Source organism: Brachyspira sp. G79, assembly GCF_002379365.1.
GTDB lineage: Bacteria > Spirochaetota > Brachyspiria > Brachyspirales > Brachyspiraceae > Brachyspira.
Genome location: NZ_JQIU01000008.1, coordinates 690,540 through 744,046, shown reverse-complemented (window position 1 = coordinate 744,046; position 53,507 = coordinate 690,540). Strand labels below are relative to the sequence as shown.

Here is a 53,507-nt window from a genome sequence, read left to right as displayed (position 1 = left end):
GTCATTGAACATTTCAAAAAATGAGAGTATTTTGTTTTTTCTATATCCTCTATAGTGCAGGCTATATTGATATTGTAATTTCCTATAGATACTCTTGTTAATTCTTTTGTATAGGCTAAGTTACCTGTTATATTTCCTATATCCCTTATTATAGACCTTATATAAGTACCTTTGCTTACTGAAGTTTTTATTTTGAAATATGGATAATCATATTCTAATAATTCAATGCTGTTAATACATACTTCAGAAGCTTTCAATTCAAAACTTTGATTATCCCTTGCCAAATCATAAGCTCTTTTTCCATTAATTTTTTTAGCACTATATGTAGGAGGTTTCTGCAAAATATTTCCTTTAAAATTTTCTTTTATAATTTTTTCTAATTCTTCAAAACTTAATTTATTATTTATATCAGATTTTTTTATTATATTACCTTCTACATCATCGGTATCTCTCATTTCACCAAATACTCCCAATGCAGTATATTCCTTAGGCATGTCATCAAATAAGAAAAATAATTTAGTATATCTTCCAAATGCCAGTATTAAAACTCCATTTGCAAAAGGGTCTAATGTACCTGCATGACCTATTTTTTTTTCTATTATGTTTTCTTTTTCCCTTAATATCTTTTTTACCTGTCTTATAGCGTCAAATGAAGTTATGCCTATAGGTTTATTTACAATGCAAAAACCTTTCATAAATATTATTCCTTATAGATTATATATTTATTTAACCTCTTATTATTTGAAGAGAGTTAAAATATATATTTAAAATACTTTCAGATATATTGGATATATTATTATATTTTTTTGAGAACAAATCATTTCCTATTGATTTAACTAAATCATCTATAGTTTCTATATTATGTTTAAGCGTTCCAAGCTGCTGCTGAGAAAGATGAAGCAGATGTATATTGCTTTTATCAAATTCAGCTATTGTGGTTTTAGTAGCTTCATCAAGCAGATAATAAACTACAATTAATTTTTCTTCTTCTTCCTGAGTAAGTACTGTATTAGATGTATTATATATTTTTGATAGTTCTCCCATTCTGTATGCTATTTTGTATATGGAGTTTAAATTATCAAAAAACCAATTAACATTATTTCTTTTTCTTAAATCGGATAATACATATTTAATATCATGTAGTATGGAATACCCTGCACTTTCATCTTCTTTGCTTGATATATAGTAGTGAGAGCGTATTAATATATCCTGCAAACTGTCAAAATCAGTTTTCCATTGTGGGTCTTCTGTATTGATATTGTAGTATTTTTTCTTAAAGTCATTCCACACTATAATAAATTTTTCTATAGCCACCTTTCTGTCATTATTATTAACATCTCTTATAATCAATAATGTATCCATATATGCCTTATCCAGAGAAGCCATATCTTCTAAAAAATTATCCTGTTTTTTTTGACAAGATGCAAACATAATTAATAGTAATAACAATATAAATGCTTTAATATTCAATATAAAGTCTCCAATATTTAATTTTATCTATTAATTTAAAAGTATTTCAAATTATGATTTTACAAATATTAACTATGATAAGTTAAAATAGTTAATACATTAAAGGATAATTTATTATAAATCATGAAAAAAAACAAGCTATATATTTTTATTATATTGTTATTAATAATTATAATATCATGTTCAGGTAATAATATAAGAAGAGGCTCATTATATTCAAAAGCATACACAGATATAAGTTTTGAAGTAAGCAGAATGAAGGCAGAAGATGCTATGTATTATTATATAGCTGAACAAACTGCACCTTTAATTAATAGAAATGATTTTAATATAGTTGCAGTTTCATTAAAAGACAGTAATCTTATAGATTTCTCTAATAATGATATTGTAACTTTTAAAGAATATAAAAAAGATGATAATTTTTATACAGAGATAAAATTAAAAGATGATACTATATATGACAGAACTGTAGAAGTATTAAAGAGATTAAAAAAAGAGGGCAGTATAGATGATAAAATTTTTAGAGCTAATGCCTCAATAGAAATATCAGAAAATGCCAAATTAAATGCATATACTAGACAAATTCTTACACAAAATGCTTTAAAAAGGGCGTATGAATCTTTGTTTAAAGTATTGCTTAGTAATAATATAGAAGTTAATAAAGCAGTGAGTTTAACCAATGAGGCTTATATATTAGAAGAAAGCTACAGTTCTAATGAATATAATGTAGTCGTAGAAACTATTGATAATTAATTATATAAGCAGACTTATATATTATTATATAATCTGCTTATAATTTATTAACTTTATTTTAAGCCAATGATTCTTTAATATATTTTTTATCAATTAAAAGTCTTATTATTATAAATATAAATGTCAATATCAAAAATATTATTCCGCATATAGGCAGATTATTAATTGTTGTATTTGTTATAAAGAGTCCTCCTAAAGAAGTTCCTATTGTTATTCCAAGATTTCCAAAAGATATGAAAAGTCCATTTGAAAATTCAGGAGCTTGAGGAAGTGCCGATGTAATCCAATACTGCTGAATATTATTACCCATTCCGTATACTATTCCCCAAATAAATGATATTGCAAACATTAAAGCGGATATACCTCCTAAAAGAAATACTAAAATATATATTAGAATAAATATAAATGGATATGCCGTAACAAATTTTATAGCATTTTTGGATAAAAACTTTCCTGCTAAAAAATTTCCTATTATACTTGATATACCAAATATAAAAAGTATAATGCTTGAATATTTTCCAGTAATATTTGATACATCTTTTATATATTGAGCAAAATAACTGTATACTGATGACATAGAAGCGGCAATCAAAGCAACAGCTGCAAGTGATATCCAAGTGATAGGAAGTTTTAATACAGAAAGCTGAGAGCCATAAGAAAGCCTTTTGCTTATAGGCATTGAAGGAACTAAAAATATTATCGCTATAAATGATACTATATTTAAAACTGCCGCAAACAACATTGATACTTTATAAGAATAAGTTTCAGCAAAAAAATTTGATGCAGGAGTACCTATTACTATTCCAGCAGAAACACCCATCATTATTATAGATACAACTTTAGGAATATCTTTTTCTTCAGCAGTTTCTGAAGCTACAGTAAATGACATAGAGCAGTATATAGGGTGAAAAATAGCTGGTATTATTCTAAATATTAAAAGAATATTAAAACTATTTGTAAATGCTGATACTATATTGCTTATTATAAATACTCCAATTACTATAAGCATGGATATTTTTTTATTGATACCAGAAAATAATAAAGGCATTATTATACCAGATATAGCTATTGTAAAGGCAAAAGCACTAACTAAAATTCCTGATTTTTCTATAGTTACATTAAAAGTTTCTGCAATTATAGGAAGCACTCCTACTATTCCTATTTCTGTATTTAATATTGCAAATATAGCAAATGCCAATATTAATACTAAAATATTATTTTGTTTTTTCATTATAATAATTCTCCTAGTATTATTAATTTTTGAGAATTATATCATTGAAGTTAACTCAAGGTGCAATATGTAAATTAGAATTTTTTTGATATTATAGAAATAAATTATATATAAATAAAAAAGTTCTCATACTAAAAAATAATCATAGTATAAGAACTTTTTATAATATTTATTAATTTAGTTTTAAACAATTATATTATTTAAATCTTTCTCCTGTTGTGTAATAATAAACCCATTTGGCTATATTTTCAGCATGGTCTCCCATTTTCTCAAAATATTTTGCTATCATCATTAAATATATAGCTTGGTCGGCATTCTCAGCACCGCTTTTTATGAGCTCAACCATGGCATCACGCATTTTATAAAACAGTTTATCTACTTTATCATCTCTTTCTATAACATCTCTTGATAATTGAGAGTCCTTTTCTCTGAAAGCCTTAATACAGTTTGTAACCATATAGTCTATAATTTTTGACATCTCTATTATTGTATCAAGATTATTTTTATATAGATTACCTTCTAGTAAAAATCTAATCAAATCGCATATATCTTTAGCCTGATCTCCTATTCTCTCTAGGTCAGTAGCTATTTTTAATGCAGCAGAAACTATCCTCAAATCTGTTGCTACAGGGTGTTCTAATAAAAGCATTTTTAAAGATGCACTTTCTATTTTGTATGATATTCTGTTTATATTTCTGTCATTTTCTATTACATTATTAGCTAGTTCAATGTCTCCGTTTATCAAGGCATTAGATGAGTTTCTTAAAGCCTCGAGTATCATATCTCCAGCTTCAGCAACATAATCAGTTAATTTATTTAATTCTTCTTCAAATTTTTTCATTTATTATTTCTCCATTTGTTTTTATAAAATAAATAATATAAAAAATATAAATTATCCGAATCTTCCAGTAATATATTTTTCTGTTCTTTCATCTTTTGGTTTAGAAAATATTTCTTCTGTATCATCATATTCCACTATTTCACCAAATAGAAAGAATGCAGTTTTATCGGATACTCTCATAGCCTGCTGCATATTATGTGTAACTATTACTATAGTATATTCATTTTTAAGTTCATTAATAAGGTCTTCTATCTTACCTGTACTTATAGGGTCTAATGCACTTGTAGGTTCGTCCATAAGAAGTATTTTAGGATTTACGGATAACGCTCTTGCTATGCATAATCTCTGCTGCTGTCCACCAGAAAGTCCTAAAGCATTTTTATTAAGCCTGTCTTTTATATCGTCCCAAATGGCTGCTTTTGTTAAACTGTATTCTACTATATCATCAAGTTCTGATTTCTTTTTTATTCCAAATGTTCTAGGTCCGTAAGCTATATTATCATAAACACTCATAGCAAAAAGATTTGACTTTTGAAATACCATTCCTACATTCTTTCTTAAATATGAGACATTAATATTTTTATTGTAAATATTAACTCCTGCTATTTCTATATCGCCTTCTATTTTGCAGTTGGCAACTAAATCATTCATTCTGTTAAAAGTTTTTAATAGGGTAGACTTACCGCAGCCTGAAGGCCCTATAAATGCAGTTGTGCTGTTTTTGTTTATATCTATATTAATATTTTTTAAAGCCTGAAAACTTTCGTAATACAGATTTAAATTTTTAGTTCTTATAACTTTATCAATATTAAAATCAAAGTTTATATTAGAGTTTAATTCTTTAGTCATATGATATATATTAACCTCCATTTATTAATATTCTTAATAATCTTTTTTCAGCTTTTTATTTACAAAGAATAATAAAGCATTAAGAAATATAACCATAATAAGAAGAATACTTGCCGTAGCAAAGGTTTGATTTATATAAAGCCCCTCACTTGAAAACATCCACATCATAACAGAAAATGTACTTCCAGAACTTAAATATCCTCTAGGCATATACCTTACTGCACCAGCAGTGTATATCAATGCCGCACTTTCTCCTACTATTCTTCCAATGCTTAGTATAACAGAAGTCATTATTCCAGAAAAACCGCAAGGAAGTACTATCTTAAATATAGTTCTCACTTTAGAAGCTCCAAGTGCCAAACTTCCCTCACGAAGACTTGAAGGAATTGATAATAGTGTCTCTTCAGTCTGCCTTATTATAGAAGGAAGTATTATCAAAACCAATGTTAAAGAACCTGCTAATATACTTCTTCCTATACCAAAAAGATTTGCAAATACCAGCATACCAAAAAGCCCGAATACTATTGAAGGTATACCAGACAAACTATCTGTAAATATTCTTATAACTGATATTAATTTACTTTTAGCTTTTGAATATTCTGTCAAATAAATAGCGGCAAAAACTCCAAGCGGTATTGCTATTATTAATGACATAAAAAGTATCATAGCAGTAGAAACTATAGCGGGTAGAAGCGTCATTTGAGAATTGTTACTTTTTCCAAATAAGAGATTAAAGTTAATATGAGGCAATCCTCTTACAAGTATAAATACTACTATAAATACAAGAAAAAGCGTTGCTATTGTAGAAGCTATTATAGAAATATATTTAAGTATATCAGCTTTTATAGTTGACACTCTCATATCTATATTTTTAAAAGAGAAATTACTTATATCATTTTTTAATTCTTTATTTTTATTAAATAAACTGCTTAAAGAAAATGAAAAATATAAATTATTTCTTTTTAATAGAGAAAGTATAATATTTATTATAAGTATAAAAATAAGAAGCACAAATGCCGTTGCAATCAATGCCGACCTATGAATACCAGTAGCATACCCCATTTCTAAAGCTATATTAATAGTCATAGTTCTAAAATATGAGAATAAATCTTTAGGTATAAAAGGGGCATTTCCAGCAACCATCATAACAGCCATAGTTTCTCCTATAGCTCTTCCCATACCAAGCACTATAGCAGAAAATATACCAGATTTTGCAGCTTTTACTATAACACCAAAAACAGCCTGAGAATGAGTGTTACCCAGTGCTATAGCTCCGTCATAGTAATATTTGTATACTGCCTCTAAATTATATTTTGTAATAGATGTTATTGTAGGAAGTATCATAACTGCAAGTATTATAGAACCTGCTAAAACTCCTTCGCCGATGTTATTTGGAGATATGTTTTTTAGAAATGGCACTAATACTGCCATTCCAAAAAATCCGTAAACTATTGAAGGTATACCTGCAAGCAAATCTATAACCTGCGATAGTATTGTTTTTAATTTTGATGGTGCAAACATAGATATATAAACTGCTGTAAAAAATCCGAATCCCCCTCCAAGAGTTGTAGAGAGAATTGTTATGTATACAGAGCCTACTATCATCGGAAATATTCCAAACTCTTTTGATGAAGGCGACCAATTCATACCAAAAACAAAATTTAAAAATCCTACTTCTTTAAATATTGGAATGCTGTAGATAAATATAAAAATACATATTGAAAATACAACTATAACTGAAAATATAGAACATATAAAAAATATATATCTCATAATATTATCTGCAATTTCATTAAATATATGTTTATTAATATTGCTGTTCAAAATATATATCCTATTTTGTTTTTAATTTTTATTAAAAAATTTGTAGTAATAAAAAAGCCGATATACAAATATTAATTGCTTGTATACCGACTTTGCTTTTTATTAACTAGCTACATACCCGTTTTCATTTATAACCGTTTTTCCTGTTTCACTGTTTATAAAATCTAAGAAAGCCTTAGTCCCAGCATCAAGCTCAATTCCCTTTTTGGTGAATATGTAGAAAGGACGGTAGAGTTTATATGAATTATTCTGTATATTCTCTACAGAAGCTGTAACATATTCATCTTGTCCTTTTGCTTTGTATGCCAGAGGCTTTATTGTATCATCAATAGAACCTAAAGATATATAGCCTATTTTTGATGCATCGCTCATAATGGAAGTTTTTACCTTTCCCGTAGCGTCAAGTATTTCTACTGTTGACGGAAGAGGGTTATCTTTACCTATTAAAGTTAAATCTGTAAAAGCACTTCTAGTACCAGAACCATCTTCTCTTGATATTGATTTTGTTATACCATTTACTGCGGTATTCATCATATAAAGATTATACAGTTCTTCCTCGCTTATCTGACTTATATTAGCATCGTTATTTGCTATAATTACTATGCCGTCCTGACATAATAAGTAAGTATCAAGACCAGAAAGCTCATCTTCTTTTAAATTTCTTGAAGCCATTCCTATATTGTTATTTCCGTTTACAGTGTCCTGAATTCCTATGGTGGAATCAGAAGTCTCTACTATGACTGTATAATCAGGATTAAGCTCTTCAAACTTTGCAGCCAATTTAAACATTAGCGGAGAAACTGAAGAAGAACCTGTGATTACTATGTCATTTGGATTTGAAGCACCGCCTGAGCAGGAAATAAGCATGAACATGCTTGAAAGGATTAGGAAAATCAAAATCTTTTTCATAATATTGATTCACTCCGAAATAGTTTTTTGTTAATTCTCAAAATTAACGCAATTCTTATATACTAGAAAAAAGATTATGTCAATAACAAAAATGAAATTTAATTTTAATTTTTTAATTTTTTACATAAACTATACCTAGCTATGTTATAAATTAACATAATATTAAAATATGTTAACTATATTATGTATACTTATATATAGATTTTTCAAGTATTAATATATTTTTTATATTCCTTTGCCTTCTACAGTGCGAAGTTTGTTTATAGGTATATCATTATATTTTGAGGATTCCTTTTTTGATAATCTTCTCCATTTTACAGTTGCTCCTACAACTCCTGATTTGTCAAGCGATGCCTTTAATAGCAATGTATTTTTATCTTCAGTAAGGTTTATATTAGCATAGTATGTGCTTCCTTGGTCTGTATGGTATATTCTTCCAGTAGTCCATTTTCCATTTTCAAATACTATATCATATATAAATATTAGTCCTATAAGTTCTTTATCTCTTAGGCTTTTATTTGGATTATGTATATCTAATGTAGTTTTTACATCATTACGTAATTCTACAGCATAGGCATAAACTTTATTATCTATAACTATTATTTTTACTGTTTTCATTCTTCCTTTTGGTTTTTCTGGCATAGCCCAAAATCCTTCAGCATCTTTTGCATTATTCACTGCATATACTGAAGATGCAAATAAAACAGAAAATAAAATTAATAATATATTTTTTTTCATTTTTATAACCTAAAGTAATTTTTTTATATATTTTATTATACAATTTAAATAATTTTTTACTATATATACTATTGATTTTATTGATTATTATTAAGTAATTGTGTAAAATTGATTAATAAAATTGCTATAAGGAGTTGTGTATTTATGAAAGACCCAAGAATAGAGAAGCTTGCAAAAACAATAGTTAATTATTCATGCAAATTAAAAAAAGGTGAAAAAGTTCTTATAAAATCATATGGAGTAGGAGATGAGCGTAATTTAGTTACAGCCATTATAAATGAAGTCTATAAAGCAGGTGCTAGTCCATTTGTTTGGAATCATGATCCCTATATAATGAGAGAATTATTAAAACAGTGTAATGAAGAGCAGATGAAAATTTGGGCTAAATCAGATTTAATGCTTATGAAGGAAATGGACGCTTATATAGGTATATGGGGAGGATTAAACAGTGCTGAAAACTCTTCAGTAAAGATAGAAAATAATAAAATATATGAAAAGTTTTATCTAAATCCAGTGCATATGAAAGAGAGAGTAAAAAATACAAAGTGGGTTGTGATGAATTATCCTACACCAGCAATGGCTCAGCAGGCTTCTATGAGTACTGATGAGTTTGAAGATTTTTATTTCAAAGTATGCAATTTAGATTATTCAAAAATGTCTAAAGCTATGGATAGTTTGGTTTCTCTTATGAATAAAACTGATAAAGTTAGAATAGTAGGAAATGGTACGGATTTGACTTTTTCTATTAAAAATATACCAGCTATAAAATGTGCAGGAGAGCTTAATATTCCAGACGGCGAAGTATTTACGGCACCTGTAAAAAATTCTGTTAATGGAGTTTTAACTTATAATACTCCTTCTTTATATAGCGATGGTTTTACTTATGAAAATGTAAGGTTTGAGTTTAAAAATGGTAAAATAGTTAATGCTTCTTGTAATGATACTAAAAGAATAAATAAGATATTAGATACTGACAGCGGTTCAAGATATATAGGGGAGTTTGCTATAGGAGTTAATCCTTATATAACAGAGCCTATGAAAGATATATTATTTGATGAAAAAATTATGGGAAGTTTTCATTTTACACCGGGGGCTTGTTATGATGAAGCTCCTAATGGAAATAACTCTTCTGTGCATTGGGATTTGGTATGTATTCAGACTAAAAAATACGGAGGCGGTGAGATTTATTTTGATGATAAACTTATAAGAAAAGATGGAATATTTGTTATTGATAGTCTTAAATGCTTAAATCCTAATAATTTAAAATAATAAGGCATATATATGAGTGATAAAATAAATAATAAATTTGCTGTAAGGTTTGCATCTCCTGATGATATACCTACTATATTAAAGTTTATAAGAGAGCTTGCGGCATACGAAAAATTAGAAAATGAAGTTACTGCAACTGAGGATATATTAAGAGAATGGGTATTTGAAAAAAATAAATGTGAAGTATTGATAGCATTAGAAAATAATACTGAAATAGGGTATGCATTATTTTTTCATAATTTTTCTACTTTTTTGGGAAAAGCTGGAATATATTTAGAAGATTTATACATAACTCCTAATTACAGGAGGCTTGGATATGGTAAAAAGCTTTTAAAAGAAATTGCTAAAATTGCTGTTGAAAGAGGATGCGAAAGGCTTGATTGGCAGTGTTTAGATTGGAATAAGTCTAGTATTGATTTTTATTTATCACTCAATGCTATAGAAATGAAAGGTTGGATTTCCTATAGGCTTAGTCATGAAAAATTAAAAGAATTTGCTGGTATGTAATTTTATGGTATTTTTTATTTTATAATTTGATTTTGCCATTTGAATAATATAAATAGTATTCTCCTGTGTACTTTGTTGGATACCGTTTTTTACCTCGGGTGTATGATAGGTGTTGATCCATATGAATACATATTCATAAAAAAGCTTCATTTTTTATATCTTAAGTATTTACACAGTATGTAAATATTTATTTATATAATAGATTTGTTTCAAAAGTGCTTGATAAGATTATATATTAAAATTTAGTAATTTATCAATTATGAAAATAATGTTTTACATATTATATAACTTGTTATTTTAGTATATAAATATGTTGTACTTTGTATCATCAAACAGTGCCTGCTTCTCATCTGCTGAAGTCGCACAGGGTGAGACGTACTTTTATGTGGCATCACCAGTATGTTCTTTTCCATGCAGCAGAGCGGACAGCAAAAGAAGTTTGGGCGTACAACCGCATGCTTTGCAGGTATAGTCCACACAAATAAATAAGATTTTAAAATACATTTTTGATAAACTTAAAAATTTTCAGTATATATTCTAAAATTATACAGTTCACTTATTTTTATATATCTTTAAAAAATTCTTTTAACGCTTCTCTTACTATTTCTCTGTCATCAAAATGTATTGTTTTATCTGGAAATATTTGGTAAGTTTCATGACCTTTGCCTGCTATTATAACTATATCATTTTCTTTTGCTTCTTTTATAGCTTCAAATATTGCATCTTTTCTGTCTATAATTTTTTTATAATCTTTATTTTTAAATCCTTTTTCAATATCATTCATTATCTGATTAATGTCTTCTGTTCTTTGATTGTCTGTAGTAAGTATAGAAATATCAGCATATTTTTCTGCAATGCCAGCCATTATAGGACGTTTTTTTCTGTCTCTGTCTCCTCCGCATCCGAATACAACTATTACTCTGTTTGGATTTAATTTTCTAGCCTCTCTTAATATATTTTCTAAACTGTCTGGTGTATGAGAGTAATCAACTGCTGCAATGAAAGTGTGTTTTTCTTTTGTTACTATTTCAAATCTTCCTGCCACCTGAACCTTTCTCATAGCTTTAATTGATTTTTCTATGTCTAATTTATATTCACATACATAAGCTAATACAGATAAAGAGTTTAAAATATTAAATCTTCCAAGCATTGATAATTTTACTTTTGATATAAATTTGCCCTTAGCATAAAACTCATATTCTGTATTTTTTGAATTAAGAGAAATTATTTTTCCGTAATAATCAGCTTTTTCATTAAGTCCGTAAGTGACCATTTTTATACCGAGTTTTTTTATATAATTTGATATTTGCTTAAAATTATCAGTGTCTATATTTACTATTGCTAATTTTTTCTTTTTGCTGCTTTCTTTTAGAAGTGAGAATAATTTTAATTTTGCTTTAAGATAATTTTTCATATCTCCATGATAATCAAGATGGTCTTCTGTGATATTAGTAAAAATAGCTGTATCATAATTTAAATAATCGCATCTATCCATAGCTAGTGCCTGAGATGATGCTTCCATCACTATATGAGACACTTCTTTTTTTAATGCCTTATCAAATATGTTTTCCAAGTCAGCAGATTCTGGGGTTGTGAGATTAGTTTTTATTTCTGTTTTTCCTATCATATTTTTAATTGTACCTATTAAAGCTGTTTTATTTTTATTGGCTTCAAGTACAGATTTTAATAAATATGTTGTAGTTGTTTTGCCGTTAGTTCCAGTAATTGCTATAGTATTAATCTTTTTAGTAGGCTCATTAAAAAATTTTGCTGAAATATAAGCTAGACATTCTCTAGGATTTTTTACTGCTATAAAATATACATGTGAGTATTTATTTTCTAATTCTTTTATAAAGTTTTTATCAGCTGTATTATCATATATTATTATACTTGATTTATTATTAATAGCACTTTCTATATACTTATGTCCGTCATCTTTTAATCCCTTTATTGCTGCAAAAATATAGTTTTTCTTTATTAATTTGGAATTATAGGCTATGCCTTTTACTTCAGTATTTAAACATTCTTTTGTTAATTGCTTTTCTTTTGATACTTTATATCCTTTGATAAGTTCTTTAAAAAGTTTCATAATTTAGTCCCATTTTTTATTTATTATATTTCATATATAGAAAATAAAACAATTTTTTAAATTTTATAGTAAAAAATATATTCTTTTTTTGTACTATATTATATAAATAAATAGCTTGATTTTTAGGCGTAAAAGATATATAACTATATTATAGTGAAAACTTTTTTATTATATGGAATTATATTATGAATATATTTATGGTATCTAGCGAAGCCTATCCATTTTCTAAAACGGGAGGGCTAGGTGATATTGCAGGAAGTCTGCCTTTGGAGCTTTCTTCTATAAATACTATGAATACTGGAAAGACTTTAAATATTAATGTTTCCTTGATTATACCATTATATAAACAAAATTATAAACTCATAAACAAAAAAGATATATTAACTACATTAGAAATAGAACATGGTAAAAATATAATCAAAGTTGATATTGTTAGAATTAAGCATCCTAATAATGATGATATAAATGTTTATTTCATAAAAGAAGATAATTCATTTAAAAGAAATGGTATTTATTCAGAAAATGGTATTGATTATAATGATAATGCAAGCAGATTTATATTGTTTTCAAAAGCGGCTGTTAAACTTATAATATATTTATATGAAAAAGAAAATTTTAAACTAGATATAGTACATATACATGATTGGCAGACTGCTTTGATAGCTTTATATATAAAAGAAGTATTTAATGGAGAGGAAGCATTAAAAAAATTAAAAGTAATTTTTACTATACATAATTTGGCATATCAAGGTAATTTTTCTGTTGATATTTACGGTCTATTAAATGTTTCTTGGAAGTTTTTTGTACATAGCAGATTGGAGTTTTACGGCAATGTTAGTTTTATAAAGTCTGGAATTATACTATCTGATATCGTTACAACTGTAAGCCCATCATATGCTAAAGAGATACAGGGAGAAGAGTTTGGATGCGGTCTTAATAATTTACTTTCTGATTTATCTTCAAAATTATACGGTATACTTAACGGTGGTCATGATAAAGATTGGGACCCTAAAACAGACAAATATATAAAAAATAATTATGATATAAATACTTTTTCAAAGAAAAAAATTATAAGAAATTCATTATATAAAGAGTTTGGTTTTGTTAATAAATCTTGTCCTCTTGTAACTATGATTTCTAGGTTTGACCCGCAGAAAGGGCTTGATTTGATATACCAGTCTTTTTTTGAGATTTCTACTTATAATGCTAATTTTATTTTTCTTTTTAGTAAGAATAATTATTTTAAAGATTTTGAAGAAGATTTTATTGATAGAGCTGTCAGAGCAAAAAATATAAAGGTATTATTTACTTTTGATGAATCATTAGCACATAGACTTACAGCAGGAAGCGATATGTATTTGATGCCAAGCAGATTTGAGCCTTGCGGACTTAATCAGATATACAGTATGAAATATGGAAGTATTCCTATAGTGCATTCGGTAGGCGGGCTTAAAGATACTGTTATAAATTATAATGGGATAAAAACTGCTAATAAAGCAACTGGGTTTGTATTTAATGAATATTGTATTAAAAGTTTTGTTCACACTATGGATTTAGCTTTTGATTTATATTATAATAAAAAAGATATATGGGATAAATTAGTGGCTAATGCTATGAGTAAAGATTATTCGCTTCATAAATGTGCTTTGGAATATACTAAACTTTACAAAAAATTGTTAAGTAATAAATAATAGAAAAATTAAATTTACAAATTTACAAAGGAGTTAATTATGGCAAAAGATCCAAGTTTTGATATAGTTTCTGAGGTTGATATGCAGGTTATTGATGACTGCGTTAATGTTGCTACTAAGGAAATAGATAATAGATTTGATTTTAAGGGACAAAATATACAGATTGAACTCAATAAAGGAGAAAAAACTATTACTATAGTTGCCCCTGCAGATTTTGTACTTAATCAGGTAAAAGATATTCTATTTCAGAAATTTATTAAAAGGGGCTTAAATCAAAAATGCCTTAGAGAAAAGAAAAAAGAAAAAGCAGCAGGTGATGCAGTTAGAGAGATTAATGAAATAGTGCATGGTATAGACAAAGATTTGGCTAAACAGATAGTAAAAGATATTAAAGATATGAAATTAAAAGTGCAAGCGAGTATACAAGATGAGCAGGTAAGGGTGTCTGGGGCTAAAAAAGATGATTTGCAGTCTGTAATAACAATGCTTAAAGGTAAAGATTATCCTATACCTTTGCAGTTTACAAATTATAGATAATTAATTTTTTTATATAATTATTATGCAATAAAAAGAGGGATTTATAAATCCCTCTTTTTTCACAATATATGTAATCATACTTTTAACCTTATAAGTCCTACAACTTTTCCTACTAAAGAAATACTTTCTTTTATTATAGGCTGATAATTCTTATTTTCTGGCATAAGTTTTATATGGTCTTTTTCTCTGAAAAATCTTTTGATTGTTATCTCTTCATTTCCATTATCATCAATTTTTGCTACTACTATATCTCCGTTATCAGCCTGATTAGTTGGGTGTACTAATACCATATCTCCTTCTTTTATGTGAGCATTTATCATAGAATCACCCATAACTTTCATAAGGAAATTACCTTCATCTTGAGCTATTGATTTTGGCAGAGAGTATGTTTCTTCTACAGTTTCATCAGCTACGTCCATTAAAAGACCTGCTTTAACTTCATTTGATAAAAGCGGTATTCTTACCATATTATGATTGCCTTTTTCTGATGTATCTATAGGTACACTTCCTCTTGCTCTTTTACCAGTTTTTTTTACGTATCCCTTTTTTTCTAAGGCTGTAAGATGTGTCGTTACTGCTGTTGGTGAAGCGAAGTTAAAATGAACCATAATTTCTTTTACTGTTGGCGGATATCCATTTTCATTGGTAAATCTTTGCAAAAAATTAAAAATATCTCTTTGTTTGTCAGTTAATTCAGTCATATTTATACCTCTTTATATTTACATGTAGTATTTGTTATTATACTATATAAAAATATGATGTCAAGTTATAATGTGAAAAAAATAATATTTTTATAGAATATTATAAAATTTAATATTATAATAATATATTAAATACAAATATTTTTATAAAAATAATTTTTGAATATAATTATTTAAATTATTTATTTCCCCTAAGTTTATTAATAGTATCTTTTTTATTATCGCTGTCAATTATTGCACTTCCTGCCACAAGAAAATTTGCTCCTGCTTCTATTACTATATTACATGTATTAAGATTAACTCCTCCGTCTACTGCAAGAATTATATCTCTATTACTAATCAATTTTTTAGCTTCTCTTATTTTTTTTACAGATGATTCTATAAACTTCTGTCCCCCAAATCCCGGATTTACGCTCATAATAAGAACATAATCAATATCCTCTATAATAGGCTCTATAACATCAACTCTAGTATGCGGATTAAGTACAATACCTGCTTTTATATTATACGATTTTATTTGATGAATAATTTTATGTATATGAATATTTCCTTCATAATGCACACTTATAATATCAGCACCAGCTTTGGCAAAATCATCAATATGTTTTTCTGGATTTACTATCATAAGATGAACGTCAAGCGGAATACTGCTTGATTTTTTTATATCAGAAACTATTTTAGCACCAAAAGTAATTTGAGGAACAAATACTCCGTCCATTATATCCAAATGAAGATAATCGCTTTCAACTTCTTCTAGTTCTTTTATCACACTTTCCAAATTTAAAAATGAAGAAGTTAATATTGAAGGTGCTATCATAATTTTATTCATATATTTTCCTTATATTGTATTTTTATTAAGAATTTATTAAAATTATATTATTATTTATTTTGTTTATTTTTCTTTATTGTTCTGCTTACTCTTTCTATATTTTCTAATGCTTTTTTAGCAGCTTCAGTTTCCGCTTCTTTTTTGCTTTTTCCTATTCCAGAAGAAAAGTTTTTATCATTGACATAAACTTCTGCTTTAAACATCTCATGATTATTTTCATCATGATATTCATACGATTTATATACTGGGCTTGTTTTATGTTTTTTTTGTATAAGTTCTTGAAATATAGTCTTATAGTCTTTATCAAAATTTTCTATATCAAGGTTAGTAAGTCTATTTTTATATGCCGCCATAACAAATTTAGCAGCATTATTAATACCAGAATCCAAATATATAGCACCTACTATTGCCTCAAATAAATCTTCAAGCATATTATCTCTATAGCGTCCTCCTGAAACCTCTTCTCCATGTCCTAAAAGAAGAAAATCTCCAAGTTTTAATTCTTTTGAAATATCAGCTAAACTTTTTTGAGAAACCAAAGATGATTTTACTTTGGAAAGCAAGCCCTCTTTACTTGTATTGTATTTTTTAAACAAATAATCTGATATAATAAGAGAAAGAACAGAGTCTCCCAAAAACTCAAGCCTTTGATTATATTTCATTTTATTTTTTGATTCATTGGCATAAGTTCTATGAGTAATAGCCTCTAAAAGATAAGACTTATTTCTAAACTCATATTTTATAGCCGTTTGACAATTATTTAAAATTTCTTCTATATTTATAATGTTCATAATACATTCTGCCTAACAATATAGCCATTATGATACAATGAAAAAAAATACAGTCAAGAAAATATTATTATTTTTTTATAAATTTGAAAATAAATATTTAATTATAGAACTTATATTATATATTTTTCAAAAGTACTTTACAGATTATATATAAAATTATTTGATTTTAACTTATAAAGATTATGTTTTATATGTTGTATAAAATACGTATTCAATATGGCAAAATGCAGTTTTTTCTACTTTTTTCAATACTTTAGAATAATAGGATTACTACAGTTGCAAATTTAGCATACACAATTATAAATAAAATTGGTTTTGAAATATGGCTATTATCAGATATATTTTAAATATTTTATATTATATAAATTATTTAATCTTGATTATATGTAAAAAAAATAGTATAATATAGAAAATATCTAATATCAAAAATGAAGAGGTCAATTGATGGAAAAAAGAGTGTTGCTTAAGATATCGGGTGAAGCACTGCTTGGAGAGAAAGAATACGGTATTGATAATAATGTTGTTGACAGAATAGCATTAGAGATGAAAGCTGCTGGAAATGATACACAAATAGCAGTTGTTGTGGGCGGAGGTAATATATTTAGAGGAATGCAGTTATCAAATAAAACTGGAATGGTGAGGGCTACAGCTGATTCTATGGGTATGCTTGCCACTATTATGAACGCCATAGCTTTAAAAGACAGGTTTATGGCAGCAGGAACGCCTACTCAAATATTATCCGCTTTTAATATAGAAGGTATGATAGAGGGGTTTGAGAGAGATAAAGCTATTCGTATACTAGAACGCGGGAATGTTTTGATAATAGCAGGAGGCACTTCAAATCCTTATTTCACAACTGACAGTACTGCTATATTAAGGTCTTTGGAGATAGGTGCTTCTATAGTATTAAAAGGTACTAATGTTGATGGAGTTTATGATAAAGACCCTAGAGTAAATAAAGATGCCAAAATGTATAAAGATATTACTTTTAGAGAAGCTATTAGTCAAAATCTTCGTGTTATGGATATGACAGCTTTTGCTATGGCTAATGATAATGACATGCCTATAAGAGTATTTAACATGAATGAAAAAGGAAATATTACTAAGGCTATTTCTGGAGAAGATATAGGAACTTATGTACATAATTAATAATATTTTTAGGAGGTTTGTATATGTTTGATTTTGGGTATATTCCAGTTATTCCTATGTTTGTTGGTATTGTTGTAATACTGATACTTTTATTTATTTTCTTACATTTTTTCCCTATGGGACTTTGGATTACAGCTTTGTTTTCTGGTGTAAGAATAAATATGATAACATTAATTACTATGCGTCTTAGAAGAGTTAATCCTTCGCTTATAGTATTAAATCAAATAAAACTATGGAAAGCAGGTTTAAAAATAGGTACAAATGAGCTTGAGGCACATTATTTAGCGGGGGGAAATCCTACTGCTGTTGCTGACGCTTTGATTGCTGCGGATAAGGCTTCTTTGGATTTAAGTTTTGAGCGTGCTGCTGCTATAGATTTGGCTGGAAGAGATTTAGTTGATGCTATAAGAACTTCTGTTTCGCCTAGAGTTATAGCTACTCCTTTAATTGCTGCTGTTGCTAAAGATGGTATACAAGTAAAGGCTACTGCTAGGGTTACTGTTAGAACAAATATTAACCGTCTTGTTGGCGGAGCTGGAGAGGAAACTATTATTGCTAGAGTAGGTGAGGGTATTGTTACCACTATAGGTAGTTCTTCTTCTCACAAGGAAGTTTTAGAAAATCCAGATAGAATTTCTCAGGTTGTACTTGCTAAAGGTCTTGATTCTGGCACTGCTTTTGAGATACTTTCTATTGATATTGCTGATGTTGATGTTGGAAGCAATATTGGTGCTTTCTTACAGATTGACCAAGCTGAGGCTGACAAAAAGATTGCTCAGGCTAAAGCTGAAGAGAGAAGAGTTATGGCTATAGCACGTGAACAGGAAATGCGTGCCCAAGTTGAAGAGATGAAAGCTAAAGTTGTAGAGGCAGAATCTCAGCTTCCTCTTGCTATTGCTGAGGCACTTAAAAAAGGAAATATTGGGGTGCTTGATTATTATAATATGAAAAATATTATGGCTGATACTGAAATGCGTTACAGTATATCTGGTATGGATTCAATGAGCAAAAATAATAATTCACAGCCTACAAAACAATAAGTAAATAATTTAATGGGTTAGTTTTAATAAAATTTTATAAATGAAAGGGGCTTTTAATATAAAGCTCCTTTTTACATATATAAAGATTAGACTTGTTTCAAAACTACTTGACAAGATTGAGTATAAAGTTATTTATTTTAAAATTACAGACAAAATGTTTTACATGTTGTATACACTATCATTTTAATATATAAACATGCAGTCTTTCGCTTGACTACGGCACGCATAGCGGATTTCAAAAGAAGATGGTGCGGCACGACTGTATGTTTTGCGGAGGTTGTTCCCTTTATAATAAATAAAATTAGTTTTGCAACAAGTCTGCTATTTTTATTAAAATAATAATGCCTTATAATAGTATTGTTTTTTATTCTCTGATAATATAATATTAATCCATAATAAATATTTAAAAAATAGGTTACATATGTTTACAAATAATAATATGACAACTTCCGAATTATTAAAATCGGTAAGACAAATAGAGATAAAAACTTCAAAAATAGTTAACTCATATTTTGCAGGACAGTATCACTCCGCTTTTAAGGGACAGGGTATAGAGTTTGATGAAGTGAGAAAATATACTGTTGGTGATGATGTTAGGGCTATGGATTGGAAGGTAAGTGCAAGATATAATGAACCTTTTATTAAACGTTTCAGAGAAGAGAGGGAATTAAGCGTTATAATACTTGCTGATTTTTCTGCTTCCACTGATTTTGGGTTTACAAAAACAAAGCATAATTTGATTGTAGAGCTTAGTGCTTTGCTTAGTTTTTCAGCTTTAAAAAATAATGATAAAGTTGGGCTTTTAATATTTACCGATACAGTAGAAAAATTTATTCCTTTAAACAAAGGCAGAAATCATGTACTTAGAATAATAAGAGAGCTTATAGAGTTTGAACCTAAAAGTGCAAATACAAATATAGCAAATGCTTTAGAATATTTTAACCGAATACAAAAAAGAGACAGCATAACATTTTTAATAACCGATGCTTGTGCTGATTTGCCTAAAAAAGAAATAGATATTACAAGAAAACGCCATGATTTTATTGTATGCTTGGTTAATGATGATTTGGAATATAATCTTCCTAATTTGGGAGGCACTTTGGTATTATCCGATTTAGAAAATGAAGATTATGTTTACTTTGACATGTCTAATAAACGTATAAGAGAAGAGTATTTTAATGAACAAAATAATATTATGGAAGATAGGCTTAATTTCCTTAAAAAAAATTCTATAGAAAAAATAGTTTTAGATACTTCTAGTGATTATGTTACTGAAGTTATGAAGTTTTTTGTTAAGAGAAGAAGATAATTTTTATTTTTTTATATTATTTATAATATTAATCTATTTTTATTTTTTATTAATAATATATAATATTCTCTATATTTTTTTAGAGTTTTATTATGACAAAAGATATGACGGTTGGAAGTCCGTTCAAAACTATAATATATTTCTCCATACCTATGCTTGTAGGAGGAATATTTCAGCAGTTTTATGGAGTTGCAGATACAATTATAATAGGTAAGTTTGTAGGTTCTAGGGCTTTGGCTGCAATAGGTGCTACTACTTCAACTATGTTTTTCTTTTTATCATTTGCTATAGGATTTACCAATGCATTTTCTATAGTAATGGGTCAGTTCTTTGGGGCTAAAAATGATACTATGCTTAAAAGAACTTTTTTAAACTCTATATATGTTACATTATTTAGTTCTGTTATATTATTAATATTAGGCTTATTTTTTTCAAGACCTCTTATGGTATTATTAAAAACTCCTGATGATATTATAAATAATTCGGTGCTCTATTTGCAAATATGTGTTGGCTTATCATTTGGCCAGCTTATTTATAACGGAGCTGCAAGTATATTAAGAGCTTTAGGCGACAGCAAGACACCTTTATATTTTCTTATACTTACAACTATTGTTAATATTATATTAGATTTGGTATTTGTTGCTTTATTGAATATGAATGTGGCAGGAGTTGCTATAGCTACAGTAATATCCCAGATGATTTCTGCTTTTTTAAGCGTATTATATATCATAAAAAAATTTCCTATGTTAAAATTAAATAAAGATGACAGAGTTTTTGATTTTGATAATTTATTTATGATAATAAAAATAGGTTTTTCTATGAGTATTCAGGCTGTATTTTTATCTATTGGTGAGATGATTATAAGCGGAGTAGTTAATACTTTTGGTACTAATGTTGTGGCATCATATACTACTGGAAACAGAATAAGTCAGTTTGCGTCTATGGCTTATTTTGTTATATCAGAGGCTTTTGCTGTTTATGTGGCACAAAATTTCGGAGCTCGTAAATTTGAAAGGATTAAAGAAGGTTTTAAAAGTATAATAATACTTTCTCTCTCTTTAAGTATATTAGCAGCTGTTATTATATTTTTGTTTGGAGATCATTTAATAGAACTTTTTATATCAAAGAATGATATGTATATAGATACGATAAAAGATATATGCCGAGGCTATTTAAGAATATCATCATTATTTTATCCGTTTTTGGCTATAATACTTTTATATAATAATTCTATAAGAGCTATAGGAAATGCTTTTATTCCTCTAATGTCTGGAATAGCGGAGCTTATTATTAAGGTAGGAGGCTCTGTATTTTTATCTATACCTTTTGGATATGTTGGTATATGGTTTGCTAATCCAGTTGGCTGGGCTATAGGTATAATTCCTAGTTGTATTTATTTTCATAAGTACGCTTTTAAAATGAAAAAATGATAGACTTCTATTTATAAAAATTATACTGCTTTACATTTATAATTAATTTTAGTATAATAATATCATGAGAGATATTAATGTATTAAATGATTATTTTGTGAGATATTTATTCTCATCTAAAGATAGTAATTTTATATTACTTGATTTTATTAATTCTACAATGCTTGATGCTAATATGAAAACTTTTAGAAGTGTAGAGATTTTGACACCTTTTAACTATAAAGAAAATTATGATGATAAAGAAAGTATCGTTGACGTTAAATGTATTACACAAAATGGAACAGTTGTTATAATAGAGATTCAGCTTCAAGGCAATTCAAGATTTCCAGAACGCATATTATATTATTGGGCTTCTAATTACAGCAGACTTTTAAAGCAGGGTGAAAAGTATGATGCTTTAACTCCCGTAATTAGTATAAATTTGCTTAATTTCAATTTAGATGATAATGACTGTATACATTCCTGCTATATGATTTATGACACTAAAAATAAAAGATTATTAACGGATCATTTGCAAATACATATAATAGAATTAAAGAAGTTTAAATATAATTTGCTTGAGCCTAATTTAAATTGTTGGCTTAAATTTTTTACTATAAAAGAAAAAGATAATAGGGAGGTAATTATGTCAGAATTAGTTAAAGAAAAACCTATAATGGAAGAAGTACAAAGAAGATACAATAACTTTATTAAAGATAGACTAATGATGAATGAATACGATAAAAGAGAGGCTTATCTATATGGTAATCAAATAATGTTAGAAGAAGAAAGAAGATTAGGCATTGAAGAAGGTTTCAAAAAGGTATAGAGAAAGGTATAGAGAAAGGTATAGAGAAAGGTATAGAGAAAGGTATAGAGAAAGGTATAAAAGAAAATCAAATATTAACTGCAAAAAATATGAAAAATAAAAATATAGATTTATCACTGATAAGCGATATTACTGGACTTAGTATAAAGGAGATAGAAGAGTTATAATTCATAAAACTATTTAATATACAAAACTATTAATTAAATATATTTATTTATAAAATTATTAATAGTATTCCAGTATAAACTTTCATTTTTCATTACTGCTGATATATGCCCGCCGTTTTTAATTATTAGCTTTTCTTTTTCTGAAGAGCATGAATTATAAAGTTTATGTACCATATCACAATTTACTAACTCATCTTTATCGCCATGTATAAAGAGTATAGGTACTTTTGATTTTGATACGCTTTTTTGAACATTAATATCATCAAATGAAAACCTAAGTCTGATTTTTGCCATTATGGAAGTTAATTCTACTATTGGAAGAAAAGAAAATTTATATGCTATATCAAGTCTTTCTTTTAACTGTTCATATGCATTCGTGAATCCTGCATCTTCTATAATTGCTTTTACATTATTTAAATCTTTATTTGAATCTTCATTTAAATTTTCACAACTGCACATCATAACAGCATTTGCTCCCATTGAAATTCCGTATAGAATAATTTTAGCATTATTATAATTATTATTGATATACTTAATCCAAGCTAATACATCAAGCCTCTCTAAATATCCTAATGAATATATTTTTCCTTCACTTTCTCCATGACTTCTTAAATCTATAGCAAGTACATTAAATCCCATATTATAAAATTTTTCCATAAAATATTTCATATAAGAACCTCTGCCTTCATATGGATGAACTATTATTATATATACATTGCTGTTATTATTTATTAAATGAGCATGAAGTTTTAAATTATCACTTGAAACTGTGTATACATCTTTTTGATTTTCTTCAAACCATATTTTTCTTTTTTCTTTTATTAATTTTTTTTCTTCATCTTCTTCTTTTGTTTTTTCTTTTCTTTCAAAAAGTTTTTTATTAGTTTTTATAAGGAGTTTATTTACAAAATGATTTGCTATGATTATTAGAATTAAGGCAGTTATAATTATTACAGATAGTATCACATATAATACTATTATCATAAAATAATCCTTTTTATAAATTTTACCCTAAAGCTACATCAAGAACCATCATCACAGTAAAACCAATTATAAAACCAAATACCCCAAAGTGATTATGTTCCTCAGCTACAGCCTCAGGTACAAGCTCTTCTACAACAACGTATATCATAGCACCAGCAGAAAAAGATAATGCTATAGGAAGTATAAGTGTAAGTTTAGTAACAGCCAAAGCACCTATAACAGCAGCAATGGGTTCTACTATTCCAGATATAGCACCGAATAGGAAAGATTTTATATTTGATACACCATTTGTTTTAAGAGGAAGAGATACTGCAGCTCCCTCTGGAAAGTTCTGCAAACCTATAGCCAATGCTAATACCAAAGCAGCATTAAAAGTTACATCAGAATTTCCTATAGAGAAAGCTCCAAATGTTATTCCTACAGCCAAACCTTCTGGTATATTATGCAAAGTTACTGCTAAGAATAGAAGTATATTTTTTGAAAGTTTTGTGTTTGTTCCTTCTTTTTGTTCGCTTCCATTTATTATATGCATATGAGGAAGTATTTTATCTAGCATCCATATAAAAAATGATCCGAATAAAAATCCAAAAGCAGGTATAACCCAATTTGGCAGATTAGTATTTTTTGATAGCTCTATAGAAGGAGCAAGCAATGACCAAAAACTAGCAGCCATCATAACTCCTGCCGCAAATCCGTACATAGAAGCAAATACTTTATGTTTGATTTCCTTTGAAAAGAAAAATACAAGTGCTGAGCCTAATGCTGTAAAAGTAAATGTTATAGTTCCGCCAAATAATGCAAGTAATGCTGGGTGTATATTTTCCATCATTTTATAACCTTAAATAAATATAATTTTTTGATTTATATATTATATACACAATAAGATTAATTTCAATTTTTAATTAGCTTATTTTTATTAAATAGGGTATAATAATATATAGATTAATTTTCTATTTTAGTTTATATTATTAAATGATTTTATAATATTTCTATGGGAGTTTTTTATGAGTAATTATAATGATGATAAATATTTTGATAAAGACTGTATATTCTGTAAAATAATTAAAGGAGAGATTCCTTCAAATTTTATAAAAGAAAATGAATACTGTGTTGTATTTGCGGATTTAAACCCGAAAGCTAAAATACATTTGCTTGTTGTACCAAAACCGCATGTAAAAAATATATTGGAAACAGATGATTTTTTGATGAATAAAGTTTTAGAAACTATAAAGGAAGTTGCGAAAGAACAGAACTTAGAATCTTTCAGAGTTATAAATAATTGCGGAAAAGGTGCAGGACAAAGCGTATTTCATGTGCATTTTCATATACTTTCAGGCGATAATTTGGAAGAATAAATAATAATTGGAGTTAACATAATGATAGACAGTCATTGCCATCTTACATACATATCAAAGAAGAGTAAAGAATTAGAAGAAGTTTTAGATAGAGCTAATAAGGCAGGTATATTTTATTTTGTTGATATAGGAGTGCACCCTAATGACATAGACGAGCGTATGTTTATACTTTCTGATGCTGAGGGTGTATTTTTTAGTATGGGATATTATCCAGACTATGCAAATGAAAATGATGAGGATACATTAAAGGCTTTTGAATTAAAAATAAAAAATTTAAATAAAAAAACATTAAAAAATCAAAATAAGTCAATATATGCTGTGGGTGAAATAGGGCTTGACTATTATCATGATGATTCAAATAAAAATGAGCAGCGTGAGTTTTTCTTGGCTTTATGCGAGGCTGCTAAAAATACAGACCTTCCTATATTGATACATAGCAGAAATGCATTTAAAGATACTTTTAAAATTCTTAGAGAAGCAGATATACCAAAAAGAGGGATATTTCATTGTTTCAGTGGAAATGTTGAAGATGCAAAAAATGCTTTGGATTTGGGATATATACTTTCTTTTTCAGGGTCATCTACATATATAAAAAATGATTTTATAAGAGAGGCTTTTAAGTATGTTCCAAAGGATATGTTTACAATAGAAACTGATGCTCCGTATTTAACTCCTCAGAAAGTAAGGGGTAGGGCAAATGAGCCATCATTTATACCATATACGGTTGAAGTATTGGCTGAGGCAAGCGGTGAAAAAAGTGAAGATATTATGAGAAGAGCTTTAGAAAATACTGTTAGAGTTTTGGAGCTTCCTATAGATTTGAATAGAATTTAATTTGTATAAAAATATAAAAACCCTCTGTAATAGAATTAATATGTCTATTTCTATTATAGAGGGTTAATTTTTATGGGTAAATATTATAGAGTTTTAATAGCTTCTTTCAATTTGTTTAAATCATCAGCATTAGGGTGTCCCATGGCATTGTCATAATTAGCTAATTTATCCTGAACAACTTTTTTCTCATCATCAGTTGCAGCTTTTTCAAGCATGTTTTCTAAATTTTTCTTTTGTCCGTCTATCCATTGACCTTGACAAGCATAAGTACCAACTAATGTATTAGAAGAATCTAGGAAAGTTTTTGCAGGATTAAGCATTTTATCATAATATTCTTGATTATTACCATAGCCTACAGTCATAAATAAAAATACCTTTTTGTTTTTTAATGTCTGCATAAACTTACCAGCAGCCTCATCGCAAGTACCTTTATAACTTCCAGCACCTACAAATACTAAGTCAGATTCACCAATTTTATTAGCATCTACTGCATCAGCTTTTACGCATTGTAGACATTCTCCGTTAGCAGATTCTTTTATAGCTAATGCTAATTTTTCTGTATTACCGCTTTTGCTAGTATAAACTATAGAATATTTCATATTAAATTAACTCCTTATGTTAGAATACTCTAATTATTATAACATAAGAATAAAAAAAATCAATATACTATATAGATGTATTTGGCTGTAAAGTACTTGCTATAATATGTGTAATATGATATAATATGTAAATTGTAAACTAGAAATTTATTATATTATTTAATAGCGATATGAAGGAGAAGGCAAATGGAAGTTATCTTAAAAAAAGATTTTATATCATTAGGTTATGAAGGTGATATATGTAAAGTAAAAGACGGCTATGCAAGAAATTACCTTATTCCAAGAAATATAGCTGTAATAAAAAATGCAGCTAATTTAAAAACTTTAGCTCAAATGCAGAAAAGTTTGGAGAAAAAAAGAGCTAAAAGAAAAATGGAAGCTGAAATATTAAAAGGTAAAATTGTTGATATTAGTGTAGTTATACCTATGAAAGTTGCTGAAAATGGTAAATTATACGGTTCTGTTAGCCAGCAGACTATAGTTGATGCTTTAAAAGAAAAAGAAATTGATATAAATAAACGCGATGTTCATATGGAAAAACATATTAAAGAACTTGGCGAGTTTGATGTTGAAATAAAATTATATCACAGTGTTAATGCTGTTATCAAAATTAAAGTTGTCAATATAGATGATAAAGAAGTTGTAGAAGTAACAGAGGAAATAAAAGAAGAAAACAATAATACTTCTGAAACAGTACAAGCTTGAAATTAAGGCTTAGTATCAATTAATAGGCATAATATTTATGAATAATACACCCTGCTCAATAGAGGCTGAAGAGTCTCTATTGGGGGCGATGCTTCAAAACTCTCAGGCTATATCTGCAGCTTTATCCAAAATAAAATCCACAGATTTTTATAGTGAAAGAAATAGACTGCTTTATGAAAGTATCATAGAGATGAATAATAGGGGCATAGCGGTTAATGCTGAGACCACTTTAAGATATCTTAAAGAAAATGGTTTATTTGAAAAAATTATTCAAAATGATGAAGCATATTTAATGCGTATAATAGATGGTACGCCTTTTCATCAGAATGCCAAATATTATGCTGAAATTATCGCTGAAAAATCATTACTTAGAGATTTAATAACAGCAACTCAGGATATACAAAAATCAGCTTATGAGGCAAAGGATGCAGAAACTAAAGAAATAGCTGATTTTGCTGAGAAAAAAATATTTGAGGTTACTCAAAGAAGATTAAGCAATGATTTTATTCATATACGGGAGCTGCTTTATGAAGCTTTAACTACTATAGAGAGCCGAAAAAAGCATAAAGGTACTGTAACTGGAGTTCCTTCTGGTTTTATATCTCTTGATAAAATTACTCATGGTTTTCAGCCTTCGGATTTGATTATATTAGCGGCAAGACCTTCTGTAGGTAAAACAAGTTTTGCACTTAATATAGTGGAGCATGTTATTACTAATATAGAAACTACAGGTTTTGGTATAGGTTTTTTCTCTCTTGAGATGAGCAGAATGCAGCTTGTAGAAAGGTTAATAGCTAGTAAGGCTAGAATTAGTTTATCAAGAATAAGGTCTGGGGATTTGGAAAAGCAGGAATGGACTAAACTAGGACAGACTTTTAATAGTTTATCTCAGGCTAATCTTTTGATAGATGATTCAAGCCAATTAACTATAATGGAAATACGTGGTATAGCTAGGCAGATGAAGTATAGATTTGCTGAGATGAGTAAAACTTCTGGAAAAGAAATTGATTTAAAATTGATAGTTGTAGATTATCTTCAGCTTATTCATTCTGGCGTTCAGACTAGAAGAAATGGTACAAGAGAGCAGGAAATAGCGGATATTTCAAGAGGGCTTAAGGCATTGGCTAAGGAGCTTAATGTGCCTGTTATATCTTTGGCTCAGTTATCTAGGGCTGTTGAACAGAGACAGGACAAACCCAGACTTTCAGACCTTAGGGAATCTGGTTCTATAGAACAGGACGCGGATATTGTTATGTTTCTTCATAGACAAAAGCCTAATAAAGAAGAAAAAGATGATGAAGTTATAGATGACAAAACTAATCAGGTTGAAGTAATACTTGCAAAACATAGAAATGGTGCTATACATGATGGTATACCGCTTCATTTTATAGCTGATCAAACCAGATTTGAAAACATATATAATAACAGTAATGATGCATAATATATTATAGGGGTAATTTTATTATGGAATTATTTGATGTAAAAATAGAATTACGAAAAGGCGTTAAAAATAAAATAAACTATTTTCTTGCAACTTTGGGTGAATTTGCTTCTCTTCTTATAGAGGTATTTAAATATACTTTTAGATCTTCTTTCTCTTTTAAACTTTTAAGAGAGCAGATAGTAAGAATGGGTGTTGATTCATTTGTTGTTGCTGCTGTTACAGTTCTGTGTACTGGTATGGTTATGTCTTTACAGATAGCTGTAGTACTTGATAGTGTATTGAAAGGTATTTCTCAGTTTGTAGGATCTATGGTTGGTAAGGCTATGGTTAAGGAGCTATCGCCTATGCTTCTTGCTTTGATATTTGCAGGAAGGGTGGGAAGTTCTGTTACAGCTGAAATAGGTACTATGCAGGTTAGCGAGCAGTTAGATGCTTTGAAAACTTTATATACTAATCCTATAGAATATGTTGCTGTTCCACGCTTTTGGGCTGCTGTTATATCGCTTCCTATGCTCACAGTTTCTGCCGATATTATAGGTGTTTTGGGAGGAGCTATAGTTACAGTATTTGTGCTTAGGAGTGATCCTATTCATTATTTTGATAGTGCCATATCTGTTATATCACTAGGGGATTTTATAGGAAGTTTAATTAAATCAACCATATTTGGTGCTGAAGTTATGCTTATATCCTGTTTTTATGGTTTTAGAACTTCGGGTGGTGCAGAGGGTGTAGGTAAAGCTACTACTACAAGTGTGGTTTATAGTTTTATGCTAATACTTATTACTGACTATCTTTTAGTTTCTATACTTGGATTGTTTGGAATGTAATCATCGCTTATTTTTTATATTTTATGGAATATGTATTAAAATATATTTATTTGTAAAGATTGTTATATTAAAAAATAGTTTTTATTTTTATATCATATTGAATATTATTTATAAATTTATATACTAAAATATATACTATGAATATAGAATATATATGCAGCCATATTTTAAAAATGATTCAGTCTCCTGTAAGAATATATAATTCAAACAATATTTTAGAAAAAACTATAGGAATTTATGAAGATTGTAAAGATTCTATAGATATAAGACTTCAGAATTTTCTTCTTGTAAACGCCAATATAGATTATCCTATATTAAGTATAGATAGAGATAATATAGTTTATTCTTCTATTGTTTTATCAGATAAAAAGATCATAGTAGGTCCTAATTGTATAAATAGTATATCAAATGATTCTAAAAATATGTTAGAGATACCGCTAGATATATTTTGTGAAGAGATTTTATTTATTCATAATTTATATAATAATACAGAAGTATCTTATGATGAAATGCTTATTAATAATTTTATTAATGAAGAATTAATTCATAAAATAAATAAGGAAATTACTGATACATATATAAATACATATTCTAATAATGTATTTCATAATCCCTATGACAGAGAGCTTAGAATATTGGAAAGCATCAGAAATGGAGATTTAAATAGTTTAAAGCAGAGTTTAGATGAAAAGTTTATAGGTCAGTATGGGGTTATGGCTAAGGATAAAATTCGTTCTTATAAAAATGTAGCTATATGTCATATATGTTTATCAAGCAGGGCGGCTATAGATGGAGGTATTTCTTCAGAAGTTTCTTTTTCAATTTGCGATAACTTTGTAAGAAAATTGGAAGATACTAACAAAATAGAACATATACAATCTATAGAAAGAGAGGCACAGTTTTATTTTACTCAGTTGGTATACAATGAAAAAAATAATGAGCATATAGACAATAAAAATTATTTAATAAATCAATGTAAAGAAATAATTATCAAAAATATTAATAAAAAAATAGTTGTTAAAGATATAGCAAAAAAACTTTATACCAATTCTGAATATCTTTCAAGGGTATTTAGTAAACAGGAAGGTATTACGATAAAAGATTATATACAAAGAGAAAAGATTACATTTTCAAAAAATATGCTTATATATTACGAATATTCTTTTGGGGAGATAGCACAATATTTTTCTTTTTATTCTCAAAGTCATTATATAAAAATATTTAAGAAATGGACTGGTACAACTCCAAAGAAATTTAGAGATGAATATGGTATAAAAAATAAATAATTTTTAAAAAATCAAATTTGTAGTATAAAAGTAATAATTATAGTATATAATGCCCCAATTTTTTCCTAGTCTAAATATATAAATAAAATAAATATTTTGGGGGCTTAACTATGATAAAAAAAATATCTATTATCATTTGTTCTTTAATGTTCTTTATAATTTCTTGTTCTGGAGGAAATGACAGCGATAAAATTTTAGTTGGTGTTGCCATGCCTACTCAGTCATCAGAAAGATGGATAAATGATGCCGCTAATATGAAAGCTAATTTAGAAAAATTAGGATATGCAGTTGATATTCAGTTTGCTGAAGATGATGTTCAAACTCAGGTATCTCAAATCGAAAATTTTATAGCAAAAGGTGTTAAATGTTTGGTAGTTGCTTCTGTAGATTCTCAAGCGTTAGTAAATGTTTTGGATCAGGCAAAAAATAATGGTATACCAGTAATAGCTTATGACAGATTATTGATGGATACTGATTCTGTTTCATACTACGCTACATTTGATAATAAAGGTGTAGGAACTAAAATAGCAGAATATATAGTAAAAGCTAAAAATTTAGAAACAGCTAAACAAGAAAACAGAAGCTATACTGTAGAGTTCTTTATGGGATCTCCAGATGATAATAATGCTTTATTTTTATATAACGGTATAATGGAAGTTTTACAGCCATATCTTGATAATGGTGTATTAGTATGCAAAACAGGAAGAACAAGTTTTCAGGATACTTGTATATTGAGATGGTCTCAGGAAACAGCACAGCAATGGGCTGAAAATTATCTTTCTGGTTATTATAATAATCAAAAATTAGATATAGCTTGCAGTGCTTTTGACGGATTTGCCTATGGTATACGTTCTGCCTTGGAAGCATCAGGATATAAAGTTGGTGAAGATTGGCCTTTAATATCTGGTCAGGATGCTGAATTAATGGCTATAAAAAATATTATTTCAGGTCATCAAACTATGACTATATTTAAAGATACTAGAATATTAGCAGAAAAATGTGCAGCTATGGTTGATGCTGTATTAAAAGGCGGTGAACCAGAAATAAATGATACTACTCAATACAATAATAATGTAAAAGTAGTTCCTACTTATTTATGCGAACCTATTGCTATTGATAAAAATAATTACCAAAGCATAATTGTTGATAGCGGTTATTATACAGAAGAACAACTTCAAGTTAATTAATATTCCAATTAAAATTAGGAGGACATTCATGGATAATGATTATATTTTAGTAATGGAAAATATTACAAAAGAATTTTCATCCGTAAAAGCTCTTGATAATGTTAATTTAAAGGTGAAAAAAGGTGAAATACATGCTCTATGCGGAGAAAATGGGGCAGGTAAATCAACGCTTATGAATGTCCTCTCTGGAGTTTATCCTTATGGTAGTTATAGCGGTAATATATACTATAAGGGAGAGAAGTGTAAGTTTAAAAAAATTAAAGACAGTGAGCATAATGGAATAGTTATAATACAGCAGGAATTAGCGTTAATACCTTATCTTTCAATAGCTGAAAACATATTTTTAGGTAATGAACAGGTTTCTTTTAAAGGTGTCATAGATTGGAATAAAACCAGAGAAAAAGCTGTAGAAATGCTTAAAGTTGTAGGATTAGAAAATGAAAATGTAATGGATCCTATTTATACTATAGGTGTGGGCAAGCAGCAATTAGTTGAAATATCAAAAGCATTAGCGAAGAAAGTAGAACTTTTAATATTAGATGAACCTACAGCTTCTCTTAATGATAAAGAAAGTATGAACTTGCTTGAGATTATTAAACAGTTAAAGAATGAAGGTATTACTTGTATTATTATATCTCATAAATTAAATGAAATCAGTTATATAGCAGATTCTATAACTATTATTAGAGACGGACAAAGTATACAAACTTTACATAAAGGAAAGGATAGTTTTGATGAAGACACAATAATTAAAGGTATGGTTGGAAGAGAATTAACAAATAGATATCCAAAGAGGGAGAATTGTCCTATAGGTAAAGTTATATTTGAAATAAATAATTGGAATGTATATAAGGGTAATAAACATGTTTTAAAAGATATATCATTAAACGTAAGAGCTGGAGAAGTAGTTGGTATTGCAGGATTAATGGGTAGCGGAAGAACAGAACTTGCTATGAGTATATTTGGAAGGACTTATGGAGATCGAATTAGCGGAAATATGAAGATTCATGAAAAAGAAGTATTTATAAAAAGTGTTAAAGATGCAATAGATAATAAAATTGCATATACTTCAGAAGATAGAAAAACTTATGGTTTGGTACTTATAGATGATATAAAACATAATATGACAATGGCAAGTCTTAAAAATGTTTTTTCTAAATTTGGTGTTGTTAATGATAATGAAGAAATATTAAAATCACATGAATATAAAAATTTATTAAATTTAAAATCTAATTCAATAAATCAGGTTGTAGGATCTTTATCTGGTGGAAATCAGCAAAAGGTAGTTTTAGCAAAATGGATGCTTTCTAATCCAGATGTTCTTATCTTAGATGAACCTACCAGAGGTATAGATGTTGGTGCTAAATATGAAATATATTGTGTTATTAATGATTTGGTAAAAATGGGTAAAGCTGTAATAATAATATCTTCGGAATTGCCTGAAGTAATAGGAATGTCAGATAGAGTATATGTATTAAATGATGGAAAAATTGTCGGTGAGTTGAAAGAAGATATTAATCAAGTAAATATAATGAAGTGTATTATTCAAGATAATTAATTATAAAATTAATAAATAAAAATATAAAAAAATGGAGGCATTTTTATATGGATACAAAAAATACAGCTAACAAATATATTAATATTGATATTAAACAATACGGCATGATAATAGCACTTATAGCTATATTCTTTTTATTTTATATTCTTACAGGAGGTAAAAATGCATCTCCTACTAATATAAACAATTTAATAATGCAAAATGGTTACATAGTTATATTATCAATAGGTATGCTTTTATGTGTTTTAACTGGTAATATAGATTTGGGTGTAGGTTCCATAGTTGCCCTTTGCGGTGCTACTAGTGCTATATTTGTAGTTGATTTAGGAATGCCCACCCCAGTTGCATTTTTAGCTGCAATAGTTATCGGTACATTATCAGGTGTTATAGTTGGATTTTTCGTATCTGTTTTATCAATACCTCCATTTATTGTAACTTTGGCTACTATGTTAATGGGAAGAGGTTTAACTTATACCATGCTTCAAGCTCAGACAAAAGGTCCTTTGCCTAAAGATTACACTTTTTTAGCAATTGGATTTTTACCTAATATAGAAGTTACATTAGGAACAGTAAAATTAGATTTGGTTCCTATAATAATAGCTTTGATAATAACAGTATTTATAATATTATCAGTAATTAAAAAAGATAAAGAAAGAGCTAAATATGGTTTTCCTACAGTAGTAAAATGGCAGCAGGCTATAGTTATTTTTGTAATATTAGCTATATTATGGTTCTTCTTGTATAAACTTGCTAGATATAACGGTATACCTGTTGTATTAATATTAATGTCAGTTCTTATTGCTATATATCATTTTATTACAACAAAAACTATAGCAGGAAGACAAATATATGCTTTGGGCGGAAATGCTAAAGCAGCTAAATTATCAGGTATTAATACTAAACTTGTATTTTTCTGGGTTTATGCCAATATGGGACTGTTATCTGCAATAGCTGGAATAGTATTATCAGCAAGAAATGCATCAGCAACTCCTAAAGCAGGTGACGGTTTTGAAATGGACGCTATAGCAGCTTGTTATATAGGAGGTGCGGCAACTTCAGGAGGTATAGGCACTATTATTGGTGCTGTAGTAGGGGCTTTTACTATGGGTATATTAAATAATGGTATGTCTCTTGTTGGGTTATCTACAGACATACAAAAGATAGTTAAAGGTTTAGTTTTATTAGGAGCAGTTACATTTGACTTATTGTCAAAACAAAGGAAAAATGCATAAAATATTCTAATTAATTTTGGAGATAAATAAAATGAAAAACTTTAATGTTGGCGAGCATTATGTATTAGGGGCAGATTTTGGTTCTGATTCTGTTAGAGTTGTTATCTTAGATGCAAGAGATGGAAACGTTGTTGGCAGTCATGTAAGCTATTATCAAAGGTGGAAGAAAGGACTTTACTGCAATAAACAAATAAACCAATTCAGACAGCATCCTTTAGACTATATTGAAAGTTTAACAGAGGCTGTTAATAATGCTGTTAAAGAGGCTGATAAAAATTTTAATAATGTATCTGAAAAGATTAGAGGTATATGTATAGATACAACTGGCTCTACTCCATGTTTATGTGATAAAAACGGAATGCCTTTAGCTATGAGTGAAAAGTTTAAAGATGATCCCGATGCTATGTTTATACTTTGGAAAGATCATACTTCAGTAAAAGAGGCAGATGAGATTAACAGAGTTTCTCATAGCAATGATGTGGATTATACTCAATATCTTGGAGGAGTTTATTCTACCGAATGGTTTTGGGCAAAAACTTTGCATGTGATTAGAAATAATAAAGATGTAAAAGAAGCAGTGTATACAGTTATGGAGCATTGCGATTGGATAACAGCGGTATTATGCGGAAATACAAATCCAAACACTATAAAAAGAAGCAGATGTGCAGCAGGTCATAAATGCATGTGGCATAAAAGCTGGGGAGGATATCCGCCTAGAAGTTTCTTTGATAAATTCGATTCTAAACTAGGCGATATAAGAGAATCATTAGGAATTGAAACATATTCAACTGAAACTATTGAGGGATATTTAACAAAAGAATGGGCTGATAAATTAGGACTTAATGAAGGTATATTAGTATGTGTAGGAGCTTATGATGCACATATAGGTGCTGTAGGCGGTTTGGTTGATGTAGGAGTTTTGGTAAAAAGTATAGGTACTTCCACCTGCGATGTTACTATTGGAAATTTACCAAACGGGGAAGAAAAGTTAGTAAAAGGAATATGCGGTCAGGTAGATAGTTCTGTTGTTGAAGGATATATAGGTTATGAAGCAGGTCAGTCTGCTTATGGGGATTATTATTCTTGGTTTAGAAGTTTGTTAATGTGGCCTTATAAAAATATATTAAAAACATCTGAAGAAGAGACAGAAATGTTTGAGAAGAAAATACTGCCTTTATTAGAAGAAGAGGCTAGTAAAATAAAAACAACAGAAGACTCTCCTTTTGCTGTGGATTGGATTAATGGAAGGAGAACTCCTTTTGCTAATCAAAATTTAAAAGCTTCTATATTTGGAATGTCATTAGGGGTAGATGCTCCTATTTTTATGAAAATGCTTTTAGAGTCAACAGCATATGGAGCTAGGGCTATAATAGAATGTTTTGAAGATGGCGGTATAGAGATTAAAAAAGTTATGGCTATAGGCGGTGTTGCTAGAAAAAGTGTATTGGGAATGCAGATATTGGCGGATGTTACAAATAGAGAAATATATGTAACTAAAGGCGATCAGGCTCCTGCTATTGGGGCTGCTGTATTTGCGGCTAAGGCTTATGGTTTATATGATAGTGTTTTTGAGGCTCAAAATGCTTTGTCTGCTGGAATAGACAGAGTGCATAAGCCTATAGAAGAAAATGTAAAAGTATATGAAATATTATACAAAAAATATAAAGAGCTTGCTAATTTTAGTGAGAAATTAATTAATAATAATTAATTTGTGGAGGATAAGTATTATGATAGATTTATCTAAATATGAATTTTGGTTTTTGACAGGCAGTCAGTATTTATATGGAGAAGAAACTTTAAAAGATGTAAGAGCTAATTCAAAAAAAATAGCAGAAGCGTTAAATAATAGCGGACTTCCATATAAAGTGGTATGTAAAGAAATATTGACAGATTCTGATAAAATATTAGCACAATTAAATGAAGCAAATTCAAGCGTTAATTGTGCAGGGGTAATATGCTGGATGCATACATTTTCCCCAGCAAAAACTTGGATAAAAGGGCTCAGTGTATTAAAGAAACCTATGCTTGAATTAAATACTCAGTTCAATGTAGAAATACCTTATGACAAAATAGATATGGATTTTATGAATTTAAATCAATCTGCACATGGCGACAGAGAATTTGGTTTTGCTACATCAAGAATGAATATACCTCGTAAAGTTATAGCAGGGCACTGGTCTAGTAAAAATGTACAGAATAGAATAGCTGTATGGATGAGAGCTGCTGTTGCTTATATTGACGGTACGGACATGACTATTGTAAGATTCGGCGATAATATGAGAGATGTTGCTGTTACTGATGGTGATAAAGTTGAGGCTATGATAAAATTCGGCTGGTCTGTTCAGTATTATGCTGTTGGTGATTTAGTAAAATATATGAGTCAGGTTACTGATGCTGAAATAGATAAACTTATGAAAGAGTATGAAGATACTTATAATATAGTTTATGGAGATAATAAAGAATATACAATATCTCATATAAAAGAACAGGCTAAAACAGAAATAGCTATAAGAGCATTTTTAAAAGATAAAAATGCAAAAGCATTTACAAATACATTCCAAGATTTGTATGGAATGAAACAATTACCAGGTCTTGCTACTCAAAGATTAATGGAAGACGGATACGGATTTGGTGCTGAAGGTGATTGGAAATTATCTGCTTTGGTGAGAACTATAAAAGTTATGGGTAATGGTTTGAAAGGCGGCACTTCTTTTATGGAAGACTATACTTATCATTTTGAAGAAAATAATATGATGAATTTAGGAGCTCATATGCTTGAAGTTTGTCCTTCTATAGCAGAGTCTAAGCCTAATATAGAAGTTCATGAACTTGGTATAGGTGATAAAGAAGCACCTGCACGTTTAGTATTTAATGGTCAGGCTGGTCCTGCTTTATGTACTTCAATAGTAGAAATGAAAAATAGATTCAGAATGTCAGTTAATGTAGTTAATGCTGTCAAAATAGAAGAAAATAAATTCCCTAAATTGCCTGTGGCTAGAGTGCTTTGGAAACCAGCACCTAATTTAACTACTGCTGCTGAGGCTTGGATATTGGCTGGAGGCGGGCATCATACTGTTTATTCTAATGCAATTAATGTTGATTATTTAACAGACTATGCTGAAATTGCTCAAATAGAACTTTTGGTAATAGATGAAAATACTAAAATTAATGAATTTAGAAAAGAAATGAGATGGAATGAAGCTTATTGGAATATGAGATAATATTATTATATGATATTTATTTTCTATTATGATAATATATTATTTATTTCATAATAGAAAATATATCTTATAATCATTAAAGGGGCATACATATGCTTGATGAATTAAAAAAAATAGTATTTGACGGTAATATTGAACTTGTAAGAAGAAATCTAGTTATTTACACTTGGGGTAATGTAAGCGGTATTGACAGAGAAAGCGGTCTTTTCGCTATAAAACCAAGCGGTGTTGATTATGATACAATGAAATTTGATGATATGGTTGTATTGGATTTAGAAGGAAATAAAAAAGAAGGCAAGTATAAGCCGTCATCTGATACTGCTACTCATATAGAATTGTATAAGGCTTTTCCAGAAATAGGTGCTGTAGTTCATACTCATTCAAGTTATGCTGCTAGTTGGGCACAAGCAAGAAAAGATATAAAAGCATTCGGAACAACTCATGCAGATTATTTCTATGGAGATATACCTTGTGCCAGAGCTTTAACTAAAAAAGAGATAGAATCGGATTATGAAAAAAATACTGGATTAGTTATAATAGAGACTTTAAAAGAAAGAAAGATTAATCCTATGGATATACCCGGAATAATATTATCATCTCATGGACCTTTTGCTTGGGGTAAAGATGTTCATAATGCAGTACATAATGCTGTTGTACTTGAAGAAGTAGCTAAAATGGCTTACAGAACTATACAGATTAACCCTGAAATAACAAGAGTAGAACAGTATTTGCTTGATAAACATTATTTCAGAAAACATGGAAAAAATTCATACTATGGTCAAAATTAAAATTTTTTGAGTAAACTGTATAATCTTATATTTATACCTAAACAATTATATTTTGTCAAATTTTACTTATTTATAAATGAACTTATTATAGGATAAAGTATTATTAATTATACAAGTTTTAAATGTATGATTATACTTATGTTTTAGTCGCGGTACAGCGTCACAAAAGAACTGGGAGTGTGTACAATTGTGTACTTCACAGCAAAGTTCCAGAAATAAAAAAAATATAATTTTATTTTTGAAAAACTATATTTTTTAGGTATATATTATAAATATTTGAGTATTTGTAATATTAAATCTTTCATCAATTTTTTTCTTCAAAAAAAGTTGCAAAAATACTTGGATTTAGTGTTTTTTATTAATCTATTTTATCTGCTTACCCGTCGCAAAAATCTATTTTTTCAATAAACAAAATTAAAAAACTACAAGTGCAAATTTAATAATCACTTCTAGTTTGTTTTTAATAAAATATTTAAATTAATTTTTTAATTTTTTAGTATATTATCATAAGATTTAAAATCATAAGAATGCTCAGCACTTTTTACAGTATTATTAATAGCCCTACACATAACCGTTGCCGCAAAAGTTCCAACTGAATCCAAACTAGCATTAATATTTCCAATACTCATATTAATATAAGGATGTACTCTATAATCACAAACACATAAATCAAATATACAATACTAACAAACTAAAGCCCCTTTGTAATTCCTACATCAAAACCAATATTTATTTCTTATAAATATTTCATAACACATCCTGAAGCATCAAGACCGAAAGTACTTCTTCCACATTTTTGATTAGCTTTCTCTAAAGTTAATTACTGATTATAAAGTCATAAATTTTTTTCTGGCAGCAGTGATTGTGCTTTCTACTACCCAATTATACCAAGATGAAGAAACCTACAGGTCACTTTGTAGCTGGGCTATAAACTCCTGAATATGTTTCTTTTTATAAAATATATATAATGTGTGTTCTCTTTCAAATAAAATTTTTCTGTAAGTAAATTTTGTACCATTGTCTGTCTGAATACAATAAATACGAAAAGGAAAATATTTAAGCATATGATTGATAAAATCAATAATGATTTCTGGTGTTTTTTCAGTATATAAATTATATTCTTATAGTTAAATTAACCGTCGTTAACTGATAATAGCGTATTTTAGTAAAAAAGTGTACTTTTTATTAATTTTAAATTTTTTAGCAGAGGTACGCTTCTTAACCTTATTAGGACTATTTTTTGGTTTCATGCTTTTATTTTATATAGCATATGTTTCTTCGAATTTTTTCTTCCAATAGTAATAAGTTCGAATACTAATATTAAATTTTGAATTCTTTTATTTTTAAGTTTATTAATAATTAATACTATCTTTTTTTTCTGATTTGTATTATATTGTTTCATAGGTATTCTTTTTTTATTTGTGTTAATTTAAATTATAAGAAATATCTGATTTTTTTAAACTAAAAAGTGTGCAATATTTATGGCTCTTAAACAAAGTTAATTAAAATGTATTATTGTTTTTTACTTTATATATATTATAATGTTTTTTTAATTCATAAATAAAATTATTTTATTTAATATTTATTTAGTATGTAAAAGGAATAAAATGATATCAGTAGAAAATTTAAGTAAATACTATGGTGATTTTCATGCTTTGAAAGGCGTGAGTTTTGAAATAAATGCAGGTGAAATAGTAGGAATATTAGGTCCTAATGGTGCTGGAAAGTCTACTACTTTGAGAATACTTACCTGTTATCTTTCTCCTACAAGCGGAAATGCTGTTATTGACGGAAAAAGCATATTAGATAATGAGATGGAAGTAAAAAAAATTATAGGATATTTACCAGAATCAGCACCGCTTTATGATGATATGAGTGTGTTTGATTATCTAGTTTATATGGCTGAGATACAAGAACTTGAAAGAAGCAGATTAAATGAAAGACTAAAATATGTCGTAGAAGCATGCAGTTTGAAAGATGTTATATCAAAATCAATAGGGGAGCTTTCAAAGGGTTATAAGCAGAGAGTTGGTATTGCAGGGGCTATAATCCATGATCCTAAAATACTTATATTAGATGAACCTACAAATGGGCTTGACCCAAATCAGATAGTTGAAATAAGAGAGCTTATAAAAGAATTAGGTAAAGAAAAAACTGTACTTATATCAACTCATATATTAAGCGAAGTTGAAGCTACTTGTTCTAGGGCTATAATTATTAATCAGGGTAATGTCATTGCAGATGCTGACCCTAAACATTTAACTTTAAATAACGGTAAAGAAAATAAAATATCTTCAAGAATAAAATTATCTATTAAAACTAATGATGATAATAATAAAATAATAGAAAAACTAAAAAAAATAGAAAATGTTTATGATGTGAAAATAGAAAACAATGATAATTTGAAAGATATAGTAGTTTATTCTAATGATGAAGAGCCTAGAGAGAAAATTTACTCATTTATAAAAAGTACAGATTGGATAATATATGAAATGATGAAAGAAAGAGAAAATTTAGAAGAGGTGTTCCATACACTTACAAAAGGAGATAAATAAGTGGAGAATGTTTTTTCAGTAAGTAAAATAAATCATATTATAAATAAATCTATTGTTATACTAAAAAAAGAATTAAGACATATTTTCTTTTCGCCTATAGCATATATATTTTCAGCAATATTTTTGATAGTAAGCGGAGTATATTTTTTCTCAAGATTTTTTATACTTCAGCAGAATGATATGCAGGATTTCTTCAGCATTCTGCCTTTAATACTATCTTTAATAATACCTCCTATAACAATGGGTTTATTATCAAGTGAGTTTTCAAGCGGTTCTTATGAGCTTATAAGTACTCAGTCAGTTTCGCCTTTAGAAATTATAATAGGCAAATTTTTATCAGCTGTCATATTTATGCTTTTTGCCTTAATTCCTACTATACTATATCCTATAACATTAATGTTTTTAGGAAGACTTGATATAGGTCCTGTAATAGCTGGGTATATAGGAAGCGTGTTTCTTATTATGGCATTATGTGCTATTGGTATATTTGCCTCATCAACTACTAAAAATCAGATTGTAGCTTTGATAGTAGGGCTTGCTATTATGATATCATTAAACATGTTTTTAAGGTATTTAACTTTGCTTTTTCCAGCCTCTGTTAATATTATAGAAGTTATAAGCGGTGATTATCATTTTGCTAATATTGCAAGAGGAGTATTAGATTTGAGAGATATTGTTTATTTCTTGTCCGTTACAGTAATATTTTTGTATTTATCAAATATTATGCTGGAAAATAGAAAATAATTTACGATATTAGAAATTAAATTAAAATAGGGATTATATAAATGAAAAAGAATATTACTAAAATTATAGTTTTACTCGTGATATTAGCTGCAATAAGTGTTATAGCTTTTATTACTACAAAACAAAAACGTATACAAATTGAAGCCAATAAGCCTAGAACTCAGCTTTTTGAACTTAATGAAACAAATGTTACAAAATATGAATTAAAATATGCTAAAGAACCTATTATAGTAGAAAAAATAGATGAAACTTGGAAGGTAATTTCGCCTTCTAATAATTATAAAATAGATCAGTTAGAGGCTTTTGCTAATGTTAAAAACTTTAATACACTTAATATTGACATGACTATTACTAATCTTACTGAGCTTGAATCATTCGGACTTGAAAATCCAAGTAATGAGTTTACAGTTTGGGAAGGAAATAAGGAGTATAAGATATTTGTTGGAAATAAAACTCCAGATGAAGAAAGATACTATGTAAAATATAATGATGAATATTTCAGTGTTGAGCTTATATATATAGAGGCACTTAAAAAAACTATTGATATGCTAAGAGATAAACAGATATTTGACAGACCTATATATATAGATTCAGTAATCAAAACAGAAAGCAATGTAAGAGATTATACTAATATTATAAGAAAAGAAAACCGAACTAATTGGGCTGTTGACGGAGTAGAGGAAGAGATCAACTTAGATAAGGCTTATAGAGATTTTGAAACTTTATCTTTAGTTAAGGCAGCAGGATTTGTATATGATGATAATATGATAAAATATTTGGAGAGATTATTTAGAATACCAGATGCAGCAGTTACAGTATATATGGAAGATAATACCAAAAAAAGCTATGAAATAGTATACGATAATAATGATAACAGAGTATATGTAAAACCAGAAAGCGGAATAATATATGAAGTTGATTATTCTATATATGCTGCTGCTATGCGTGACAGAAGCTACTACATAAAAACAGAAGAAGATGAACAAAACGCTGCTAATAATGATACAGATATGACAGAAGATGATAATATTAGATTAGATGAAAATATTCAGCAATAATTTTATATTATAGGAGCAAATTATGAAAAAGCAAATACCTAATTTACTAAGTATTAGCAGAATAGTTTTATCACCGCTTGTTATATTTTTATATTTTTATAATTCTATGATAAGTGCAGTACTTGCTTTGATATTTCTTATATTATTGGAGATAACTGATGCTTTAGATGGGGCTATGGCTAGAAAACTGAATTTAGTTAGTGATTTAGGTAAGGTATTAGATCCTTTTGCGGATACTGTATTTCATATAACTATGTTTACGATATTTTTGTATGAAGGTTCTATGCCTATATGGATGTATATAATTTCGCTTTATAGGGATATGTTTTCTATGTTTATAAGAATATTAGGAGGGCTTAAAGGCTTTGCTGTTGCAGCCAAGTTTAGCGGAAAATTAAAAACAGCTTCAAGGGCTGCGGCTGTTGTTATAATATTCTTAATAAAAATATTAAAGCATACTTCTATAGTTTTACCTTATAATGAAATAATATACTATAGTTTATTAGTAGTTACAATAATAACTATATATTCATTCTTTGATTATATGCCTTTAATAACTGGAAAGTCGACTAAAAAATAATTTAACTCATTTAATTAATTTTTAGTATTATAATAAAAGCTGATGACTTACTATTTGAGTTGTCAGCTCTTTTATTATAAATAATTATATAAGTTTTAAATGTGTTTTAAAAAATTAGTAATACAATTTTTTATAAAATATGTTTTATATTTACGCAAACAGCAAGTGCTTTTATTATTTTAATATTAACTATATAAAAATACAAAATTGAAGAGCTATGTTATTTATTTTTAGATTATATAAAAATAAAACCGCCTATAAAATACTTTATAGACGGCTTGATTATATGGCAATTTTATTATATGTCTGTTTTATGCAGATTTTACAACTTTTTTCTTGTATATAGTATCTACTATAACACCTAAAGCATTGTCTCCAGAAACATTGCATGCAGTACCGAATGAGTCTTGAGTAATGTATAAAGCAACCATTATAGCACATAAAGGACTATCTGGAGTACCTAATCCAACCATATAAAGGAAAGGCAAAGCTGTCATTATAGAACCGCCAGGAGCACCAGGAGAAGCTATCATAGCTATACCAAGCATAGCAATGAAAGGAAGTACTGTAGTGTAAGAAATAGGTATTTGATGCATTAAACATACGGCAGTGGCACAGGCTGTAATTGTTATCATAGAGCCTGCCATGTGAATATTAGCACAAAGAGGTACTACAAAATTTCTTATTTGTTCAGATATTCCGTCTTTTTCAGCACATTGCAAATTTACAGGTATTGTAGCAGCTGATGACTGAGTACCTAAAGCTGTAGCATATCCTGCTATTTGATTTTTCATAAGCATAAAAGGATTTTTCTTTCCTATTGTACCAGATACTAAGAATGCTATTAATAAATAAAGTAAATGCATTATTATTACCACTATAAATACTTTCCATAATATTCCTAAAATTACAAAAGTTTTTCCAGATCTAGTCATATCTACAAAAGTACCACAAATGTAAAGAGGTAAAAGAGGAATTATAGATACTCTTAAAACTTTATCTATAATAGTTGATAACTCTTTAAAAACATTGTACAAATAATCACCTATTTCTTTTCCTCTCATAGTGGAAATACCAAGTCCTATTATGAATGCAAATAAAACAGCTGCCAAAGTATCTAAAAGTGGGGTTACTGTTATTGATAGATAAGGAGCAACAGAGTTTCCAGCAGCAGCAGCTATTTTTTGAATATCATCAGGATTCATAAAACTAGGAAATAGATTATAAGCTACTAAAAAAGATGCTGACCCAGCGATTAATGTAGAACCATATGCCAATATACAAGTTACAAGAAGCAAGAATCCCGAGCCTTCTTTTAAATCAGCTATACCCATAGACACATAGGAAACTATCATTAGCGGTATTACGAACTTTAAATAAGAACTGAATATTCCAGATGCCGTAACAATAATTCTTGATATTACTTCTGGTATAAAGTGCTGTCCAAAGAATATACCAAGTAGAATTCCGATGATTAGTCTAGGTACTAATCCAAGTTTAAATTTTTTTTCCATGCATTTCTCCTAAATTAATGTTTATACTATATAATATATACAAAAATCACAACAAGTAAATAGAAGTCCACATTTTTTTGTTTTTAACTACTAATAGAAATATTAAAATTTTATTTAAAAAACTTTTACACTACATAAATTATGTTTACAAAAAATATAATAGATTAATAATAAAACATTATATTTTAAATACATTATTATATATAGTTTTTATATATTTTAAATTAATAAATATAATATTTTTAAATGTTATATTATTATATAAAAATGAATGATATTTATATATTATTCATTTTATTTATGCCGCTATAAATTTATTTTTATTAAAAATAATTATTAATTAATATAAAATATATTTACTTTATAAAAAATAAAGTTATAATAAATATTATTAATAGTAATTTTAAATTAACTAATAGATATCTTGTATATTAATAATGATTTATCAATAAGCTAAATTACATATCTATAATAATATTAGTATAATAAAATAAAAAAATAATATATTTTACGAATGTTTTTCAATTTTTACGTATTTATAAGAGAAAATATATTATTTGGAATTTTATTATGAAAAAACTATTTTTTCTTATTTTGTTAGTTGTGATTATTATATTTTCTTGTAAAAAGATAAATATATTAAGCCCTGTTCATATTCCTCCACCTACAGCATTTCCACCTGATAATGATAAAGAGGAAAATATACCAGATTATCCTAATCCAAGTCCTTTGCCTCTGCCACCTGAAGAAACAGAAGAAAAACATATAGAAATAAATCCAGAAATAGTTCAAGATGGCACAGTATTTGGAGGATTTTCAAAAAGATTTATATATAAAAATGAATGGTATGTATTAGCTGCTAGTGAATATAAGTATGATCCTAATAAAAAACAATTAGACAAAACAGGAAAAGGGGCAGTATTAAAAATAACTGATAATGGAAATACAATAGTAAAAATACATAGCTTATCACCAAATGAAGATTTAAGTAAAGTTCAATATTGGACTAATCTTCATTCTCCTAAATTAATTATTGATACAGATAGAGTATATATAGAATTAACTAATAGATCATATGAAGTTCCTTATAAAGATGTAACATTCGAAATAAAGCCGAGTAATTTTAAAGATACATTATATAATATAGAATATTATTATGAAGTTAGAACATATATACATAGTGTTTCTTCGGATACACTTATTAATTGGCAGAATTCAAAAGATATTGATAAGATATATAAACTTCCAGAAACAAATTATAATAATCCAAATAACTGGCAAGGAAGAATAGGCTGTACTAGAATAGAAATAGTATTTTTTAAAGATAAATTGTATGCGTTTAATAGATGGTATTCAGTATATGATTTAAGCCCTACAGGATACAGAGATCCTAATGATAAAATATTTACTACTTCAGATGGGTATTATTATGTTAATGATTTGAATGATTCCTCTTTAGAGTTAAAAACTTGGACAACAAATCAAAATCCATTTGGAAGCAGAGACGGTTATGATATAAAAACGGACGGAAAGAAACTTTATGTTACAGGAGGAGTTTCAAATTGGTTCTATTATAATGCTCCTTATTGGGGATATGGAGTTAAATATTTTAATAACTCTGACGGTATATGGTCTACTGAAGACGGTAAGAATTGGGTAAAAGAAACATCATCAGCAAATTATGATGCAGCTGATTATATAGGTGATGAAATGATAGCTATGAGCAGTTTGCCTCAGACACCTCCTACACCTTTAGAACCTTCATATACCTTTCTTAACGGTAAATATTATAGAACTTTAAATCTTACTTATCCTATACCGCCTATAAAAGAAATAATGGAGACCGTTGATAAATTTGAGACTAATTTTACTATTACAGAGGAACATATAAGAAAGTCTGGAAGTTATCAATTACAGGTATCTGATATTTCTCCAGATAAGGCACAGGAATCAGATTGGATTAATATTGTACCAAATAATGATATTACTTCTTTTATAGGCTGGGAAAGCGGAGGAGGAGATTTGTTTACATTTAATAATAAAATAGTGCGTTTGGTCGATTATGATAGAGAATTTCAGCTTAATACTCAGTACGAAACAGCATTAAACTTATCAGAGAGATATTATGCTCTGCTTATAAAGGCAAAAACTATGGAAGATTATAAAAAATATGATTATTATTTCTTGTATTATAAGTCAATGTCTGATATGATTAAAATGATAAAAGATAAAGGCAATGATTATTTCCTTCCAGATAAGGCCTATACTCATTATACTTTTGAATTATAATTTTGGATTATTTTTTATGAGAAAAACTATTTTTATATTTTTTATAATGATTTTATCAGTCTTAAATCTGTATTCTCAGTTTCCTGGACTTAATTATAATACATTTATTAATGCATATATAGACTATACTGGAATGTATAATAATATACCAAAAGAAACATTAGATATTTTGACATCAAGCGAACAAATGAATAAATTATTTGATGACGGAATAAAATCTTTTACATTTGGGGAGCTCATATCAATAGCTCAAAATCCAGAAAAAGTTTTGGATACTACAACTAATGAATCTGTAATATTATTGGTTGGTACCACATTAGGTTTTTTGGAAGTAGCCAATATGCAGCAGGGGACGGCATCTGCTGTACTTAATGCTTTAAAAAATAAGACTGCTTTTAATGCCGCTTCTGGAAATAATACAGGTCTTCTTATACCTATGCATACTCCTATAGGAAGTTTTGGAATCAATTTATATAGTGATGTTCCATTGCTTCATATTGATTATATAAAAAATCCTACAAGAACTCAAAATGATTATGAGGCTTTATCAAAGGCATTGGATATATTGCCTATACCTCATGTCAATGCATATTTGCAGGTAAATTTAGGACCTATACCTTTGGCTTTAACTCTTAGAGGAGGCATTTCTTTGGGATTTAAAGAGATTTATGGGGCGGTTGTTAATGATGTTGAAATAGAATCTATGGGGTGGAATATAGGAGCTTCACTCAAGGCTTATTTATTTAGAACTAAATATTTTTTTGGAGATTTAAGATTTGATTTTAATTATGATGTTGGTAATTTAAATTTGGATGTTAGAAATAGAAATATATATGTGCCTTTATATTTGGGATACAATGGCGGTACTGAAACTGGAGTAGTTTTCAATGGAAATGCTTTTTTAAGAAGTAAATGGAAAACTTTTGCTTTAAGTCCTAAATTGGTATTTGGATTTAAAATGAAAGAAAAAGTTCCAGTCATACAATATTTAGCTGCATATTTTTCAGTTGGGGCAGATATAACTTTTGGAAGTATGCAATCAACAGTAGGCGTAAATGGTATTGGGAGTTATGCCAATATAGTAGGACATGAGATAATAGCAAATGATTTATATATACCTAATTCCAGCGATAAGCAATCTTATAAACTTTATGATATGAGAGTGGGTTTTCATTTTGATATATTCTATCAGTCATTAGCTATAGAATACGGTATATTTACAAAGCAATTCGCAGTTTCATTTATACCTATAAATATAAGATTTTAATAAGGCGGTATTATGAAATATATAAAAATTTTTTTGATTATAATTATTCCTTTTATTCTTACTGCCTGTTTCATACCTGAAAGAAGATTATATTTCTCTTGGAATAGACCTCATGATGTTAAAGACGCATGTGATTATGAGTTTAATGTGAATACTAATGTTTTATTAATCAAAACAGAAAGAGGATATTTACTTGATACAGATAAAGAAATATATTATAGGCTTGGAGAAGAAAAGCCTTATAATATAGATGATTATTATTATGTTATGAATGAAGTTATGACTTTTATGAGTAATAATAGAAACTGTATTTTGATAGTAGAAGGTCATGCTGATATTATAGGTCATAGTAATGGAGATATTAATTACAGATTATCAGAAAGGAGGGCTAGTGTTATAAGAGATGTTATACTTTCTTCAGGTTTTTTTTATAAAAGAGTTCAAATTTTTCCTTATAGTGATATAATTCCTAAGTATATTACTAATACTTCACAAAATAGAAGAGTTGATTTTGTGGTCCTTAAATGTGAGAGAGAATTAAGTAATTATCTTAATTATTATAGTAATTATTACAGCAATATTACAGCATTTAGGAGTAATATTACTGAATAATTTTTTAGGAGTTATATTATGTTTAAATTATCAAAGATTGTTCTAATAAGCAGTTTATTGATATTAGTTCAGCAAATTTCATATGCCAAAATTGGCGGATTTGAATTGATAGTTAATGTTCCTATAGGTGCTGGTATTACTTTAGTCAATAAAAATGTATCAGTTGCTGGTAATCCTAAATTAGGAGGAAATTTTCAAATAGGAGTAGAGACTGATATAGGATATATGTTTCAAATAATGGATAATATGGGAGTAAGCCTTCTTGGTTCTATTGGGTATGATTTTACTGGTTTTAATTATTCAAAAAATAATAATACAGAGAATTATAAAAATACTGTTCATGATATTTATATAGGTTTTTATCCTAAATTCAATATATCTGGATTTTCTATTGGTATCAATACTGGAGTAAAATTTGATGTAAGTTCAAAATTACACTATGAAACTTCATCTGTTTCTGAAGATATTAATAATAAAGTTAAGCCTAGAACATATATAAGGGGTACTTTTGATTATTCTGTATTTTTCAAAGATAATATGGCTATTAATGTTGGGTTATATATAGGTTATGACTGGGGATTCGCATGGTCAGATACATATGCTAGTGCTGATGTTGTAAAAAATGAAACATTTGGAAACTTAGATGTTGGTGTTCAGGTAGGATACAGATTCGGACCAAAGTTTTAATTAAGATATATTCAATAATCATATTTCTGTTTTTTATAAAGGGCATACTATAAAAAATAGCGTGCCCCATTTTTTATTATTACAATATCTAAAAATTTTTAGGTTTTGTTAAAAATATATTCTTTAACAGAATAAATATGAAAGTATATCTTTTTGTTGACAAACTTAAAAATTTTTAGTATATACCTAAACAAATATAGTTTATCAAAATTAATTTTTTTAATTTAAAATATTTGCTGTCTTTGCTCTGAGAAGTATACTGTCATGCCGCTTTGCATACCTCGTAACACCCAAAAAAAATTCGCTTGCTACCTAAGAGGCATGGCGTGGTACATATTATATGAAAAAACTGTATTTATATAACTTAAATATATACTTTATACAATATTTAAAACATTTATATTATAAAATAAAATCCTAAAATTTTTATTAAATACTTTTGGAACAAGTTTAATAAATTTATTTTGTAAGTAAAAAATTATAATTAATTATAGTAACTAGTTTTCAAACAACTATATTTTAATTTTATATCATTATTAAACAAAATTGTAATATTAAGTTATAATTCTTGACTTAATGATGATTACTTAATATACTAAATATATTAAAACAAAAAATATGAATAATGGATATTAATAAAAAATGGATTACAATAAACTAAATGATATTATTATTTCTATGAGAAGAGATTTGCATAAAATACCAGAAGTGGGTACAGAACTTCCTGAGACAAAAAACTATGTTATAAATAAATTAAAAGAATTAGGACTTTCTTATAAAGAATCTTCAATCGACAGCGGACTTGTATGTGATATAGGAAATAATGATGATAATAAAAGCATAAAAAATATAGCGGCTATTAGAGCGGATATGGATGCTTTGCCTATAGAAGAGGAAACAGAATTTGATTATGCTTCTAAAAACGGTAATATGCATGCATGCGGACATGATGCCCATACTGCATGTCTGCTTGGGGCTGCTTATTATTTGGCTGAAAATAAATCAAGAATAAAAGGCACTGTAAGGTTAGTTTTTCAGGCAGCGGAAGAATTGGCAGTAGGAGCACATAATATGCTTAATTCTGGTTTGCTTGACGGAGTTAATGCAATAGTTGGTACTCATATAGGAACTTTGGCTGCTAATGTTCCAAGTGGAGAGTTTGTATTAAAAGAGGGTGCTTTAATGGCTTCTAATGATAGAATATTTATAAAGGTTATAGGGAAAGGTTCACATGGTGCTTATCCTCATCTTTCTGTTGACCCTATATTAACAGCAAGCCAGATAATACAGGCAATATATAATATTAAAAACAGAGAAATACCAGCAACAGATCCAATAATAATTTCTATATGTATGGTTCATGCAGGAAGTCAGTATAATATAATACCATCTGAAGTTAATATCGAAGGAACTTTTAGAACATTTAGTGAAGATACTAGAGTTTTTATAACTGAGAGAATAAAAGAAGTAGTTAATTCTATTGCAAGTGCCAATAGGGCAGAAGCTCAAGTTATAATAAAAAGGCGTGGTGCTCCTGTTATCAATAATGCTGACATATATAAAGAGCTTGATGAAGTGTGTAGCAGCTTAAACTTTAAAAAGGCTTCTTATTATGAACTTTCCATGGCAGGTGAGGATTTTGCTGATTATTTAGATAAAATTAACGGAGCTTTTATATTATTTTCTACAGCCACAGAAAAAAATATACCTCATCATAACAGCAAATTTGAAATAGATGAATCAAAATTGTATCAGCCTTCTGTGCTTATGAGCGAATGGGCTATTAAACATTTAGAGTTAAACAGCTAATAAAAGTTATTAAAATTATACTTAATTTCAAACTTTCTTTAAAAATTAAATATAAAATTTTTTGATTAGTTTAATAATAAAAAATGAATAGTTTAAATATAATTATTCTTCAATTTAAAATAAATTAGCAGATTGGTATAAATAGTATACTGTAATAGATTATATCAATAAAATTATTTTTTATATAGAAATTTATACAATATATATTATACTGCATATACAATTTTAAATTATCTAAACTTATTAAGGAGCATATATGAAGAAATACAAACCAGAAACAAAAGAAGAATTAGAAAAATTAGTATATACTGACGGAATAAAACTTTATGATGTAGATACAAGCCTTATTACTGATATGAGTGAACTTTTTTATAAAAGCAGCAGAAAAGATTTTGAAGGCATAGAAGACTGGGACGTTTCTAATGTAGAGGATATGTCATATATGTTTGCATATATGAGTTATGATAGTTTTGAAAACCGTTCTAAAGCTAAGTTTAATCGTAATCTTAATAATTGGAATGTATCCAAAGTTAAGCATATGAGTTTCATGTTTTATTATTGTCATGACTTTAATCAGCCTTTAGATAAATGGGACGTTTCAAATGTTCAGGATATGTTTAGAATGTTTGATAATTGTAAAAAGTTCAATCAGCCTTTAAATACTTGGAATGTATCCAATGTAACAAATATGAGCGGTATGTTTCAGGTAGCGGAAAGTTTCAATCAGCCTTTAGACAAATGGGACGTTTCTAATGTTACAACTATGAGGGCTATGTTTAATTATGCTAAAGCGTTTAATCAAGATATAAGCAATTGGAATGTTAGTAAAGTTGAAGATATGGGTTATATGTTTAGTATATGCGTTAATTTTAATCAGCCTCTTAATGATTGGGACGTATCTAAAGTAAAAACTATGGAGGGTATGTTTAGAAGTGCTTTTAAATTCAATCAGCCTTTAGATAAATGGAATACTTCAAAGGTTGAAAATATGAATGAGATGTTTAGTCAATGTAACAGCTTTAATCAGCCTTTAAATAGCTGGAATGTATCCAATGTAAAAACTATGGAATCTATGTTTCGCAGTACTGAAGCTTTTAATCAGCCTTTAGATAAATGGGATACAAAAAAATTAAAAACAATGTTTGGAATATTTGATTTTGCTAAAGGTTATAATTGTTTTGATTCATTAGCAAATTGGGATTTAAACAAAGTATCAGAAATGAGTAATTTATGCTTTAGTAGGTATGAAGAACTTCCGTTAAAAATCAAAGCATATCTTCAGGCATTTTATGGTTCTTATAAAGATTATTTAACTATTACAAAAGATAATGTCAAAGAAGTATATGATTTAATATCAAAAGATACAAATAAAAAAATTTTGTCATTAAAAAAGAGATTAGAAAGCGAGTTTAGTGAAGAACTTTCATCTGTTACTGATAA

At 28.0% G+C, this 53,507-nt stretch carries 49 protein-coding genes and 1 pseudogene; 33 read left to right on the top strand and 17 right to left on the bottom strand.

Translation table 11 applies throughout. The features are described 5' to 3' along the window. Both truB and KQ44_RS04665 read right to left on the bottom strand, forming a co-directional pair. On the bottom strand, positions 1-695 hold a 695-nt coding region (gene truB / locus KQ44_RS04670), incomplete at its 3' end, for a tRNA pseudouridine(55) synthase TruB (protein WP_240516480.1). Between the two features lie 31 nt (positions 696-726). Beyond that, positions 727-1,470, bottom strand: coding sequence for a hypothetical protein (locus KQ44_RS04665; RefSeq protein ID WP_096736431.1), 744 nt, complete (start codon positions 1,468-1,470; stop codon positions 727-729). 123 nt (positions 1,471-1,593) lie between these two features. Between KQ44_RS04665 and KQ44_RS04660 the strand changes: the two genes are divergently transcribed. Then, complete coding sequence (locus tag KQ44_RS04660; protein ID WP_096736430.1) at positions 1,594-2,223, top strand: hypothetical protein; 630 nt, start codon at positions 1,594-1,596, stop codon at positions 2,221-2,223. Between the two features lie 58 nt (positions 2,224-2,281). Here the strand turns inward: KQ44_RS04660 and KQ44_RS04655 are convergent, their stop codons facing one another. The 6 genes from KQ44_RS04655 to KQ44_RS04630 all read right to left on the bottom strand — a co-directional run bounded on the left by KQ44_RS04655 (position 2,282) and on the right by KQ44_RS04630 (position 8,615). After that, positions 2,282-3,454, bottom strand: a complete 1,173-nt coding sequence (locus KQ44_RS04655) for an MFS transporter (RefSeq protein WP_096736429.1) — start codon at positions 3,452-3,454, stop codon at positions 2,282-2,284. Positions 3,455-3,650: 196 nt separating this feature from the next. After that, on the bottom strand, positions 3,651-4,295 hold the full coding sequence (phoU, locus tag KQ44_RS04650) for a phosphate signaling complex protein PhoU (RefSeq protein WP_096736428.1): 645 nt from the start codon (positions 4,293-4,295) through the stop codon (positions 3,651-3,653). 51 nt (positions 4,296-4,346) lie between these two features. Then, positions 4,347-5,144 (bottom strand): phosphate ABC transporter ATP-binding protein PstB, encoded by a 798-nt coding sequence (pstB, locus tag KQ44_RS04645; protein ID WP_096737789.1) that lies wholly within the window; start codon positions 5,142-5,144, stop codon positions 4,347-4,349. 33 nt (positions 5,145-5,177) lie between these two features. Continuing rightward, on the bottom strand, positions 5,178-6,968 hold the full coding sequence (gene pstC, locus KQ44_RS04640; protein WP_096736427.1) for a phosphate ABC transporter permease subunit PstC: 1,791 nt from the start codon (positions 6,966-6,968) through the stop codon (positions 5,178-5,180). Between the two features lie 102 nt (positions 6,969-7,070). Further along, a complete protein-coding gene (locus KQ44_RS04635) occupies positions 7,071-7,877 on the bottom strand; it encodes a substrate-binding domain-containing protein (RefSeq protein ID WP_096736426.1) in 807 nt (268 codons plus the stop codon). A 225-nt stretch (positions 7,878-8,102) separates the two neighbouring features. Continuing rightward, positions 8,103-8,615, bottom strand: a complete 513-nt coding sequence (locus KQ44_RS04630) for a DUF2147 domain-containing protein (protein ID WP_096736425.1) — start codon at positions 8,613-8,615, stop codon at positions 8,103-8,105. Positions 8,616-8,759: 144 nt separating this feature from the next. Here KQ44_RS04630 and KQ44_RS04625 point away from each other — a divergent pair, with 144 nt between their 5' ends. The 3 genes from KQ44_RS04625 (at position 8,760) to KQ44_RS14405 (ending at position 10,863) form a co-directional block, all read left to right on the top strand. Then, positions 8,760-9,884 (top strand): aminopeptidase, encoded by a 1,125-nt coding sequence (locus KQ44_RS04625; RefSeq protein WP_096736424.1) that lies wholly within the window; start codon positions 8,760-8,762, stop codon positions 9,882-9,884. Between the two features lie 12 nt (positions 9,885-9,896). Continuing rightward, positions 9,897-10,391 (top strand): GNAT family N-acetyltransferase, encoded by a 495-nt coding sequence (locus KQ44_RS04620; protein ID WP_096736423.1) that lies wholly within the window; start codon positions 9,897-9,899, stop codon positions 10,389-10,391. A gap of 310 nt (positions 10,392-10,701) precedes the next feature. Next, positions 10,702-10,863 (top strand): hypothetical protein, encoded by a 162-nt coding sequence (locus KQ44_RS14405; RefSeq protein ID WP_168171257.1) that lies wholly within the window; start codon positions 10,702-10,704, stop codon positions 10,861-10,863. A 90-nt stretch (positions 10,864-10,953) separates the two neighbouring features. Here the strand turns inward: KQ44_RS14405 and KQ44_RS04615 are convergent, their stop codons facing one another. After that, a complete protein-coding gene (locus KQ44_RS04615) occupies positions 10,954-12,480 on the bottom strand; it encodes a UDP-N-acetylmuramoyl-L-alanyl-D-glutamate--2,6-diaminopimelate ligase (protein WP_096736422.1) in 1,527 nt (508 codons plus the stop codon). Between the two features lie 185 nt (positions 12,481-12,665). Between KQ44_RS04615 and KQ44_RS04610 the strand changes: the two genes are divergently transcribed. Next, positions 12,666-14,171 (top strand): glycogen/starch synthase, encoded by a 1,506-nt coding sequence (locus KQ44_RS04610; protein WP_096736421.1) that lies wholly within the window; start codon positions 12,666-12,668, stop codon positions 14,169-14,171. Positions 14,172-14,210: 39 nt separating this feature from the next. Beyond that, entirely contained in the window at positions 14,211-14,708 is a 498-nt protein-coding gene (locus tag KQ44_RS04605; RefSeq protein ID WP_096736420.1) for a YajQ family cyclic di-GMP-binding protein, read from the top strand. Positions 14,709-14,782: 74 nt separating this feature from the next. On the opposite strand, the gene lexA is transcribed toward KQ44_RS04605, so the two are convergent. From lexA to rnc, 3 genes are all read right to left on the bottom strand, one after another. Continuing rightward, positions 14,783-15,409, bottom strand: a complete 627-nt coding sequence (gene lexA / locus KQ44_RS04600) for a transcriptional repressor LexA (RefSeq protein ID WP_096736419.1) — start codon at positions 15,407-15,409, stop codon at positions 14,783-14,785. Between the two features lie 178 nt (positions 15,410-15,587). Continuing rightward, entirely contained in the window at positions 15,588-16,238 is a 651-nt protein-coding gene (rpe, locus tag KQ44_RS04595; RefSeq protein ID WP_096736418.1) for a ribulose-phosphate 3-epimerase, read from the bottom strand. A gap of 50 nt (positions 16,239-16,288) precedes the next feature. Beyond that, positions 16,289-17,029, bottom strand: a complete 741-nt coding sequence (gene rnc / locus KQ44_RS04590; protein WP_205676548.1) for a ribonuclease III — start codon at positions 17,027-17,029, stop codon at positions 16,289-16,291. 444 nt (positions 17,030-17,473) lie between these two features. Between rnc and pyrH the strand changes: the two genes are divergently transcribed. The 5 genes and pseudogenes from pyrH (at position 17,474) to KQ44_RS04565 (ending at position 22,932) form a co-directional block, all read left to right on the top strand. Next, positions 17,474-18,178, top strand: coding sequence for a UMP kinase (pyrH, locus tag KQ44_RS04585; RefSeq protein ID WP_096736417.1), 705 nt, complete (start codon positions 17,474-17,476; stop codon positions 18,176-18,178). A 23-nt stretch (positions 18,179-18,201) separates the two neighbouring features. Continuing rightward, positions 18,202-19,218 (top strand): flotillin-like protein FloA, encoded by a 1,017-nt coding sequence (gene floA / locus KQ44_RS04580; RefSeq protein ID WP_096736416.1) that lies wholly within the window; start codon positions 18,202-18,204, stop codon positions 19,216-19,218. A gap of 421 nt (positions 19,219-19,639) precedes the next feature. Then, a complete protein-coding gene (locus tag KQ44_RS04575) occupies positions 19,640-20,527 on the top strand; it encodes a DUF58 domain-containing protein (protein WP_096736415.1) in 888 nt (295 codons plus the stop codon). A 92-nt stretch (positions 20,528-20,619) separates the two neighbouring features. After that, entirely contained in the window at positions 20,620-21,957 is a 1,338-nt protein-coding gene (locus KQ44_RS04570) for an MATE family efflux transporter (RefSeq protein ID WP_096736414.1), read from the top strand. Between the two features lie 64 nt (positions 21,958-22,021). Then, positions 22,022-22,932: pseudogene (locus KQ44_RS04565) on the top strand (Rpn family recombination-promoting nuclease/putative transposase). Between the two features lie 33 nt (positions 22,933-22,965). On the opposite strand, the gene KQ44_RS04560 reads toward KQ44_RS04565, so the two are convergent. Continuing rightward, entirely contained in the window at positions 22,966-23,916 is a 951-nt protein-coding gene (locus tag KQ44_RS04560; protein ID WP_096736413.1) for an alpha/beta hydrolase, read from the bottom strand. A 22-nt stretch (positions 23,917-23,938) separates the two neighbouring features. Further along, entirely contained in the window at positions 23,939-24,745 is an 807-nt protein-coding gene (locus KQ44_RS04555) for a ZIP family metal transporter (RefSeq protein WP_096736412.1), read from the bottom strand. 175 nt (positions 24,746-24,920) lie between these two features. On the opposite strand from KQ44_RS04555, the gene KQ44_RS04550 reads away from it, so the two are divergent. Together KQ44_RS04550 and KQ44_RS04545 are read left to right on the top strand one after the other, a co-directional pair. After that, entirely contained in the window at positions 24,921-25,271 is a 351-nt protein-coding gene (locus tag KQ44_RS04550; protein ID WP_096736411.1) for a histidine triad nucleotide-binding protein, read from the top strand. A 21-nt stretch (positions 25,272-25,292) separates the two neighbouring features. Continuing rightward, a complete protein-coding gene (locus tag KQ44_RS04545; RefSeq protein ID WP_096736410.1) occupies positions 25,293-26,105 on the top strand; it encodes a TatD family hydrolase in 813 nt (270 codons plus the stop codon). 83 nt (positions 26,106-26,188) lie between these two features. Here KQ44_RS04545 and KQ44_RS04540 read toward each other — a convergent pair whose 3' ends face one another. Then, positions 26,189-26,704: a flavodoxin family protein gene (locus KQ44_RS04540; RefSeq protein WP_096736409.1), complete on the bottom strand. Its 516-nt coding sequence runs from the start codon at positions 26,702-26,704 to the stop codon at positions 26,189-26,191. A gap of 186 nt (positions 26,705-26,890) precedes the next feature. Here KQ44_RS04540 and rplI point away from each other — a divergent pair, with 186 nt between their 5' ends. The 10 genes from rplI (at position 26,891) to KQ44_RS04490 (ending at position 38,952) form a co-directional block, all read left to right on the top strand. After that, complete coding sequence (gene rplI, locus KQ44_RS04535; protein WP_096736408.1) at positions 26,891-27,409, top strand: 50S ribosomal protein L9; 519 nt, start codon at positions 26,891-26,893, stop codon at positions 27,407-27,409. A 37-nt stretch (positions 27,410-27,446) separates the two neighbouring features. Further along, positions 27,447-28,850 (top strand): replicative DNA helicase, encoded by a 1,404-nt coding sequence (dnaB, locus tag KQ44_RS04530; RefSeq protein ID WP_096736407.1) that lies wholly within the window; start codon positions 27,447-27,449, stop codon positions 28,848-28,850. A 23-nt stretch (positions 28,851-28,873) separates the two neighbouring features. Next, positions 28,874-29,680 carry an ABC transporter permease gene (locus KQ44_RS04525; RefSeq protein WP_096736406.1) on the top strand — a complete coding sequence of 269 codons (807 nt, stop codon included), beginning with the start codon at positions 28,874-28,876 and terminating at the stop codon, positions 29,678-29,680. A gap of 137 nt (positions 29,681-29,817) precedes the next feature. Further along, a complete protein-coding gene (locus tag KQ44_RS04520) occupies positions 29,818-30,966 on the top strand; it encodes an AraC family transcriptional regulator (protein WP_096736405.1) in 1,149 nt (382 codons plus the stop codon). Between the two features lie 110 nt (positions 30,967-31,076). Continuing rightward, entirely contained in the window at positions 31,077-32,153 is a 1,077-nt protein-coding gene (chvE, locus tag KQ44_RS04515; protein WP_096736404.1) for a multiple monosaccharide ABC transporter substrate-binding protein, read from the top strand. A 28-nt stretch (positions 32,154-32,181) separates the two neighbouring features. After that, entirely contained in the window at positions 32,182-33,711 is a 1,530-nt protein-coding gene (locus KQ44_RS04510; RefSeq protein WP_096736403.1) for a sugar ABC transporter ATP-binding protein, read from the top strand. 47 nt (positions 33,712-33,758) lie between these two features. After that, complete coding sequence (gene mmsB, locus KQ44_RS04505) at positions 33,759-34,943, top strand: multiple monosaccharide ABC transporter permease (protein WP_096736402.1); 1,185 nt, start codon at positions 33,759-33,761, stop codon at positions 34,941-34,943. Positions 34,944-34,974: 31 nt separating this feature from the next. After that, a complete protein-coding gene (locus KQ44_RS04500) occupies positions 34,975-36,651 on the top strand; it encodes a ribulokinase (RefSeq protein ID WP_096736401.1) in 1,677 nt (558 codons plus the stop codon). 19 nt (positions 36,652-36,670) lie between these two features. After that, positions 36,671-38,164: an L-arabinose isomerase gene (gene araA, locus KQ44_RS04495; protein WP_096736400.1), complete on the top strand. Its 1,494-nt coding sequence runs from the start codon at positions 36,671-36,673 to the stop codon at positions 38,162-38,164. Between the two features lie 92 nt (positions 38,165-38,256). Beyond that, positions 38,257-38,952 (top strand): L-ribulose-5-phosphate 4-epimerase, encoded by a 696-nt coding sequence (locus KQ44_RS04490; protein ID WP_096736399.1) that lies wholly within the window; start codon positions 38,257-38,259, stop codon positions 38,950-38,952. Positions 38,953-39,437: 485 nt separating this feature from the next. On the opposite strand, the gene KQ44_RS04485 is transcribed toward KQ44_RS04490, so the two are convergent. Further along, positions 39,438-39,581, bottom strand: a complete 144-nt coding sequence (locus KQ44_RS04485) for a hypothetical protein (protein ID WP_240516479.1) — start codon at positions 39,579-39,581, stop codon at positions 39,438-39,440. A gap of 978 nt (positions 39,582-40,559) precedes the next feature. Between KQ44_RS04485 and KQ44_RS04475 the strand changes: the two genes are divergently transcribed. The 4 genes from KQ44_RS04475 to pgsA are packed head-to-tail and all read left to right on the top strand — an operon-like array spanning position 40,560 to position 43,889. Next, entirely contained in the window at positions 40,560-41,507 is a 948-nt protein-coding gene (locus KQ44_RS04475) for an ATP-binding cassette domain-containing protein (protein ID WP_096736398.1), read from the top strand. Continuing rightward, complete coding sequence (locus KQ44_RS04470; protein WP_096736397.1) at positions 41,508-42,251, top strand: ABC transporter permease subunit; 744 nt, start codon at positions 41,508-41,510, stop codon at positions 42,249-42,251. A gap of 41 nt (positions 42,252-42,292) precedes the next feature. Beyond that, complete coding sequence (locus KQ44_RS04465) at positions 42,293-43,309, top strand: DUF4340 domain-containing protein (RefSeq protein ID WP_096736396.1); 1,017 nt, start codon at positions 42,293-42,295, stop codon at positions 43,307-43,309. 22 nt (positions 43,310-43,331) lie between these two features. Further along, a complete protein-coding gene (pgsA, locus tag KQ44_RS04460) occupies positions 43,332-43,889 on the top strand; it encodes a CDP-diacylglycerol--glycerol-3-phosphate 3-phosphatidyltransferase (RefSeq protein ID WP_096736395.1) in 558 nt (185 codons plus the stop codon). Between the two features lie 311 nt (positions 43,890-44,200). On the opposite strand, the gene KQ44_RS04455 is transcribed toward pgsA, so the two are convergent. Further along, complete coding sequence (locus tag KQ44_RS04455) at positions 44,201-45,403, bottom strand: dicarboxylate/amino acid:cation symporter (RefSeq protein ID WP_096736394.1); 1,203 nt, start codon at positions 45,401-45,403, stop codon at positions 44,201-44,203. Positions 45,404-45,973: 570 nt separating this feature from the next. Here KQ44_RS04455 and KQ44_RS04445 point away from each other — a divergent pair. The 6 genes from KQ44_RS04445 to KQ44_RS04420 form a co-directional block, all read left to right on the top strand. After that, the gene (locus KQ44_RS04445; RefSeq protein ID WP_096736392.1) at positions 45,974-47,692 is read left to right on the top strand and encodes a hypothetical protein; all 1,719 of its coding nucleotides are present in this window, start codon (positions 45,974-45,976) and stop codon (positions 47,690-47,692) included. A gap of 16 nt (positions 47,693-47,708) precedes the next feature. Beyond that, the gene (locus KQ44_RS04440) at positions 47,709-48,959 is read left to right on the top strand and encodes a hypothetical protein (protein ID WP_096737787.1); all 1,251 of its coding nucleotides are present in this window, start codon (positions 47,709-47,711) and stop codon (positions 48,957-48,959) included. Between the two features lie 12 nt (positions 48,960-48,971). After that, positions 48,972-49,571: an OmpA family protein gene (locus KQ44_RS04435; RefSeq protein WP_096736391.1), complete on the top strand. Its 600-nt coding sequence runs from the start codon at positions 48,972-48,974 to the stop codon at positions 49,569-49,571. A gap of 18 nt (positions 49,572-49,589) precedes the next feature. After that, complete coding sequence (locus KQ44_RS04430; protein WP_096736390.1) at positions 49,590-50,258, top strand: hypothetical protein; 669 nt, start codon at positions 49,590-49,592, stop codon at positions 50,256-50,258. A 642-nt stretch (positions 50,259-50,900) separates the two neighbouring features. Further along, positions 50,901-52,067 (top strand): M20 family metallopeptidase, encoded by a 1,167-nt coding sequence (locus KQ44_RS04425; protein ID WP_096736389.1) that lies wholly within the window; start codon positions 50,901-50,903, stop codon positions 52,065-52,067. 256 nt (positions 52,068-52,323) lie between these two features. Further along, positions 52,324-53,507: BspA family leucine-rich repeat surface protein (locus tag KQ44_RS04420; protein ID WP_143277877.1), on the top strand; the 1,184-nt coding region annotated here is incomplete at its 3' end.

Bases quoted from the DNA above. Each gene is read 5' to 3' on its own strand.
- KQ44_RS04560 (WP_096736413.1), bottom strand. From the start codon at position 23,916: ATGATAATAGTATTATATGTGATACTATCTGTAATAATTATAACTGCC.
- KQ44_RS04490 (WP_096736399.1), top strand. From the start codon at position 38,257: ATGCTTGATGAATTAAAAAAAATAGTATTTGACGGTAATATTGAACTT.
- araA (WP_096736400.1), top strand. From the start codon at position 36,671: ATGATAGATTTATCTAAATATGAATTTTGGTTTTTGACAGGCAGTCAG.
- mmsB (WP_096736402.1), top strand. From the start codon at position 33,759: ATGGATACAAAAAATACAGCTAACAAATATATTAATATTGATATTAAA.
- KQ44_RS04520 (WP_096736405.1), top strand. From the start codon at position 29,818: ATGAATATAGAATATATATGCAGCCATATTTTAAAAATGATTCAGTCT.
- KQ44_RS04545 (WP_096736410.1), top strand. From the start codon at position 25,293: ATGATAGACAGTCATTGCCATCTTACATACATATCAAAGAAGAGTAAA.
- KQ44_RS04625 (WP_096736424.1), top strand. From the start codon at position 8,760: ATGAAAGACCCAAGAATAGAGAAGCTTGCAAAAACAATAGTTAATTAT.
- KQ44_RS04610 (WP_096736421.1), top strand. From the start codon at position 12,666: ATGAATATATTTATGGTATCTAGCGAAGCCTATCCATTTTCTAAAACG.
- KQ44_RS04475 (WP_096736398.1), top strand. From the start codon at position 40,560: ATGATATCAGTAGAAAATTTAAGTAAATACTATGGTGATTTTCATGCT.
- KQ44_RS04570 (WP_096736414.1), top strand. From the start codon at position 20,620: ATGACAAAAGATATGACGGTTGGAAGTCCGTTCAAAACTATAATATAT.
- rnc (WP_205676548.1), bottom strand. From the start codon at position 17,029: ATGAACATTATAAATATAGAAGAAATTTTAAATAATTGTCAAACGGCT.
- KQ44_RS04655 (WP_096736429.1), bottom strand. From the start codon at position 3,454: ATGAAAAAACAAAATAATATTTTAGTATTAATATTGGCATTTGCTATA.
- chvE (WP_096736404.1), top strand. From the start codon at position 31,077: ATGATAAAAAAAATATCTATTATCATTTGTTCTTTAATGTTCTTTATA.
- KQ44_RS04440 (WP_096737787.1), top strand. From the start codon at position 47,709: ATGAGAAAAACTATTTTTATATTTTTTATAATGATTTTATCAGTCTTA.
- KQ44_RS04525 (WP_096736406.1), top strand. From the start codon at position 28,874: ATGGAATTATTTGATGTAAAAATAGAATTACGAAAAGGCGTTAAAAAT.
- KQ44_RS04630 (WP_096736425.1), bottom strand. From the start codon at position 8,615: ATGAAAAAAAATATATTATTAATTTTATTTTCTGTTTTATTTGCATCT.
- KQ44_RS04455 (WP_096736394.1), bottom strand. From the start codon at position 45,403: ATGGAAAAAAAATTTAAACTTGGATTAGTACCTAGACTAATCATCGGA.
- pyrH (WP_096736417.1), top strand. From the start codon at position 17,474: ATGGAAAAAAGAGTGTTGCTTAAGATATCGGGTGAAGCACTGCTTGGA.
- floA (WP_096736416.1), top strand. From the start codon at position 18,202: ATGTTTGATTTTGGGTATATTCCAGTTATTCCTATGTTTGTTGGTATT.
- KQ44_RS04510 (WP_096736403.1), top strand. From the start codon at position 32,182: ATGGATAATGATTATATTTTAGTAATGGAAAATATTACAAAAGAATTT.
- phoU (WP_096736428.1), bottom strand. From the start codon at position 4,295: ATGAAAAAATTTGAAGAAGAATTAAATAAATTAACTGATTATGTTGCT.
- KQ44_RS04615 (WP_096736422.1), bottom strand. From the start codon at position 12,480: ATGAAACTTTTTAAAGAACTTATCAAAGGATATAAAGTATCAAAAGAA.
- KQ44_RS04660 (WP_096736430.1), top strand. From the start codon at position 1,594: ATGAAAAAAAACAAGCTATATATTTTTATTATATTGTTATTAATAATT.
- KQ44_RS04605 (WP_096736420.1), top strand. From the start codon at position 14,211: ATGGCAAAAGATCCAAGTTTTGATATAGTTTCTGAGGTTGATATGCAG.
- KQ44_RS04620 (WP_096736423.1), top strand. From the start codon at position 9,897: ATGAGTGATAAAATAAATAATAAATTTGCTGTAAGGTTTGCATCTCCT.
- lexA (WP_096736419.1), bottom strand. From the start codon at position 15,409: ATGACTGAATTAACTGACAAACAAAGAGATATTTTTAATTTTTTGCAA.
- KQ44_RS04575 (WP_096736415.1), top strand. From the start codon at position 19,640: ATGTTTACAAATAATAATATGACAACTTCCGAATTATTAAAATCGGTA.
- dnaB (WP_096736407.1), top strand. From the start codon at position 27,447: ATGAATAATACACCCTGCTCAATAGAGGCTGAAGAGTCTCTATTGGGG.
- pstB (WP_096737789.1), bottom strand. From the start codon at position 5,144: ATGACTAAAGAATTAAACTCTAATATAAACTTTGATTTTAATATTGAT.
- KQ44_RS04425 (WP_096736389.1), top strand. From the start codon at position 50,901: ATGGATTACAATAAACTAAATGATATTATTATTTCTATGAGAAGAGAT.
- KQ44_RS04550 (WP_096736411.1), top strand. From the start codon at position 24,921: ATGAGTAATTATAATGATGATAAATATTTTGATAAAGACTGTATATTC.
- KQ44_RS04445 (WP_096736392.1), top strand. From the start codon at position 45,974: ATGAAAAAACTATTTTTTCTTATTTTGTTAGTTGTGATTATTATATTT.
- KQ44_RS04635 (WP_096736426.1), bottom strand. From the start codon at position 7,877: ATGAAAAAGATTTTGATTTTCCTAATCCTTTCAAGCATGTTCATGCTT.
- KQ44_RS14405 (WP_168171257.1), top strand. From the start codon at position 10,702: ATGTTGTACTTTGTATCATCAAACAGTGCCTGCTTCTCATCTGCTGAA.
- KQ44_RS04430 (WP_096736390.1), top strand. From the start codon at position 49,590: ATGTTTAAATTATCAAAGATTGTTCTAATAAGCAGTTTATTGATATTA.
- KQ44_RS04435 (WP_096736391.1), top strand. From the start codon at position 48,972: ATGAAATATATAAAAATTTTTTTGATTATAATTATTCCTTTTATTCTT.
- rpe (WP_096736418.1), bottom strand. From the start codon at position 16,238: ATGAATAAAATTATGATAGCACCTTCAATATTAACTTCTTCATTTTTA.
- KQ44_RS04465 (WP_096736396.1), top strand. From the start codon at position 42,293: ATGAAAAAGAATATTACTAAAATTATAGTTTTACTCGTGATATTAGCT.
- KQ44_RS04540 (WP_096736409.1), bottom strand. From the start codon at position 26,704: ATGAAATATTCTATAGTTTATACTAGCAAAAGCGGTAATACAGAAAAA.
- KQ44_RS04485 (WP_240516479.1), bottom strand. From the start codon at position 39,581: ATGAGTATTGGAAATATTAATGCTAGTTTGGATTCAGTTGGAACTTTT.
- KQ44_RS04500 (WP_096736401.1), top strand. From the start codon at position 34,975: ATGAAAAACTTTAATGTTGGCGAGCATTATGTATTAGGGGCAGATTTT.
- KQ44_RS04555 (WP_096736412.1), bottom strand. From the start codon at position 24,745: ATGATGGAAAATATACACCCAGCATTACTTGCATTATTTGGCGGAACT.
- pgsA (WP_096736395.1), top strand. From the start codon at position 43,332: ATGAAAAAGCAAATACCTAATTTACTAAGTATTAGCAGAATAGTTTTA.
- rplI (WP_096736408.1), top strand. From the start codon at position 26,891: ATGGAAGTTATCTTAAAAAAAGATTTTATATCATTAGGTTATGAAGGT.